Here is a 57,671-nt window from a genome sequence, read left to right on the forward strand (position 1 = left end):
GCGGCCGGTGATCCAGTAATAGCCATCGGCATCGCGGCGGCAGCCGTCGCCGGTGAAGTAGCTGCCCGGATAGGTGCGGAAGTAGGTGTCGATGAAACGCTGATGATCGCCATAGACCGAGCGCATCTGGCCTGGCCACGAATCCAGCAGCACCAGATTGCCTTCGGTGGCGCCTTCCAGAATCTTGCCTTCGGCATCGACCAGCGCCGGCTGCACGCCAAAGAACGGCAGGGTCGCCGAGCCCGGCTTGAGATCGACCGCGCCGGCCAGCGGCGAGATCAGAATGCCGCCGGTTTCGGTCTGCCACCAGGTGTCCACGATCGGGCAACGGCTGTCGCCGACCACTTCGTAGTACCAGCGCCAGGCTTCCGGATTGATCGGCTCGCCGACGCTGCCGAGCAGACGCAGGCTCTTGCGCGAGGTCTTCTTGACCGGCTCCTCGCCATCGCGCATCAGTGCGCGGATCGCGGTGGGCGCGGTGTAGAAGATGCTGACCTTGTGCTTGTCGATCACATCCCAGAAGCGCGAGACGTTCGGGTAATTCGGCACGCCTTCGAACATCACCGCGGTGGCGCCGTTGGCGAGCGGGCCGTAGACGATGTAGCTGTGGCCGGTGACCCAGCCCACATCGGCGGTGCACCAGTAGATGTCGTCTTCGCGCAGGTCGAACACCACTTCATGCGTGTAGCTGGCAAACAGCAGATAGCCGGCGGTGGTGTGCAGCACGCCCTTGGGCTTGCCGGTGGAACCGGAGGTGTAAAGGATGAACAACGGATCTTCCGCGTTCATGCGCTCGGGTTCGCACTCGGCCGGCTGGCCGTCGACCACATCATGGAACCAGCGATCGCGCGGTGCCTGCATCTCGACCGCACCACCGGTGTGACGCACCACCAGCACCGTTTCCACCGTGTTGGTGCCGGGCAGTTTCAGTGCCGCATCGACATTGGCCTTGAGCGGAATCTTCTTGCCGCCGCGCAAGCCTTCATCGGCGGTGATGATCAGCTTGCTCTGGCAATCGATCACGCGGTCGGCGATCGAGTTGGCGGCAAACCCGCCGAACACCACCGAGTGCACCGCACCGATGCGCGCGCAGGCGAGCATGGCCACGGCCGCATCGGGAATCATCGGCATGTAGATGGTGACGCGGTCGCCCTTGTTGACGCCCAGATTGCGCAGCGCATTGCCGAGCTTGCACACGCGCTCGTACAACTGGCGATAGGTGACCGGATAGGATTCGGCGTCCGGGCTGTCGGGTTCGAACAACAGCGCGGTCTTGTCGCCGCGCGTGGCCAGCTGGCGATCCAGACAGTTGACGCTGGCATTGAGCTCGCCATCGCCGAACCAGCGAATATGGAAGTCGTCCAGCGCGTAGCTGACGTCCTTTACCTGGGTGGGTTGCTTGAACCACTCCAGCCGCTGTGCGGCCTTGCCCCAGAACTGCTCGGGGTGTTCGATCGATTCGCGGTACAGCGTTGCGTACTGCTCGCGCGTAATGCGCGCATCAGCGGCGAACGCGGGATCGACGGGATAAACATCAGCCATGGCACCCTCACTTGCGATGAACTTGTCGGAAGAGAGCGCGACAGCCGCCCTCGGTAGACAATCAGTGTGCCGTATCCATTCTGTCCCGGCGTTCAACCGGGCCTTAGACCTTGGTCTTAACCGCCAGAGCGCGTTATCCCAAATCCGTTCCCGGTTCTAGTGCGACGATCGGTCACCTTGTGGAATGCTGCGTTGCAGCTACGACCAAAGGCGAATAGGCTCGCAAGTGCGGACTGCCTCACGCTCCGCACAGCATCGCCATCAAGCGCGAGGCCTTCATTGGGGAGAGGGGTCTATGAAACACCGTACTGCACCATTGGTGCGCCATCCGTTGGCGGCTGCGTTGTTTGTGGCGAGCATTCTGCCGGGCGCTGCGTTTGCGCAAACCGCCAAGGAAAAGGCATTGGAAACGCGCATTGCCGAGCTCGAGCGTCAGGTACAACTGCTGGTCTCTGCACAGCAGCAACAGCAGGGCCAGATTGCCCAGACGCAAACGCAGGTGACCGAGGTGCGCACCTTGCAGGCGCAGACGCCGGCCGCACCTGTAGTGCCTGCCGGCAAGAAGCCGATCCAGCTGAGCAGCATCACGCCGAACGCGTTGCCGGGGACAACGTTTCGTTTTGGCGGTTTCATCAAGGCCGACTTCATGACCACCCGCACCAGCGACGGCGCATTGCCCGAAGGCGCGGTGGGGCGGTACCTGTATATCCCGACGCAGACGCCGGTCGGCGGCCAGGCCTCCAGCACCGACACCGACTTCCATGCCAAGTTCTCGCGCTTCAATCTGGGCGTGGACACCGTCACCGATAACGGCGACAAGCTCACCGGCTTCATCGAACTGGATTTCTTCGGCAACGCGCTGGCCAACCAGGTCAACAACTTGTACGGCGGCACCTTGCGGCATGCCTACATGAGCTGGAACAACTGGCTGGCCGGCCAGACCTGGTCCAACTTCATCGATTCCACGATCCTGCCCGAGGCCGCCGACATCGTCGGGCCGACCGACGGTGCGCTGTTCAGCCGTCAGACCCAGATTCGCTACACCCGCGGTGCCTTCAGTGTGTCGGCAGAAAATCCCGAGACGCTGACCACGCCCTACCAGGGTGGCAACACCATCCTGGCCTCGGACCATGGCGCGATGCCGGACCTGACCGCGCGCTACAACTGGAAGGGCACCTGGGGCACGTTCGGGCTGTCGGCGATCGCGCGCCAGTACCGCACGCGCAGCGCGCTGACCAACGACACCGACTTCGGCGGCGCCATCGCCGGCGGCGGGCGCTGGATCATCAACTCCAACAACGACCTGCGCTATCAGCTCAGCTACGGCGAAGGTCTTGGCCGCTATCTGGGTCTGGGCAACGGCTCGGACGTGGAAATCGACATGGACGGCAACATCCAGACCGTCAGCACCGTGGCTGGTTGGGTGGCGTGGCGCCACGACTACAACGCCAAGCTGCGCAGCACCATCATGTATTCGCGCGTGGATTACGACCACGACATCGCCAATACCGGCGGGCTGGCGAGCAAGTCGCAGCAGAGCATCCGCGCCAACGTCTTCTATTCGCCGCTGCCCAAGGTCGATGTGGGTGCAGAGCTGATGTACGGCCGCCGCGAAGCTGAAAACGGCGATTCCGGCGACATCTCGCGCCTGCAGTTCACTACCAAGTACAGCTTCTAAGATTCACCCCGCCGGTGGCCCGCCACGCATGTGGGCGGGCCGTGCCGCCCGCACTCCAGGAGACAGACCATGACCGTCTCGAATGAAGCACTGATCGCCAAGATCGATGCCAATCCGAAGTACCACGCGCTCAAACGCCAACGCAACACGCTGGGCTGGACGCTGACCGTGCTGATGTTGCTCGCCTATTACGGCTACATCGGCCTGATCGCCTTCGACAAGGAATTCCTCGCCAAACCGATCGGCGCCGGGGTGACCTCGATCGGCATTCCGATCGCGATCGGGGTGATGGTGTTCACCATCATCATCACCGCCATCTACGTGCGTCGTGCCAACAACACCTACGACCAGCTGACCGCGCAGATCCTGGAGGAAGCCCGCAAATGAGCAAGACTTCGCGCCTTCTCCTGATTCTGGCCGGCCTGCTGCCGGCAGGCCTCGCACTGGCCGCCGGCGGCGACATGGGCCAGGTCGACAAGCAACCCACCAACTGGGTGGCGATCGGCATGTTCGGCTTCTTTGTGCTGGGCACCTTGTGGATCACCAAGTGGGCAGCGGCCAAGACCAAATCGGCCTCTGACTTCTACACCGCCGGCGGTGGCATCACCGGCTTCCAGAACGGCCTGGCGATCGCGGGCGACTTCATGTCGGCGGCCTCGTTCCTGGGCATTACCGCAGCGGTGATGGCCAACGGCTACGACGGCCTGATCTATGCGATCGGCTTTCTGGTCGGCTGGCCCATCCTGACCTTCCTGATGGCCGAACGGCTGCGCAACCTCGGCAAGTACACCTTTGCAGACGTGGCCGGCTATCGCTTTGCGCCAACCGCGATCCGCAGCTTTGCCGCATCGGGCACGCTGGTGGTGGTGCTGTTCTACCTGATCGCACAGATGGTCGGCGCCGGTGCCTTGATCAAGTTGCTGTTCGGCCTGGACTATTGGGTGGCGGTGACGCTGGTCGGCGTGCTGATGATGGTCTACGTGCTGTTCGGCGGCATGACCGCCACCACCTGGGTGCAGATCATCAAGGCGGTGTTGCTGCTGACCGGCGTGACCTTCATGGCCGTGGCGATCATGTGGCACTTCAACTTCAGCTTCGAGGCGCTGTTTGCTGAGGGCGTGCGGGTCAAGACCGCGATTGCGGCCAACGGTGGTGCGTCGCCGGAGGACGCAGCCAAAGCGGGCCTGTCGATCATGGGGCCGGGCGGTTTCGTCAAGGACCCGATCTCGGCGATCTCCTTCGGTATGGCGCTGATGTTCGGCACCGCCGGCCTGCCGCACATCCTGATGCGCTTCTTCACCGTTCCCGATGCCAAGCAGGCACGCAAGTCGGTGCTGTGGGCCACCACCTGGATCGGCTACTTCTACATCCTGATCTTCATCATCGGCTTCGGTGCGATCGCACTGGTGCTGACCAACCCGCAGTTTGCCGATGTTGCCACCGGCACCATTCACGGCGGCAAGGGCGCGGCCAACATGGCGGCGGTGCTGGTTGGCAATGCAGTGGGCGGCAATGTGTTCATGGGCTTCATCTCGGCGGTGGCCTTTGCCACCATCCTGGCGGTGGTCGCAGGTTTGACCCTGTCCGGCGCCTCGGCGGTGTCGCACGACCTGTACGCCACGGTGATCAAGAAGGGCAATCCGGCGCCGGGTTCGGAGCTGAAGGTCTCGCGTGTCACCACCCTGGTGCTGGGCGTGATCGCGGTGCTGCTGGGTATCGTGTTCGAGAAGCAGAACGTGGCCTTCATGGTGTCGCTGGCGTTCGCCATCGCCGCCTCGGCCAACTTCCCGGTGCTGATCCTGTCCTTGTTGTGGAAGAACTGCACCACCCGCGGCGCGGTGGTCGGTGGCTTCCTGGGCCTGATTTCCTCGCTGGTGCTGACGGTGCTGTCGCCGTCGGTGTGGGTGGATACGCTGGGCAATGCAGCTGGCTCGGCGCCGTTCCCGTACACCTCGCCAGCGCTGTTCTCGATGACGATTGGCTTTGTCGGCATCTGGCTGTTCTCGATCCTGGATCGCAGCCCGCAGGCGGCCAACGAACGTTCCGCGTTCAAGGCGCAGCAGATCCGTGCCGAAACCGGCCTGGGTGCCACCGGTCCGTCGGGTCACTGACGTATCGGCCCATCGCTGGATGTATCGCAGAACGCCGGCCTTGTGCCGGCGGTCTGCGTTTTGGGTGGCGCGCGCCGCGAGGTCCCACCAACGCTGTTGCCTGGGCATGCGGGTTTACATCAGTCAGTGGATCCGGCAGGTGCCGACCACGTTGGTGGCTTGTCGCCTCACGCATCGTGATGCGCGCCTGCCAGTTCAAGCATCGCTTCGCATCGCCGCGCCTCACTGCGCATGCGCGACAGATCGCCATGCCGCAGAAATAATTAATTCATGGTAAGTGACTAAATTGGCGAACAAGCCGAACGCTGATCACGCACGGCCTGGCCTCACTCCCGGTATCGACCGGCTGGCGAGTGCGCTGCAAGCGAGTTCGCCGATTGCGTCGACCCGTCGGCTCTCGTCCATCCCTTGCCCTTCCTGCACCTACGAACCGGGACACAGAGACCATGCCTACCACCCTCGCTCCACATCCCCTGGCCCGTGCCTGCCGCCTGCTCGGCGCGCTGGCCGTGCTGGCCGCCATGCCGCAACTTGCTGCTGCATCGTGCGGCAATACCGCCAACAAGATGGCGGAGATCCTCAACGACAAGTTCACCGCCGATACCCTGGTGCTGGCCCACCGCGGCCTGTGGGGCAAATACTCGGGCGATCCATCGATTCCGGAAAACTCCAGCCGCGCCGTGCTCAATGCCGACGTGCAGTGCATGGATGGCGTGGAGCTGGACGTCAAGGTGACCCAGGACGGCATGCCGGTGCTGAGCCACGACTTCAATCTTGGGCGCACCACCGACGTGTACACCGTCGTAGGGGGCGGCAAGTACAACCCGAGCACCAACCTGGGCGCCAATCCGCTCGTCAGCAGCCTGTCGTTGGCCAACATCAAGCGACTGCACCTGCTCACGCCGAACCGTGGCACCGTCACCGGGTGGGAGATGTACAGCCTGGACGAGCTGTTTGCGTATTGGAAGCGCAACAACATGCAGCTGCCGCTGATCTTCGACGTCAAGACCGCCGATGGCGTGCGCGCAGTACACACCGCTGCCTTGAAGGCATTTCCCAATCATCCCGAGCAGGTCGTGGCGATGAAGGTCAACGCCACGTTGTTCCCGCACCCGGCCGCGTTTGCCGGTAACGCGAAGTATGTGCATGCCATTCCGGTCTACACCACCAACATGTTGTCGAAGATCGATGTGCCGGCCAGTCGTGTCGAATGGCAACGCTATGCCCACACGCTGGAAATCAACGTCAAGCAGGATGATGGCCTGTTGCAAGGCCAGAAGAACGCAGCGCGTGCCGAGGGCAAGCGTATCGCCATCTTCCAGGCCATTCCCGATGGCCCGGGTGCCGGCGAGTTCATCAGCAACAACGGTTCGTGTTGCTACCGATTGTCGCAACTGTATTCCTCGTATCAGGGGAAATCCGATACCGCAGACCATCGCGGCGATATCGGTTTCCTGATGTCGCAGCGGTTCGGGCTGATTACCACCGACGATCCGAAGTCGACCATGCGCACGCTGAAGATCAACGGGCGGCGCATTTCGCATTACGCACCGTAACGCCTTGACGGCATCCGGTGCGGCCGAGGTTGTCGCACCGGATGACCGGAAATAGTCAATCGCCGCTGTTTCTGAGGGAGATCTCATGTCCAAGTTGTTCAACGTTGCTGTGGGTCCTGCACGCGCGACGCGCTACGTGTTGCTGCTGCTCGGTGCCTGCATGACCACGCAGGCCGCCATTGCATCGCCGACAGACGCAGATGGGAGGGAAGAGGCTGTGCCAACTGAACATGCACGCCGCGAAAATGCGGACAGCGCCGCTGCTTCCATCGAACGCGCGATCCTGGCCGAACGCGCAAGGAGCCAAGGCCTTGCCGATGATCCGCAAACGGCTGCCCTGCTGCGCGAGGCTGCCGACACTGTGCTCGCGCAGGCCGAGCGCGATCACCTGCTGCAGAGCGTGACGGTGTCGCAGGCGGATATCGCAAAGCGCTTTGCCGAGCGGCCGGGCGACTTCGACGAATTCCGACTCAGCCATGTCTTCATCGCTGAACAACCCGAGTCGGCGCCGCGGCGCAGTCATCCGTTGAGCCAGGCGCAGGCCCTGGAGCGTGCGCAGATGCTGCGCCGTCGCATCGAGCGTGGAGGCGATTTCGCCCGACTGGCCGCCGAGGAGTCCGACGATGGCGCCACTGCCGCCGACGGGGGACAGCTGTCGTCGATGTTCGGCCTTTACCTGGACACGCCGTTCGAGGTGCCGGTGCGTGCGCTGGCGGTGGGCGACGTGTCTGGCCCCGTGCGCGGCCCTGGCGGATATCACCTGATCCGTCTGGAGGAAAAGCACACCGCCACGCTCGACACCGTGGGCGGGATGATCGAAGCGCAGCTGCGCGAAGAACTGCGCGATCGCGCCATCGCCCAGCTGGTGCAGGAACGCTCTGCGCAAGCGGCGGGTCTGGCGTCCTCTGACCAGAGCCAGCGCAGCGCCGATGCTGATGCGCAGCGGATCCGGCAGTGAGAGGAAAAGGCGCGTTGTCCCGATGGCTGATCCTCGTGCCGCACGCGCTCGCCTTGTCAGCCTGTGGCACCGGATCGTCGCAGGCCTTCCAGACCGAAGCGAAGACGCAAGCCGGTGGTGCAGAGACGACGCACAGCACTGCCGCTGCCGCGTCGGGCGAGCGTGCCGCGGTGTCTTATGCGCGCGCGCAGACCTATAGCCGCTGCGCCATGCTTGCCGAGGCGGCGCGGTCCGCGACGTCCGTTGGCGATGCGGACCTGGCGGAGCCTGGTGCGCGCGCCGTGGTGTCGCAACGCGCACGCGACCATGCTGCCCAGCTGGCGGCTTGCCGGCACATTGGCGAAGGCGAGTACGCGCAGGTGGACCAACTGCTGCGTCAGGCCGCCGCCGGCGGCAATACCGACGCGCAGCTCGAATTGCTGGGTCGACGCGCACGCCTGTTGTTGGAGCGCCAACCCGCCGTCGCCGCAGACGGCAGGCCGCAACCGCTCTCCCCTTCCGATCGCGCTGACGCCGAGCAAGTGCTGGCCGACCTTGAGGCGATGGCGATGCAGGGCAACCGGGCGGCGATGCCGGTGCTGGATCAGTTCGTGTCCTCGCCGCTGCTGGCGACCGCCGAGCCGCTGTACGGCGACGCCTGGCGACTGGTGTCCCAGCAGCCGTTCGGACATCCGTTGCCGGCTGCAGCGCCGTTGCGCGGTGAGGAGATGTTTGAGGAGATGGATGCCGCCACGGAGCGGCAGGTGGTGATGCTTGCACGGGAGCTGCATGCAAGCTGCTGCGCTCGCTGACGCGTCGGGCAGGCTGCCGTCACCCCAGCGGCAAGGCGACTGACGCACGGCGTGCACGGCAGGCGACGTCGCTGCCGGCGGGCACTAACGGAAGTAGCGCGCCTTCAACGGCAGCGTCGCCGCGCCGATCGCACAGGCGTCGGCCGGTGCTTCGGCCGGCAGCAGCAGCGGCATCGGGCGGCCCTGGCCGCGGCGGGGCTGGTTGTCGATCTGTACCGCGGCGATCAGCCGCTGCGCCAGATCCGCGGGTAGGCGGCCGCCAAACACGATGGCTTCCGGGTCGCACACCGCGGTGATTGCCGAGACGATCAACGACACGCCTGGCGCGCTGCGCGCGATCCAGCGCTCGATCGCCGGCCATGCCGGGTCGTAGGCGGCCAGCAGGCTGCGCACATCGGCAAACACCACGCCGTCTTCGGCCAGCAGTTCGCGCAGCAACTCCAGCGTGGCGCGTTCGAGTTTCTGCGCCGGCAGCATGCCGGCGAATTCACCGGCATTGCCGCGCGCGCCGCGCATGACCTGGCCGTCGATGACCAGGCCGCCGCCGAATCCGTAGCTGAGATAGAGATAGGCGAAGTCGCGATGGCGCTGGCCCACGCCCAGCATCGCCTCGCCAGCGGCGGCCACGCTGCCGTCGTTGTCCATCCATACCGGCTGCGCAAAGGCATCGGCCAGCCACGGACACAGTGCGACTTGGCCCAACGCGCGCAGCGGCTCGGGCGGATTGATGAAGCTGTCCACGCCGGTGAAGAACCCGCTCATCGCCACGCCGATGCCCAGCCGTGGGCCTGCATGGTCCACGCTCGCCAGCACTGCGGCATCGGCGGCCTGCAGCTGGGTCAGCACGCCGTACAAGGTGGTATCGGTCAGCGCGACCTCGGTGATGGCCAGCACCGTCCCGGAAAAATCCATCAGCGCCAGGGTCAGCGCATCGGTGGCGATGGAGATGCCCAGCGTGTGGCCGTGCGCCGGGTTCAGCGACACCGCCACGCCCGGCTTGCCGCGTCCGGCGCGGGCCACGCCGCTGCCCATGTGCACCATGCCGCGCGCCTGCAGGCCTTCGATCAGGCGCACCGCGGTCTGCACGGTCAGCCCGGTGCCACGGCTGAGGTCGGCGCGGGTGAGCACGCCGGCCAGGCGCAGGCGCTCCAGCATGTCGCGCTCGTTGAGGCTCAGGCCCGGGAAGGGCGGCGAGTGCAGCGGCAAGGCAGAAGTGGCAATGGACGACATGGCGAGCGGTGTCACGGGGGGAAAGCTAGCTTAACCGCTGCGGCTGAAATAATTAATTCACAGTAAGTTATTAAATTGGCGAGCTCTGCCATCGTCGGTCATCCCATGTCACGTTTCCGCACCCGTCCGTGTCCCCGTTTTTGCCTGTTGGCGCTTTGTGTGGGCGCCAGCCTGAGTGCTTACGCCGCCGAGACCGTTCCTGCCGCGCCCGCTAGCGACACTGCCAGCGACACCGCCCCGGTGCAGCTGGATGCGGTGCAGGTTTCCGGCCAGCACCTGTCGATCCGCCAGGCGATCGGTGCCAAGCGCGAGGCGGCGGTGGTGTCCGACGGCGTGGCCGCCGACGATATCGGCTCGATCCCGGACTTCGGCCTGGGCGAGGCGCTGCAGCGCGTGCCGGGCGTGTCGATGGTGGTCAACAACGGCCGCGGCGAAGCGCAATTCATGAGCCTGCGCGGCTTCAATCCGGACTACAACAATGTGCTGATCGATGGCGTGGCGCTGCCCTCCACCGAGACCAGCCGGCGCGTGCAATCGCTGGATGTGATTCCCGCCTCGCTGGCGCAGCAGGTGGACATCTACAAGACCTTCAACGCGGACATGGACAGCAATGCCATCGGCGGCATCGCCGCGCTGCGCACGCGCAGTGCCTTCGATCACGACGGCCGCTTCGCCACCGTGCGCGCCAACGTAGCCGATTGGGAAAACCGCCGGCATCTGCAGGGCAGCACGCCGTCCGGCCAGGTGCAGGGCAGCTTCAGCGACACCTTCGGGCCGGACAACCGCTTCGGCGTGGTGCTGTCGGCCGATTACTTTCGCCGCGATTCGTCCTCGTTGAATACCGCCATCGACAGCTACAGCTATTACGCCAACGGTGTGCGGCAGAACCTCACGCCCGGCCTGGACCCGGCCGGGCTGGCGATCGCGCCGGACCGCTTCCGTCCACTCAGTTACGACAACGTGCGCCAGCGCCGCAGCGTGTTCGGCAAGCTCGAATACGACGACGGCGAAGACGTGAAACTGGCCTTCAGCGCCGGCGCGTTCGAGCACCGCAACGACGAGCAACGGCGTTCGCAATGGATCAACCGTGTCGGCAACGCAACCATCAGCGACACCAACACTGGCCGCTACGCGCAAGGCAGCGCGCAGGTGGATGCCAACCGTTTCGATCAGACCCGCACATTGCGTTACGCGCAGCTCGGCGGCAGCTTTCGGCTCAACCCGGAAGGCCATGTGGATGTACTGCTCAACCGCGCCACCGGCAAATACCAGCAGGACACCCGCGAGGATGTGTTCAGTGCGGCCGCATCGTCGCGCCTGGGCTTCGGGTATGCGCTCGGCGACGATACGCGCCCAAGTATCGTCTTGAACGACCCGGGCTATTACGGCAACGCGGCCAACTACACGCAGCAGTATTTTTTGACCCGCGTGGAAAAAAGCAGCACCGACACGACAACGTTCAAAGTGGACTACAGCCAGAACGCCGATGCCGACGCGCGCGGTTGGGGCGTTCGTACCGGCCTGCAGTACCGCGATCTGCAGCAGCGCTACAACCTGGATGAAGTCCGCCGCAACCCATCCGGCCGCGTGACTCTGGCAACGATTGGCACCGACGATGCACGCATCTGCCCGTATGCCGATTTCAGCTGCCTGTTGCTGATCGACCCGGCCAAGGTCGCCGCCTTCGCCGCTGCTTCGCCAGGCGCCTACGTGCTGGCCAACACCAATGCGCGCAACAGCGCGATCAGCGACTTCCGCATCGACGAGCGCAATGGCGCCGCCTATCTCATGGGCACCTGGCATGGCGAGCGCACGCTGGCGACGTTCGGCTTGCGCAACGAATACCTGCAGCGCGAAGTTCTTAGCGCGGTGCCGCAGCCGCTGAGCAGCAGCACAAACTACGTGCAGCAATCGGCCGACAGCGATCGTCGCTTCCTGCTGCCGTCGGCCAACCTCGCCTGGGACATCGCCCCGGCGTTGAAACTGCGCATGGCCGGCAGCCGCACCATTGGCTTGCCCACCTACGCCGACATTGGCCAGAACAGCAGCCCGGTGGTGGATGCCACCGGCTTCACCATCAATCGCAGCATCGCCAATCCGCTGCTGCGTCCACGCCGTGCGGACAATCTGGATGTGTCGCTGGAGTGGTATCCGGACCGCGATTCACAGCTGTCGGTGGCGCTGTTCCACAAGCGCATCGGCGATGAAATCGTGCGCCTGACCAGCACCGACACCCAGCGCGATCCCGGCGGGTTGCTTGGTACTTATCAGGTCACCACCACCCAGGCGATCAATACCGGCGATGCGCAGGTGCAGGGCATCGAATTCACTGCCATCGATACGCGCTTCGACTTCCTGCCCGGTGCGTGGTCGAACCTGGGCGCGATGTTCAACGCAACCCTGCTCGACCCGCGCACCGCCGATGTGCAGATGGCCGACGGCAGCCGCCGCGCGCTGCCCGGCCTGATGGAATCGCCCAAGCGCAGCGCCAACGCCTCGCTGCTATACGACATCGGCCCGTTCAGTGCGCGCGTCAGCGCCAACTACACCGGCCAACAGCTGCTGTCCGCCGCCACCGACAACCGCGTCAACGACCGCTATTACGCTGCGATCACCAGTTACGACGCGCAGCTGGCGTGGAGTTTCAGCAAGCAACTGCGCCTGACCGTGCAGGGCCGCAATCTCAGCAATGCGCGGCTGACGCGGGTGATCGGCGCCGACCAACAACTGATGCGCGAGCAGCTCGACAACGGCCGTGCGTATTACCTGGGAGTGGACTATGCGTTCTGATCGACGCGGAGCAGCGGCGCTGTTGATTGCACTACTGGCAACGCTGGCCGGCAGCGCCAATGCCGACGATGGTGCAATGCCGAAGGCAGACGCGCAGTTTGTGCCGATGGAAACCATCGTCAGCGGCGACTGCTGGGGACAATGGCCGGACGATGTGCTGGCAGCGGTGAGCCGCTGCAAACCGGCCGAGCGCAATCGCATCGCCTTGCAGGTGCCCGACGATGCCGATGGCCCGGCACGTGTCGGCATCGATGGCAGTGCTTGCAGCGGCGCGCGCTGTGCAGGCCTGGTGCAGGTGTTGCAAGTCGCACCCAGCCAGCGCCTGCTGCTGCGCACGCCGCCGGCACGCATCGACGCGGTGCTGGCTGCGTTGGACCAGGCCCACGCCCGCGATCGCATCAGTATCGAACCGCTGGTGCAGCCGGTGCCCGCACCCGGCGTGCCGATCACGCTGGCGCCGGGTGTGCGCTACTGGCGGCAAGCAGTGAGTGAGCCGCAACCGGTGATGCTGCACATCGCCGAGATCGATCTCTCCACCCCCGGCCTGCAACTGGTCGGCACGCGCGGCGAGCGCGGCGGCGGTGGCGAATTTCTCGCCAATCCCACTACCGCGTTCGTACGCGATGGCGAGCTGGCGTTGGCGATCAACGCCGATTACTTCCTGCCGTTCGATGGCGGGCATCTGTTCGACAAGGCATTCGTGCCGGCCACGGGGCAGGGCGTCACTGCCGAAGGTCTGTCGATCAATGAAGGCCATCTCGATTCGGCCGCCACCACCACCGATACACGCGTCAACGCAGCGCTGTGCGTGAGCGCACGCAATGCGGTGCGCATCGTGCGCGGCAATTGCCCCTCCGGCACGCGGATGGGCGTGGGCGCCGGCCCGCTGCTGCTGCTCGACGGCAAGCGCCAGCCACGCGAAGCCAGCCGCGCCGAGTACTACGACGGCCCCGAACCACGCAGCGCACTGGGCCTGGATCGCGCACGCAAGACGCTGTGGATGGTGGTCGCCGACGGCCGCCAGCCCGGCTACAGCGTCGGCATGACCCTGGACGCGCTCACCGCGGTGTTGCAGCAACTTGGCGCCAGCTCCGCCATCAATCTGGACGGCGGCGGCTCCAGCACCCTGGCTGCGCGCGTGGACGGGCGCGTGCGTATGCTCAACCGCCCTATCCACACCGGCATCCCGGGGCGCGAACGCCCGGTTGCCAACCAGCTCGGGGTGCGCATCGCCCCGCAGCCTTAAGCGACAAGCGAGCGGCGCGGTACCATTGGTGGTTTGAACCACGGTCCGCGCCATGAAGATTGCCTCCTGGAACGTCAACTCGCTCAACGTGCGCCTGCCGCATCTGCAACAGTGGTTGGGCACGTTTGCGCCCGACGTGGTCGGCATCCAGGAAACCAAGCTGGAAGACCATAAATTTCCGGATGCGGCGCTGGCGGCGGCCGGTTATCGCAGCGTGTTCTGCGGGCAGAAGACCTACAACGGGGTGGCGATCCTGTCGCGCTCGCCGGCGCTGGATGTGCAGATGGTCATCCCCGGCTTCGACGACGTGCAGCAGCGCGTCATCGCCGCCACCGTCGATGGCGTGCGCATCGTCAATCTGTATGTGGTCAACGGCCAGGACGTGGACACCGACAAGTACGCCTACAAGCTGCGCTGGCTCGCCGCGGTGCATGACTGGCTGGCGCAGGAATTGCAGAAGTACCCGCAGCTGGTGGTGCTGGGGGACTTCAATATCGCCCCGGATGCACGCGACGTGCACGACCCGTCGGTGTGGAACGAGCACCACATCCTCACCTCCACCGCCGAGCGTGCGGCGCTGGAAAAACTGCTCGCGCTGGGCCTGCACGATGCGTTCCGTCTGCATCACGACGATGCCGAGCAATTCAGCTGGTGGGATTACCGCCAGGCCGGCTTCCGTCGCAATCTCGGTTTGCGCATCGATCTGACCCTGGTGTCGGATGCGCTACGCGCACGCGCGGTGGAATCGGGTATCGACCGCGAACCGCGCACCTGGGAGCGCCCCAGCGATCACGCACCGGCGTGGGTGCGGCTGGCAGAGGCCAGCGCATGAGCGAGCGCACGCTGCGGCGCAGCACCCACAAGGTCGGCGAGGTCACGCTCGGGCCGGTGCATCGACTGAGTTGCCATTGCGGCGCGGTGCAGATCGATCTGGATCTACCGCATGGCCTGCTCGATCCACGCCGCTGCGATTGCTCGATGTGCCGCCGCCGCGGCGCCATCGTCGCCTCGGTCACGCTCGATGGTTTGCATGTGCTGCAGGGCGAAGACGTGCTGCGGCTGTATCAGTTCAACACGCACGCGGCTGCGCATTATTTCTGCAGTGTGTGCGGCATCTATACGCACCATCGGCGGCGTTCCAATCCCAACGAATACGGCTACAACGTCGGTTGCCTGGAAGGCGTCAATCCCTATGCGTTGAACATCGCCGTGCCGGTGGAAGATGGGGTTCACCATCCGTCCGATCGCGTGCCGGCAAGCGGTTGATGTCACCGGCGGCTGAAACGACAACGCCCGGGCAAGCCCGGGCGTTGTTTCAATCACACTGCGCTTCAATCAACGCACACGGCCACGCGTAAACAGATTGACGATCGCCAGCAGGATCACCGCACCCAGCAGCGACCAGACGAAGGTCCACAACGTGATGGCTTGATTGATGCCGCCACCGAACAGGAAACCTGCGATCAACGCACCGACGATGCCGACCACAATGTTGAGGATGATGCCCTGCTGTGCGTCGCGACGCATGATGATGCTGGCCAGCCAACCCACGATGCCGCCGACGATCAACCAGATGATGATGCCCATGTTGCCGATCTCCTTGTACGCGTGCACCGGAAGTGGTGCATGGCCGCCATTCAACGCAGCCGGGCGTGAAGTACCTGTCGAGCGCGATACCTCGCGCTGCCGAGTGTTCGGTTTGGTGGACGCAGCGTGACAGCGCACGCGAGCTGGCGGCATGGCCCGGTGCAGCTGTGGCTGCGCCCGCATCGGCACGGCGAACGCGGCGAGCCGCAGGCGCGGCAGTTGCTGGGCCTGGCACTGGGCATCGACCCTGAAAACGTGCCTTTGCAGCGCGATGCACGCGGGCGTCCATCGCTGCAGCCGGCCTTGCCCAACCGGGATACCGGCTGGAGCCATAGCGGCGAGTACCTGCTGGTCGGCCTGGGCGAAGGCGTGCGGCTGGGCGTGGATCTGGAGCGCATTCGCGCACGCCCACGCCTGCTGGACATCGCGCAACGCTTCTTCCATCCCGACGAAATCGCACTGTTGACTGCGCAGGAGCCGGACGCGCAACACGCACTGTTTTTCCGCCTGTGGTGCGCCAAGGAAGCGCTACTCAAGGCCTACGGGCATGGCCTGTCGTTCGGTCTGCATCGGCTTGCGTACGCACTGGCGCCCGACGGTGCATTGCACTTGCAGTGGTGCGACCCCGAACTCGGCCGGGCCGCACACTGGCAACTGCACGAATGGTGGGCCGCCCCGGACTGCCGCGCGGCGCTGGCGTTCTATCCGTTGGCCACCGACTGAAAGCGGCGATTGACCTCGCGGCTGTGTCGCCAGCAGCGGGCATCGGCACAACCTGAGAGATGCTGCAGCGTTTCTGCGACCTTGCATGCCGCACCAGCGCGCCCCGCTGGCAAGCGCGGGCAATGCGTTTGCCTACGTCGCACCATGCCCATGCGGCAAGATCGGTTGGCGAAACTGCGCCACGCCGTCCAGATCGCGCAGCGTCACCGTCATCACGCCGGTGTGTGCGTCGATCTCCACTTCGCCAAAGAATTGAAATCCGGCCAGCGGCGACATGTTCGGTGCAGGTGGTGCTTTTTGAAAGATCACCGTCGGGCCGAAGGTGGCATCCAGCGCATTCGGGCCGAAACTGCCGGCATTGAGCGGGCCGGCGACGAATTCCCAGAACGGCTCGAACTGCTGAAACGCCGCTTTATCGGGATGGTAGTAATGCGCCGCGCAGTAGTGCACATCGGCGGTCAGCCACACCGTGTTGCGGATGCGCGCTGCGCTGATGAAACGCAGCAGCGCGGCGATCTCCTGTTCGCGGCCACGCGGCACGCCCGGGTCGCCATTGGCGATCGCTTCCCAACGTGCACGCCCTGCGGCGTCCTGCCCATCGGGCACCTGCAGGCCGATCGGCATGTCGGCGGCAATCACCTTCCATTGCGCGCGTGAGCCGGCCAGTTCGCGCTGCAGCCACGCCAGTTGTTGCGTGCCGAGAAATGCAGCGTCCGCGCCGGGCTGCGGCTGCAGGTTGTCGCTGTTGGCGCCGCGGTAGCTGCGCATGTCCAGCACGAACACATCCAGCAGCGGGCCATAACCGATCTTGCGATAGATGCGCCCGTCGCCATCGGCACGCACGCCGCGCATCGGTGCGTATTCCAGAAATGCCTGACGCGCACGGCCGGCCAGCACATCGATATCGCGCACCTGATAGCGCTCGTCCATCTGCTTGCCGGGCGACCAGTTGTTGGTGGTTTCGTGATCGTCCCACTGCCAGATTTGCGCGACCTCGGCATTGAAGCGACGGACGTTTTCATCGAGCAGGTTGTAACGGTAATTGCCGCGAAATTCGTCCAGCGTTTCGGCCACCTTGCTCTTGGCCGTGGTGGTGAGATTGCGCCAGCGCTTGCCCTCTTCGACGATCAGTTCGGCCGGGATCGGGCCGTCGGCATAGATGGTGTCGCCGCTATGCAGGAAAAAGTCCGGATTGCGTTCGCGCATCGCGCTGTAGATGCGCATGCCACCGATGTCCGGATTGATGCCGAAACCCTGGCCCACGGTGTCGCCGCTCCACACAAAGCGCACATCTCCCCGCGCGTGCGGCGCACTGCGCAGATGGCCGTGCACCGGCGCGCTCAACACACTGCTGTCGGCGTCTTCGAAGCGCACCCGGTAGAAGATGTCCTGGTCGCGTGGCAATGCGCCCAGGTCCACCCGCGTAGTGAAGTCGTGCGCCGGCAACGCCACCGGCCCATCCACGCGACGCGCCTGCCGCAGGCTTGGGCGCGTATCCCATTCCACCCGCAGCCGCGCCGGCCGATCGCAGCGACTCCACAGCATTGCGCGGCCGTCCAGCACATCGCCGCTCTGCACCCCGTCGGTGATCATCGGCCGCCCGGAGGGCGCGGCCAGACTGCGCGTGGACCAAGCAGCAGTGGCAGGCAACAACAGGCCGGCGCCTAAACCTTGCAACACGCGGCGGCGGGCGGGATCGGAAGCGGTCATGGGATGTCCTTGACGAGTTAGGTCCGGCATCCAGATCTAGCGCATGAGTCTTACCGGCGCGTGTCTGGCGCGACGATAGCTAGGCGAATCTTTCAGGCATAGCAACGCGATTGGAGCATTTCGAATTCACCCCTCAGCGCTGCGTTGCTGGCAATGAAGTGGTGAGCGCTTGAGGTGCCGCTACATGGGCGTCTTTCGCTTTTTCAATGTGCATTGGGTTTTGAATTTTCTTGACGGTGTTCCCGTTGCGGAACAGACTCGTCTGAGGCACCAAGGACAGGTCATCGCGCGAAGCGCCAGCTGGTTCACTGGCTGGGATGGCGGTCATGAGTGGATATTCACTACAGCGCAGAGGTCAGGGATGAGCAGGAAGCCAGGCGTGTCTGATGATAAGTGCGGCCAATTTTGGAGAATTCTTCGGACTTGCGGTGCTGCACGCCTGTTTGCGGGGAATTTCGCAAGAGCCGGGGTGACGATTTTCTCGCTCGCGTGCTGTCCTTCGATACTGCATGCAGAGATTCCAAGTTGGCATGAGGAATATGGCAACCGGCTGAAATATGCGGAACTGGTCGAGCCGCTCAAGGGCGATATCTTTGGCGAATCGGTCAATCTTTATGACGGGTCGGTGTCCTTCTCTGCCACCGAGCTGTCGTTGACGGGAAATAACGGCTTACCGGTGTCCATCGGACGCAGGCTTGACCCGAGCAATCCCAAAAACAATCTTGCGTTTGGCGACTGGGAGCTGGATATCCCTTCGCTTTCAGGCGTTTTTGGAGACGATGCGGCCACGGCAGCTGCCGGCAGTTGGGCGCCTGCGCAGCGCTGTGACAGTGTGAGCGGACCACCGATTGTCACGGTCCGAAATGTTCGCGGAACCCTCGATATTGATTTTGCCGATTTCGAGTATTGGGACGGCAACTGGCTGTCGTTGCCCGGAGGTGGAGGCGGCGAACTGCTTGGTGCATCAGGAGACGCGCGCGAGGTCAGGCCGACGTTTACCGAGGCTGTGCGCTGGAATACCAAGGACGGCTGGTTCTTCTCGTGCCTGGGTGCCTTGAAGAGCGGACAGGCAGGGCAGGGCTTCGTGGGGCATGCGCCCGACGGTAGCAAGTATTACTTCGACTGGATGGTGGTACGCGACCATAACGACCAGGCACATAAGCAAACCCTTGGGGCAGATACGCATGCGGTGCTTCGCCGCAACAAGGTATTTCTGTATCCGAGCCAGGTCGTCGACCGCTTCGGCAACTGGGTTCGCTATGAATGGAGTGGCGCGCAGCTGCAGCGTATCCATGCCAACGATGGACGTAGCATTGTGCTCGGCTACGACAACGCGGGGCGTGTCGCCAGTATGACCAGCGGTACGCGCCAGTGGAGCTACCAGTACGACAGCACTACCTCCCGGCTGATCTCGGTCACTTTGCCGGATGGAACAGCGTGGGGCTATGCGATCGCGCCACCGGCATTGCTATACAAGCAGCAGCAAACTCAGGACGAGCCGGAGTCCAATTATCGGGTACGCATGGATCTGTGCGCCAAAATGGGGATCCTCCTCGACAACGAAGCGATCTATACCGTCAAACACCCTTCTGGAGCAGTCGCAACGTTTAGCCTGCGCCCGATCCGACATGGTCGGATGGGTGTGCGTTTCGATTGTCAGGAAAACGGGGAAAGCGCCACGCTGGAGGATGGATGGAACCAGACGCCGCTGTATCGCGACGCCTACACTCTCAAATCCAAGACCATTAGCGGCCCTGCGCTGCCGACTGCTCAATGGCAGTACGACTATCTCAATTTAGGTGGGCGCTACGATCGTGACGTCACGGTGGATAGCTGGCCGCTGTATCCGGCAGGCAGCGCAGAACACAAATTCACAGTGGAAACCGGACCCGACGGCACGGTCAAGCGTTACGAGTTCGGCAAGGAAGTCCGCTACAACGATGGTCGGTTGCTGGGCGTAGTGACCACGCGCAACGATGTCAATGTCAAGGTGGAGACCACCAGTTACGTTGCAGAGTCGCAGCTTGCAGACGCACCGTTTCCGGCATTGGCTGGTACCAGTTATGTTTATGGCAGTGACGAGATCATGTCGCATGGCAACCGGCCCGTGCAGAGCACCAGCACAACCCAGGATGGTGTGCAGTTTGTCCGTCAGATTACAGCTTTCGATGCTTTTGCCCGCGAGAGATCTGCAGTGGAGTCGAACTCTGCCGGCCAGAGCAGAACTACCTCCAAGGCCTACTACGACGACGCTGGATTGTGGTTGTTGGGACAGGACCAGCAAGAGACCGTCGGCGATATCCAGCGCAGCCGCGCCGAGTTTGATACTGCAAGTGGGTTGCCCGTGCGTTTCTATGCGTTTGGGCGGCTTGCCCAGAGTGTGGGCTACGCCGCTGATGGAACGGTCGCCAGCGTCAGCGATGGGCGTGGCAATACAACCCTGCTTAGTGGTTGGAAGTTCGGTGTACCGCAGCAAATCAAGTTTCCCGGCACTGCTGAAGCGCCCAATGGCGCGACGCGAGCGGTGGTGATCGACGACAACGGATGGATTACCGCACTTACCGATGAGAACGGGTTCACTACCAACTATACCTATGACGGTATGGGGAGATTGGCGTCGATCCAATATCCGCAAGGCGACAGCACGGCATGGAATGCAGTGAGCTTTGCGCTGCAACGCATGGAGGCAGCCAATCTCGGCCTGCCTGCCGGGCATTGGCTGCACAGCCGCACGCAGGGCGGGCACACAACCCAGACCTATCTGGATGCGTTATTTCGCCCCGTAATGGCTGCGGAGGTGGCACAAGGGCAGACCGATAGCGCCGTGGTCACTCGCTATGACGTCACTGGCCAGAAGGCGTTTACCTCGTATCCGTCGCGTGCAGTGAACGACGTCAACCAGGCACTCTCAGGCACTTCCTATACATACGATGCGCTTGGGCGTCCGATCAGCATGACGCAGGCATCGGAACTCTGGCCGCTCGTTACCACGACCGAGTACATCGGCGATCTCAGCGTCCGCGTGACCAATCCGCGAGGTCTTTCCACCACGACCCGGCATCTTGCCTATACCGGGCCGGAGTACGAGATGCCGCTGACGATTTCCCAACCCGAAGACGTGATTACCGAGATCCAGCGCGATGCGCTCGGAACTCCACTCTCGATCAACCGACGTAACGGGGATGGCAGCCAGCAGCTGGCCCGTCGCTATGTCTACGATGGGTATCGCCAGCTGTGCAAGACCATCGAGCCGGAATCCGGCGCCACCGTGCAGGACTACGATGCAGCCGGCAATCTTGCCTGGTCTGCATCGGGCACCGCCCTGACCAGCGCGACCCAGTGCGATACCGAAGCGGCGCAAGCGAGTGGGCGTGTCGTGGTGCGCAACTACGATGCGCGCAATCGCTTGTTTCAACTGCGCTTTCCTGATGGTCGGGGAGATCAGGATTGGTCCTACACCCCAGACGGCCTGCCTGCCTCCATCAGCACGTCCAATACCAGCGACGCGTTGCCGGTGATCAACAGCTACCAGTACAACCGCCGACGCCTGCTGGTTCAGGAGTCTCAGCAGCACGCCGAACTTGGGCTCAGGAGCATGAGCTATGCCTACGATGCGAATGGCGCGCTGTCGGGCCATACCTACCCGAGTGGGCGTGTTGTGGACTATGCGCCGGATGCATTGGGCCGCCCGACCCGTGCCGGCAACTTTGCCAGCGAGGTGACCTACTACGCCAACGGCGGCATGTCGCGGTTCGTCTACGGCAATGGCGTGGTGCATACATTGGGACAGAACGTGCGTGGTCTCCCCGATCGCAGTACCGATCTGGCTGGTGGCACTGCGGTGCTCGACGATGGCTATGACTATGATGCGGTGGGTAATGTGATGGCCATCAGCGATGGCGTAACGGGCGGCAACACCAGCCGCGACATGACCTACGACGGCCTGGATCGGTTGAAAACCGTAACCTCTGCTGCTTTTGGTGACGCCAGCTACAACTACGACGCCTTGGACAACCTGCAGGCGGCCAAAGTGGGAACGCGTGATCGCATGCATGTTTACGATGGCAACAATCGCCTGACCAACGTGGTCGATGCCGTCGGCGGAGCGACGCTGGTCGGATTGAGCTACGACGTGCAGGGCAATTTGAACAATCGCAACGGCGTGACCTACGATTTCGACTACGGTAACCGCCTGCGTCAGGTCGGTGCAGTGGAGGCCTATCAATACGATGCGCAGGGAAGACGTATCCGCGCTCAGGCCTCCGCCAGCGGCGCGATCTACTCGTTCTACGACAATGCCGGTGTCCTGCGGCAGCAGCGCAATGAGCGCACCGGTAAGGACGTGGATTACATCCAGCTCAACGGCAGCCTGGTGGCGCAGGTGTCGGGCAGCGTGACCCCGAATGTTCCGGCATTGAGCGGCCCGGGTTACGTCAATCAGGGCGACTACGCGTTGACCTGGAACGCAGTGGGCGCGGCAACCCGTTACGAACTGGAGGAAGCGGCCAGCGGCGGAAGCTGGACAGGCATCTACAACGCAAGCGCGCTGACGTTCACCGTCACCGGGAAATCGACTGGCAGCTTCCAGTATCGCGTCCGTGCATGCCGCGACAGCTGTGGAGGCTGGAGCAACATCGCCACAGTGGCGATCGAGCTGCCACCGTCGACCGTGCCCGACCTGTCGGTGCCTCAGTTTGGCGACAACGGCAATTACAGCATCGCCTGGTCCGCCGCTTCGGGTGCAACCGGGTATGAGCTGGAAGAGAGCGTTGCCGATGGTGCCTGGAGCCAAAGCTACACCGGTGCAGAGTTGTCCAGGGCTTTTGCAGCACGCGTGGCGGGGATTTACGGCTATCGGGTACGCGCCTGCAATCCCATCGGCTGTACGTCCTATTCCGCCAGCGCCAGTGTCAATGTGGTGTACCCGCCCGACAGTGCGCCCGCAACGAGTGCTCCTGCACGTGCCACCCAGAGCGGTTTTGCCGTCAGCTGGTCGGCTGTAGGCGCGGCCTCTCACTATGTGCTGCAGGAAAGTGCCAATGGTGGAGCGTGGTCCACGCTGCAGGAGGGCCCCCAACAGGCCTTCGAGAGCGGTGCCCGCACTGCCGGCGATTACGGCTACCGGGTGGCAGCCTGCAATCGTGCCGGGTGCGGTAACTGGTCCGGCACTGTCACGGTGCAGGTTGTCGCCCCGCCCACCCTGGAGCCCGCACTGTCGGCCCCCTCGCTGGTGCCGGGTAACGCGTACACGGTGAGTTGGAGCACTCCATCCGGCAGCGAGAGCTTCCAGCTGGAAGAGGACAGCAATGGCGCAGGATGGGTGCAGGTGTATGCGGGCGCTGCCACCAGCTTTGACACCAGCAAAGGCAAGGGCAACTACGGCTACCGCGCCAGGGCCTGCAACATTGCCGGCTGTGGACCGACCTCGGGCATTGTCACGGTGACGGTCTCTCCGCCACCGGCGACGCCGGCCATGCAGACAGCGAACTGGCTGAGTACGCGCACCGCGCCGGTGCAGGTCTGGTGCGAAGCCGGTTGGTCTGCGGTCGCCGATGCAGTGGAGTACCAATTGCAGAGCAGTGGCGGCAATGCGCTTTACACCGGCCCCAACACCTATGTCAGTGCAAACGGCAATGCCTACTGCGCCTACGAGTACACGGTGCGCGCCTGCAATGCCGGTGGTTGTTCGGCATGGTCGAGCCCACCGTTTCCGGTGACCCAGGGCGAGATGGAATGAGGATGCCAGGATGCTGAAGAGAATCACGCGTCGTGCGGCGCTGCTGTTGGCATTGGCCTGGCCGGCTGCAGGTCTTGCCGAAACGGTGGAGTACATCCACACCGATGCCTTGGGCTCACCGGTGGCGATCACCGATGCCGCAGGCAATGTGATCGAGCGGACGGTGTATGAGCCGTATGGCGGCATGGTCAATAAGGCCGCGGTGGATGGGCCGGGATTTACCGGACATGTGGCTGACTCGGCGACCGGGCTGAGTTATATGCAGCAGCGGTATTACGATCCCGAAACTGGAGTCTTCTACGGTGTTGATCCAGTAACTGCGTTAAGCGATCCGCTCGCTCAGTTCAATCGTTATCGATACGCAAACAGCAGCCCGTACAAGTTCTTTGATCCCGATGGGCGGGTGGGTTGTACTGGAACGCGGATTCAGAGTGTTTGCGATCAGGGCGGTATCGCAGGACTACAGACCTCGGCTAGGTCATTTGCATCTGTGCTTGGGCAACGAGCCAAGACGCCATCGAGTCAAGCCAGACTTATCGAAAGCGTTGGCGGTAATGCTGCGACATTGGAGGAGGCACGGGAGACGCACGAGGGTTTCGTTACTGCAGCCATTGGAGTTATCGCTGGTGGTGGCCTTGGGGGCAATACTGCGGCACGGGGAACAACTACACTATACCGAGCGGTGAGCGAGGCTGAAGCTGCTTCGATTGGTGCAACCGGTAGATTTACAGCGGGACCTAACTCTTTAGGAGGTAAGTGGTTCGCAGAGACATTGGAAAACGCAAAGCGATGGGGTGATCTCTTAAATGGCAAGGGAACTAGTAAACTATTGGAAGTGAAGCTTCCCAAATCCGCTGGAGATCAGCTTATGCGTATGGAAAGACTAGATGGTATCGGACCAGCTCGATACGGGGAGCTGAATCAACTTGAGCAAGCAGTCATTAGAGAGCTGCCATGACCCGTATATACCCAGTGCTGGTTCATTGGTCCGATGAAAAGCGTAAAGCGCTACCAACGTCCAGGCAGTACGTCACCGTAGCGCGATTTCCTGGAAATAATTTATCTTGGCTATCTGACGCATGGACTGTTGTGCTGGATATTAATGGAGACGTAGATGCCCAGCCATGTGAAGCTGATGCGCGATTTCTTTCGCCCCATGCGCCTGAAGAGAAATTGCGCCCCGGTGTTCGATTCGAGTTGCTAGAAGGAAATCGGATAACCGCGATTGTTGATGTCCTAGAAGTCACTTAGGGAAGGTCCGATCAAATCAGCCTGATGAGCAAAGCAGCCTGACCTGCCACAATCGACAAATGAACCGAGCAGACGATCTCGATGCAGCTGACCTTTGGCGAGGCGGAGTACAACGGCAAGCGCAAGCGGACACGGCGCGATATGTTTTGTCGGAGATGGATCAGGCGGTGCCGTGGAGGGACCTGCTGGGGTGATCGAGCCGCACTATCCGAAGTGGGGGCAACCGTATTTGCAATGCGTTGTTCAGCGCTTCCCTGGAGGTGTTGTTTTTCCAGGGGCGAGTTCGAAAGGCATGGATCAATCCTGGCCCATAATCTTGTCGATGCAGATATTTATAGTTGATCACGCCTCCACTGCCCCCGCTTTGCCGTCTTCGACCACGAAGCGCTTCAACGTCGAGACCGTGGCCTGGCGGTCGCGGCGGTCGGAGATGCCTTGCAGGCGCGTTTCCATCCGCCCCGGCGTCAGCGTCACCGAGACATAGCCGCGGGTTTCGCCTTCGGCGTAGTGCACATGCGGATTGAGCGCCATGGTGGCTTGCAGCTCGGTGTTGCTCTGGCCGTCGGAGGTGATCGAGGTGCCGACGAATTCGGTGGCCAGCGTGGGCGAATCCGGGTCGGCCGGATCGGCCTTCAAGTCGGTGACCCAGTACGAGTGGATGTCGCCGCCCCAGAACACCGGGTTGCGTAGCCGGGTCTTGGCGATTGCGTCGAGCATGCGGGTGCGCGTGGCCGGGTAGCCGTCCCAGCCGTCGGTCCACTGCCCGAATACGCCGTCTCGACCGTGTTGGTTCATCGGTGCCACCAGCAGATCCTGCGCGATCACGTTCCAGCGCGCGGGCGATTGTGCGAAGGCGCCATGCAGCCAGCGCTCCTGTTCCCAGCCGAGCATGGTGCGGCGTGGGTCGGTGCGTTCGCGGCAACTGTCGTCCACCACATGGCCGCCGCGCCAGCCGTTGGCCTGCGGGCAGGGTTGTTCGCTGCGGTACTGGCGGCCATCGAGCACGTAGAAGCGTGCCAGCTGGCCGTAGTCCAGCGATCGGTAGATGCGCATGTCGGCGCCATGTGGGCGATTGCGCGCGCGCAGCGGGAAGTGCTCGTAAAAGGCGCGATACGCGGCCGCGCGCCGGGCCAGGAAGGTGTCGACCGGAATCGACGGATCCTGCGACCAGCGATTGGCGTAATCGTTCTGCACCTCGTGGTCGTCCCAGGTCGCCACGCAGGCGCTGCCGGCGTGCAGGGCCTGCAGGTCGGGATCGGTGCGGTACAGCGCATAGCGGTTGCGGTAGCCGGCCAGATCCAGGCATTCGCCGCTGCCGTGCGGGCGCACGATCTTGTTCGCTGCCTCGCCGTGGTTGCTGTATTCGTAGATGTAATCGCCGAGGAAGAACACCAGGTCCGGCTGCTCGGCAGCCAGATGGCGGTAGGCGCTGAAATAGCCCAGCTCCCAGTGCGAGCAGGACACAAAGCCCAGCCGCGCCGCATCCGGCAACTGATGCGGCGCCGGCAAGGTGCGTGCGCTGCCGATAGGGCTGCGCGCGCCCAGCGCCTGGAAGCAGTACCAGTACGGGCGATCGGCGGCCAGGCCGGCGACCTCCACATGCACCGCATGGCCCCAGGCCGGGCTGGCGACGGTCTCGCCCTGGCGCACGATGCTGCGCATACCCGGATCGCTGGCCACCTGCCAGCGCACACGCACCGGTGCGGTCAGCCCGCCGCGTCCATCCGGGTCCAGCGGGCGCGGTGCCAGCCGGGTCCAGATGACAAAGCCGTCGGCCAGCGGGTCGCCGGCGGCCACGCCCAGGGTGAACGGTTCCGGGCTGCCGCTTGCGCGCGCGAACGGGCTGAGCAGTCCGGCAGTCGCCAGCCCGGCGCCGCCGATGAGAATGCGCCGGCGGCTGTGATCCACCGGGGGTGTCGTGTTGTCGGAACCGGACAGGGGCGATACGGAAGACGGGTCGATCAAGGACATGGGCACAAAGGCGATCTAGCGGACGCGACCATAGTGCGACGGGCGGATGTCCGTTCAATGGCAGCGGCAGCTGTGTCGCTGGCGACGCAGATAGCGCGATCTTCGAAAGACGCTGCGGCGGTGAGGCGGCAGGTGTCGCACCGGTCGGTGATGCTTGCCAGCCAGCCAGCCAGCCAGCCAGCCAGCCAGCCAACCCAGCAATCCAGCAATCCAGCAATCCAACGATCCAACGATCCAACGATCAGGCAACGTCACTAAAGGTGGGTGTGGTCGGTCTGGAACGCCGCATGTGCTGTCCACCGCACCCACGCACCTGCACGCCACCCAGCTGCGATAATCGCGCCATGAACGATGCCGCACTTCCCCCCGATGTAGCCGCCGCGCTGGCCAACGGCCTGCAGGCCCAATCCCTGGATGCGGCGTTTGCCGCGCCGCTGTTGCGTTACCTGACGCTGCTGGTGCGTTGGAACAAGACCTACAACCTCACCGCCGTGCGCGACCCGCGCGCGATGGTCACCCGCCATCTGCTCGATTCGCTGGCCATGCAGCCGTACATCGCCAGCGGCACCCTGGCCGATCTGGGCACCGGCCCCGGCCTGCCCGGCATCCCGCTGGCGATCACCCGCCCGCAGCTGCAGGTGACGCTGGTGGAAAGCAACGGCAAAAAAGCGCGCTTCATGCGCGAGGCCTTGCGTCACCTGGCGCTGGGCAATGCGCGCGTGGCCGAGTCGCGCGCCGAGGCGCTGGACGAGCCGGCCGCCTACGACCACCTCACCGCACGGGCGCTGGACACGTTGGCGGGTATCATCGACGTCGGAGGTCACCTGCTGCGCCCTGGCGGCAGCCTGCTGGCGATGAAGGGCATCTACCCGCATGAGGAGATCGCCGCACTTCCCGCCGGCTGGAGCGTAGCTGACGTGCATCCGCTGCAGGTGCCCGGCCTGGATGGCGAGCGGCATCTGGTCGTGGTGCGCAAGACGGGCTGAAGCGGCGGCCTGCCTGCCCCGGCCGCGTGCATCGGGAGAGCTAAAAAGCCACGGCGCCTGGTCGCTTCTCCCGCCTGCAGGGAAAGGGACCCGACGTGGCGGGGCGCGCGACCGGCCATAGCCCTCACCTAATCCCCAATCCCCACGCTGGGACTTCCGGCCCATGGCAACGAGCGCCTGCGCTGCCATCATTGCGCGTTCGATCCAGACGCAGGCCGCCCGCACGTGACATCTCCTCTCGCCGCCGCACTCTCGCTCGCCCTGCTGGGCGCAAGCTTCGCCGCCACCTCGGCGCAGGCCGCCGCACCGGCACCGGTGGCACCGCCTGCCACGCTGACTGCCGAGCGCCCCGCCGATGCGCGCTTCCGCGCCATCTACGAAAAAGAGTGGGCATGGCGCCAGGCCGAGACCGGCCAGGCCGACGAAGACAGCGACACCACCGGCGACAATACGCATTTGCCCGATGTCGGCCCGGCGGCGCAGCAGGCGCGCCTGGCGGTGTGGGACGGCGTGCTCAAGCAGCTCGACGGCGTCGACCCGAAACAACTCTCGCCCGCCAACCAGGTCAACTACGCCATCTACCCTCCGCAGGTGGAAAACCTCGCCGCCGAGGTGCGCCTGCGCCTGTACGAGATGCCGTTCAATTCGGACAGCTCGTTCTGGTCCAACCTGGGCTTCATGGCGCAGCGGCCGATGAAAACTGCGGCCGAGTACCGCGCCTATATCGCGCGCCTCAACGATGTGCCGCGCTACTTCGACCAGCAGACCGCCAACATGCGCGCCGGCCTGGCACGCGGTTTCAGCGTGCCGCGCGCGGTGCTGGATGGCCGCGATGTCTCCATCGCCACCGTCGCCGAGGTCAAGGACCCCACCGAGTCGACGTTCTACGCACCGTTCAAGCAGCTGCCGGCGCAGATCCCGGCCGCCGAACAGGCGCAACTGCGCGAACAGGCCAAGGCCGCGCTGAGCACGGCGGTGCTGCCGGCCTACGCCAAGCTGCTGAGCTTCTTCCGCAACGACTACATGCCCAAGGCGCGCACCACGCTGGCGGCCGAAGCGTTGCCCGACGGCAAGGCGTTCTATCGCCAGCAGATCCGCGAATACACCACGCTGGAGCTGACCCCGGAGCAGATCCACCAGATTGGCCTGGACGAGGTGGCGCGCATCCAGGCGCAGATGGACGCGATCATCAGGCAGGTCGGTTTCAAGGGCAGCTTTGCGCAGTTCCTGGCCTTCCTGCGCACCGACCCGCAGTTCTACGCCAAGACCCCGCAGGAGTTGCTCGATCGCGCCGCGTGGATCTCCAAGCGCGTGGACGGGCAGGTCGGCAAGTTTATCGGCACGCTGCCGCGCGGGCGCTTCACCATCAAGCCGGTGCCGGACGATATCGCGCCGTTCTGGACTGCCGGGCGCGGTGGCGCCACTACGTACTGGGTCAACACCTACAACCTGCCATCGCGGCCGCTGTACAACCTGCCGGCGCTGACCCTGCACGAGTCCTCGCCCGGTCATTCGCTGCAGGGCTCGCTGGCACTGGAGCAGGGCGACCAGCCGGCGTTCCGCCGCGAAAACTACATCTCCGCCTATGGCGAAGGCTGGGCGCTGTACACCGAAAAGCTCGGCCAGGAGATGGGCATCTACGAGACCCCGTACGAAGAATTCGGCCGGCTCACCTACGAAATGTGGCGCGCCTGCCGGCTGGTGATCGACACCGGCGTGCACCACGACGGCTGGAGCCGCGTGCAGGCGCTGGCCTATCTGCGCGACCGCACCGCGCTGAGCGAGCACGAGGTCACCACCGAGGTGGACCGCTACATCTCCTGGCCGGGCCAGGCGCTGAGCTACAAGCTGGGCGAGATCACCATCGTCAAGCTGCGTGGCGAGGCCGAACAGGCGCTGGGCGATCGCTTCGACATCAAGGCCTTCCACGACGCGGTGCTGAAGCAGGGCTCGGTGACCTTGCCGGTGTTGGAGCAGCAGGTGCGGGCGTTTATCGCCGACAGCAAGGCGCGCCCGGCTGACGCCAAGCGGGCCCGAAACGCGGCGCTGTGATGCCCTGGGGGAGTGGCTGACAGGACCACTGTAGAGCGGCTGGTCTGTGGTTTGGCTGCAGGGCCCTTGCCCGCCCACCATCGCGGGACACGCTGCAAGTACGTCCATGTAAGCTCTTACGCGGCATCCATGCCGCGTAAGGTCCCGCGAGCGGTGAGGGCACCGCGCACTTGAGTTCTTTGCGTTTACTGCAGGGCCCTTGCCCGCCCACCATCGCGGGACACGCCGCAAGTACGTCCATGTAGGCTCTTACGCGGCATCCATGCCGCGTAAGGTCCCGCGACGGTGGGCGAGCAAGGACCAGTCGCGATGGTCGGTGTTCATGGCTTTCAACAAAGCCACCGACTAACTCTCTGGTGCGGTGTTCTCGCCGATTGCGGGACCGTGTGGCGGCATGGATGCCGCCACCGAGCCTCCAGGGATGGATTCACGGCGTGTCCCGCAAGCGGCGAGGGCACCGCGCCCTCGACTCACTAAGCTTTTGACCTGAGCTTCCGACTAAACCGTGCATGCGATTGTGTAACTACCCCGGCCCCGATACGCTGCGCCCATGTTGCTTCGCCGCGCCCGCCTGTTGCACCCGTTGCTGCGCCTGATGGCGTTGGCGGTGTTGGTCATGGGCGTGTTGGTCGCACCGGTGGCCTGCGCGCTGGGCGATGTGCATGCGCTGGCGCACGACCAGATGCATCTGGAAGACACCGCGCCGCACGGCCATGACGGTGCCGACGAAGGCGATGCCGGCGAGCGCGATGGTGCCGGCCTGATGCACGCCTTGATGCACAGCGGCTACTGCCACGGCCAGAATCCGGCGGTGTTGCCGGCGCTGGCCTGGCTGCCGCTGTCCACGCATACGCAGGCCCAGCCTGTGGCCGTCTTCGCGCACTACCGCTCGCAACTGAGCGAGACCGGATTGCGTCCTCCGATCGCGGCTTGATGCATCGCCGGCAGCTGCCGGCCTGTCCATCGATCCCGATTCCGGAGACACCCTCATGTGGTTGCGACTGACGGCACTTGCCGTCTTCGCGGTCGTGCCGTGCGCCATGGCGCAGGACGTACCGCCCAAACTCGTGCTGACCCTGGACGACGCCATTGCGCGCGTCGCCCGGCAGCACCCCGATCTGCGCCTGGCCGATGGTCAGCGCGCGGTCCTCACCGCCGAAGCCGAGCGCGACGCATTGCGCCCGCCGTTGCGTATCGGCGCCGAACTGGAAAACGTGTTCGGCACCGGCCCGACCCGCGCGCTGGACCAGGCCGAACTCACCGTCACCCTGGCCGGCGTGCTGGAACGCGGCGGCAAGCTCGACGCGCGCCGCACGCTGGCCCAGGCACGCATCGACGCGCTGGCGCCGCAGCGGGCGCTGGCACGACTGGACGTGCTGGCCGAAGTGGCCCGGCGTTATCTGGCCATCGGCATGGCCGCGCAGCGGCATGCGGTTGCGCTGGAAACGCTTGCCCAGCGCCAGCGCACCGTCAGTGCCGCGCGACAACGGCTGCAGGCCGGCGCCTCACCTGAATCGGTCGTGCTGACCGCGCAGGCCTTGCAGGCGCGCGCGGAACTGGAGCGCGACCGCGCACAGCAGGAGCTGCTGGCCGCACGCCGCCAGCTGGCAGTGTTGTGGGGGCAGCGCACGCCGGACTTTGGCGATGTCACCGGCGACCCGCTGCAGTTGCCGGCCATTCCCGAGTTCGAGGTGTTGGCGCAGCTGCTCGATGCCACGCCCGAACTGGCGCGCTTGAACGGCGAGCAGCGCGTGCGCGAGGCGCGGGTGCGGCTGGCACGCAGCCAGGCGCGCCCGGACCTGGACTGGCAGGTGGGCGTGCGCCGGCTCGAGGGCAACGATGCCACCGCGCTGCTCGGCAGCGTCTCGCTGGCCCTGGGCAGCGCCGCGCGCGCGCAACCGGAGATCCGCGCCGCCGAGGCGGAGCTGTCGCTTCTGGACATCGAGCGGCATTCGCAGGCCTTGGTGCTGTACACCACGCTGGCCGATGCGCATGGCCGCTACCGCGCCGCACAGCTGGAAGTGACGCGGATGCGCAGCAATGTGCTGCCCGCGCTTGCGCGTGCCGATGCCGCTGCCGAGCGTGCGTATCGCGCCGGTGCCACCAGTTATCTGGACTGGGCGCAACTGCAGGCGCAGCGCAGCGATGCACGCCAGCAGCAACTGGCCGCGGCACTGGAAGCGCAGACCGCGTTGATCGAGATTCAGCGCCTGACCGGGCAGCCGTTTGTGCTCGACAGTGCTACGCAGGTGGGGCCATGAGCGCTACGTCCGCTGCGTATTTTCGCCCTGAATGCACGCGTCCGCCTGGATCTGCTGCGCCGGTATCGGTATCGGCATTCGCAGCCGCGTTCGCAACCGCATCGGCATCCAGTAGTCGCCAAGCGATGCTCGCGCCTACCGCGCCTACCGCGGATCCAGCACAGACCTTCTTCGTTCGTTCGCACGACGCACTGCGCCGGCGCCAACCAGGACCAATTCCGATGAAACGTTTTTTGATTGCGCTGCTTGTGCTGGCGCTGCTGCTGAGCGGCTGCGGCGGCAACAGCGGCAACAGCGAAGAAGCCCATGACCACGCAACGCCCGGTGCCGAGGGTGAAGCCGATGCCCATGGCGAAGAAGCCGAAAAAGGCGCACACGGCGGGCGCCTGCTCGAACAGGACGGCGACAGCGTGGAGCTGGCCATTGCAGAAGACGGCACGCCACCCACGTACCAAGCCTGGCTCTATCGCGACGGCAAACCGTTGCCGCCCAGCGCCGGCAATGTGGAGGTGCGCTTGACCCGGCTCGGCGGCGTCAACGAAGTGCATCGATTGCGCGCGCGCGACGATGGCAGCCTGTTGGCCGACAGCACGGTCGGCGAGCCGCATTCGTTCGATGTGGAGGTGCGCGCCACCGTGCAGGGCAAGTCGCATCGCTGGGCGTATCCCAGCTACGAAGGCCGCACCACCATCGCGGCGAAGATCGCGCAGGACGCCGGCATTCGTGTTGCGCCCGTTGGCCCCGGCAGCATTGCCGACCAGCACGAAGTGCAAGGCCTGCTGACGCCGGCAGAAGGTGCGCAGGCGCAGGCCACCGCGCGCTTTCCCGGTCCGGTGCGCAGCTTGCGCGTCAATGTCGGCGACCAGGTGCGCGCCGGTCAGGTGCTGGCCACGGTGGAGAGCAATCTGAGTCTGACTACCTACTCGGTCAGCGCACCGATCAGCGGCACCGTGTTGGCCCGCAACGCCAGCCTGGGCAGCAATGCGGGCGAAGGCCAGGTGTTGTTCGAGATCGCCGACCTGTCGAGCTTGTGGGTGGATCTGCACATCTTCGGTGCCGATGCGGGGCACATCACCGCCGGCGCACCGGTGACGGTGACGCGCATCAGCGATGGCGTGGTGGCGCAGACCACGTTGGAGCGCGTGTTGCCGGGTACGGCCACGGCGAGTCAGAGCACGGTGGCGCGCGCGGTGTTGCGCAACAACGATGGTCTGTGGCGGCCGGGCTCAGCGGTGAAGGCGCGGGTGACGGTGGCGCAGCAGCCAGCGGCGATGGTGGTGCCGGTGGGGGCATTGCAGCAGTTCCGCGACTGGGAGGTGGTGTTCGTGCGGGTGGGCGATGTCTACGAGGTGCGGCCGGTGAAACTGGGCGCGCGCGATGCACAGCAGGTGGAGGTGGTGTCGGGTTTGGCGGCGGGTGACGCGGTGGTGGTGGAGCAGAGTTATCTGGTCAAAGCGGATATCGAGAAGTCGGGGGCGTCGCATGATCATTGATCGCTGCGTTTCCGGTTTGCTTTTTCCTCGACCGCACGCACGTGCGTGCGAACAGCGCTTCCATGCTTCAGTGACACGTTTTTTCAGTCATCGACGCGGTCGCAGCGCAGGCACGCACGCACTGATCGGTGTGGCTGCGCACGCAGTTGCGCAGAGTGTGCGCGGAGGTGCGCATCATGCTCACTAACATCATTCGGTTCGCGATCGCGCAGCGGTGGTTAATGCTGGCGTTGACGGGGGTATTGATTGCGATCGGGGCATGGAGTTTTTCGCGCTTACCGATCGATGCGACGCCGGATATCACCAATGTGCAGGTGCAGGTCAATACGGCCGCGCCAGGGTATTCGCCGTTGGAATCGGAGCAGCGGGTGACGTTTCCGCTGGAGACGGTGTTGGCGGGCTTGCCGGGGCTGGAGTCCACGCGCTCGTTGTCGCGCTATGGCTTGTCGCAGGTGACGGCGGTCTTCACCGATGGCACCGATCTGTATTTTGCGCGGCAGCAGGTGTCCGAGCGGTTGCAGCAGGTCAAGTCGCAATTGCCGGCCGATCTGGAGCCGCAGCTGGGGCCGATCGCGACCGGCCTGGGCGAGATTTTCATGTACACGGTGGAAGCCAAGCCGAATGCGCGCAAGCCCGATGGCAGCGCGTGGACGGCCACCGATCTGCGCACCCTGCAGGACTGGGTGGTGCGCCCGCAGTTGCGCAATGTGCCCGGCGTTACCGAGGTCAATACCATCGGCGGCTATGCGCGGCAGATCCATATCACGCCCGATCCGGCGCGGCTGGTGGCGTTGGGGTTTACGCTGGACGATGTGGCCCGCGCAGTGGAAGCCAATAACCGCAATATCGGCGCCGGGTATATCGAACGCAACGGCCAGCAGTTTCTGGTGCGGGTGCCGGGGCAGGTGGACGATATCGCGCAGATCGGCGCCATCGTGCTGGATCGGCGCGAGGGTGTGCCGATCCGGGTGCGCGATGTGGCGCAGGTCGGCGAGGGCCGCGAGTTGCGCACCGGTGCCGCCACCCAAGACGGCACCGAAGTGGTGCTCGGCACGGTGTTCATGCTGGTCGGTGCCAATAGCCGCACCGTGGCGCAAGCGGCCGCGCAGCGCCTGGAACTGGCCAACGCCAGCTTGCCGGCCGGCGTGCAGGCAGTACCGGTCTACGATCGCACCGCGCTGGTGGACCGCACCATCGTCACCGTCGCCAAGAACCTGATCGAAGGCGCCTTGCTGGTGATCGTGGTGCTGTTCCTGCTGCTGGGCAATGTGCGTGCGGCCTTGATCACCGCGGCGGTGATTCCGTTGGCGATGTTGTTCACCCTCACCGGCATGGTGCGCGGTGGCGTGTCCGGCAATCTGATGAGCCTGGGCGCGCTGGATTTCGGCTTGATCGTCGATGGCGCGGTGATCATCGTGGAGAACTGCTTGCGCCGCTTCGGCGAAGCGCAGTTGCGTCTGGGACGTGTGCTCGAGCGCGATGAGCGATTCGAACTCACTGCCGAAGCCACTGCCGAAGTGATCCGTCCCAGCCTGTTCGGCCTGGGCATCATCACCGCGGTGTATCTGCCGGTGTTCGCGCTCACCGGCATCGAGGGCAAGATGTTCCATCCGATGGCGATCACCGTGGTGCTGGCGCTGACCGGTGCGATGCTGCTGTCGCTGACCTTCGTGCCGGCGGCGATCGCCTTGTTGCTCGGTGGCAAGGTGGCCGAGCACGAAAACCGTGCGATGCGTTGGGCGCGTCGCGTGTACGCGCCCCTGCTCGATCGCGCACTGCGGCACGGTCGTTTGGTCGGCATTGGCGCAGTGGTAGCGGTGGTGGTGTGCGCGGTGTTGGCTACGCGCCTGGGCAGCGAGTTCATTCCGAACCTGGACGAAGGCGATATCGCGCTGCATGCCTTGCGCATTCCCGGCACCAGCCTGGAACAGGCCATCACCATGCAATCCACGCTGGAAAAACGCATCAAGCAGTTTCCGGAAGTGGCGCATGTGTTCGGCAAGCTCGGCACCGCCGAAGTGGCGACCGACCCGATGCCGCCATCGGTGGCCGATACCTTCCTGATCATGCATCCGCGCGAGCGATGGCCGGATCCGCGCAAGCCCAAGGCGCAACTGGTGGCCGAGATCGAGGAGGCGGTGAAGCAATTGCCCGGCAACAACTACGAGTTCACCCAGCCGATCCAGATGCGCATGAACGAGCTGATTTCCGGCGTGCGTGCGGATGTGGCGATCAAGGTGTACGGCGACGACCTGGACACGTTGGTCAAGCTGGGGCAGCGCGTCCAGGAGGTCGCCAGCACGGTGCCGGGCGCGGCCGACGTGAGCCTGGAGCAGGCCACCGGCTTGCCGATGCTGGCGGTGGTGCCCGATCGCGCCGCGCTGGCCGGTTATGGCCTCAATCCCGGAGTGGTGCAGGACACGGTGTCGGCCGCAGTGGGTGGGCAGGCGGCCGGGCAGTTGTTCGAAGGCGACCGCCGTTTCGACATCGTGGTGCGGCTGCCGGAAGGCCTGCGTCAGGATCCCACCGCATTGGCCGATCTGCCGATCCCGCTGCGTGGCGATGGCGAGCGCGCCGATGCGGACGAGTCCAGTCGCGCGGCCGGCTGGCGTAGCGGCGAACCGACCACCGTGCCGCTGCGTGAGGTCGCGAAGATCGAGACCGTGCTGGGGCCCAATCAGATCAATCGCGAAGACGGCAAGCGCCGCATCGTGATCACCGCCAATGTGCGCGATCGCGACCTGGGCGGATTCGTCGCCGAGGTGCAGCAGCGCGTGCAGGCCGAGGTGGTGCTGCCCACCGGTTACTGGATCGGCTACGGCGGCACCTTCGAGCAACTGATCTCCGCCGGCCAGCGCCTGGCCTGGGTGGTGCCGGGCACCTTGTTGCTGATCTTCGCGCTGCTGTACTGGTCGTTCGGCTCGCTGCGCGATGCGCTGGTGGTGTTCAGCGGCGTGCCGCTGGCATTGACCGGCGGCGTGGTGGCGTTGGCACTGCGCGATCTGGCGTTGTCGATCTCCGCCGGCGTCGGCTTCATCGCGTTGTCGGGCGTGGCGGTGCTCAACGGCCTGGTGATGATCGCCTTCGTGCGCAGCTTGCGTGCCGAGGGCATGTCGCTGGAGCAGGCGTTGCGCGAAGGTGCGCTGAGCCGTCTGCGCCCGGTGTTGATGACCGCGCTGGTGGCCGCACTCGGCTTTGTGCCGATGGCCTTCAACGTCGGCGCCGGTGCCGAGGTGCAGCGCCCGCTGGCCACGGTGGTGATCGGCGGCATCGTCTCGTCCACGCTGCTGACCTTGCTGGTGTTGCCGGTGCTGTATCGCTGGCTGCATCGCGAGCGGGCGGGGCGATCCGGATCGGTTTTCGCGGCAACGCCGCAGGCAGGCACGCTATGAGCGAGTCCTGTTGCGGGTGCGGCAAGACCCTGGATGTGGCCGCAATGCAGGGTCGTCAGCGGCGCGTGCTGTGGTGGGTGTTGGCGATCAATGCCGGCAGCTTTGCGCTGATGCTGGCCGGCGCGCTGCATAGTGGCGCCGCTTCGCTGCTGTCCGGCAGCCTGGATAACCTGGGCGATGCGCTGACCTATGCATTGAGCCTGGCGGTGGTGGGCGCCAGCCTGGCGGCCAAGGCGCGGGTCGCCTTGCTCAAGGCCGGATTGATTCTGCTGGTGGCGCTGTCGGTGGCCGCCGAGATCGGCTGGAAGCTGGCCCACCCGCAGCTGCCGCTGTTTCAGAGCATGGGGCTGGTGGCCGCGCTGAACTTTGCCGCCAATCTGGTGTGTTTGCGCCTGCTGTGGCCGTACCGTAACGGCGACATCAACCTGGCCTCGGCCTGGGCCTGCTCGCGCAATGATGTCTACGAAGGCCTTGCGGTGCTGGCTGCCAGTGCGGCGGTGTGGGCGTTCGGCAGCGGCTGGCCCGACCTGGTGATCGCGGTGGCGTTGCTGCTGCTGTTCCTGCGCTCGGCCTGGCAGGTGGCGCGCGGCGCATGGGCGGAACTGCATCGGGTCGCTGCGCTGACGTAGGCCGGGGAAGGCCGATCGACCACCGCCGTCGGGCCAGGTGCCGATAGCGGTGGGGTTAGCGGGCGAGCGCTGTAAGTGCTTGCGGCACAAAGGAAAGCCGTGCATAATGCGCGGCTCGCTGTGCCCGGATCGCTCCGGATGGCGGCACCCAGCGCGATGGGGTTGCCGGCTCGTTCCCAGCGTAAGTTCTTGATTCCCAACGTTGCGTGGCAGCCTAGCGCTGTCGGGGCCGCCGCTCCCCAGGCTATGGGTGGCAATTCATTTATCGAGGTGCGTAATGTCCCGCGTATGCCAAGTGTCCGGCAAGCGTGTGCAGACGGGTAACAACGTCTCCCACGCAAACAACAGAACCCGTCGTCGCTTCCTGCCCAACTTGCACGAGCGCCGCTTCTGGGTCGCCAGCGAGAACCGCTGGGTGAAGCTTCGTGTCTCCGCGCATGCATTGCGCACCATCGACAAGAACGGGATTGATGCCGTTCTGAAAGAGCTGCGTGCGCGCGGCGAAAAGGTCTGAGGAGTAAGCAGTCATGGCAAAAGGCAAGCGTGACAAGATTCGTATGATTTCCTCGGCCGCTACCGGCCACTTCTACACCACGGATAAGAACAAGAAAAACACTCCGGGGAAGATGGAAATGATGAAATACGACCCGGTCGTGCGTAAGCACGTGATGTACAAGGAAGGCAAGATCAAGTAATCCACCGATTACGCGATCTGCATCCAAGCAAACACCCGCCGAAAGGCGGGTGTTTGCGTTTGTGGGGTTTGGGCGTTTAGGGGTTTCTCGACCGTCGTTTTAATCGGCACTCCTCCGGGGCCAACACAACCCGGCGGACTGCATCCCTCTCCCTGCGGGAGAGGAGTAGGGGTGAGGGTACGGGGCGAAGCCACTTTGAGTACCAGAGGCTTCGCCCGTACCCTCATCCGCCCCTGCGGGGCACCTTCTCCCGGAGGGAGAAGGGGATTACATCCCGCGTGCGCGCAGTTGCGCATCCAGACGCGGATACACCCGCCTGGCATTGCCTTCGAACACCTTGCGCTTGTCGGCATCGGAGATCGCCAATGCATCGATGTAGCGCTTGGTGTCGTCGAAATACTGGCCGGTCTGCGGGTCGATGCCGCGCACCGCGCCGACCATCTCCGAGCCGAACAGGATGTTGTCGATGTCGATCACCTCGAACAACAGGTCGATGCCAGGTTGGTGATACACGCAGGTATCGAAGAACACATTGCGCATTACGTGCGTGGACAGCGGCGGCTTGCCGAGCATGTCGGCCAGGCCACGGAAGCGGCCCCAGTGATACGGCACCGCGCCACCACCGTGCGGGATGATGAAGCGCAAGTCGGGAAAGTCGCTGAAAAGATCGCCTTCGAGAAACTGCATGAACGCGGTGGTGTCGGCATTGAGATAATGCGCGCCAGTGGCGTGGAAGTTGGCGTTGCAACTGCCGGACACATGCACCATGGCCGGCACGTCGAGCTCGACCATTTTTTCGAAGAACGGATACCAGGCGCGGTCGGTTAACGGCACGCCGGTCCAGTGACCGCCTGAGGGATCTGGATTGAGATTGCAGCCGACAAACCCGAGTTCGGTAACGCAACGTTCCAGCTCGGCGATCGACTGCGCGATGGAGACGCCCGGCGATTGCGGCAACTGGCACACGCCGATAAAGGTATGCGGATACAGCTGCACCACGCGCGCGATCAGGTCGTTGCAATGCCGCGTCCAGATCTGGCTCACCGCCTCGTCGCCAATGTGGTGCGCCATGGTGCTGGCGCGTGGCGAAAAAATCGTCATGTCCGCGCCGCGCTCGCGCAGCAGCCGCAGTTGATGCTGCTCGATGCTTTCGCGCAATGCGTCGTCGGAGATCTGCGGATAGATCGGTGCCGGCAACTGCGGGTCGTCGTAGTGTGCGATCTGCGCCTTGCGGAAGGCGTCATGTGCAGCGGGCGCGGTGGTGTAGTGGCCGTGGCAGTCGATGATCATGAGAATGCTCGTTGAGGTGCGCAGAACGCGCTACGCATCCGACCGATAGATGTGCAGTGCGCATGTGGACGGATGTCTGGATTCGGATGCATGGGTCTGGGAGCGATGCAGTTCCGCGTATGCACTGCCATCGGTCTGCAGTTGTCGGCGAAGCAATGCATCGCACCCGAGCGAACCGGAATGCCGCGCTGATATCGGGCGGGTAGCCCGAAAAGCGAATCGCGTTGCTCGAGTGCACAGAGAACGCGCCACGCGCGATCGTTAATAGCCGGCACGCGGACTGCAGCACGCAGCACACCACGCATCAACGCCCCGGGCTCAAGCCAGCGTAATGCCGGCTGCCACATCGCAGGCGGGCAGCCGCGCTCAAGCAAACAACTCACCATCGAACAGTTTGCGTGCGGTGCGCAGCACGGCGGCACGTACCACCTCACCGTGCGCGTCGAGCGTGATGACACAGCTGCTCGCGCCGCTCGCATGTTCCACATCCAGCTGCTGTGTACTGCCGCCAGGCAACTGCGACAGCGCATGCGCGGGCGCGCCGGGCAGCAGGCAGGCAGTGGCGACGGTGACCGCGCCCAGCACGCCGATCGAGGCATGGCAGCGGTGCGGGATGAATGAGCGCACGCTGATCGCGCCGCCGTTGCGCGGTGCGGCGACCAGCATCATTTTCGGCACGGTGGCATCGGTGACATCGCCCAACCGCATCAACGGGCCGGCCTGCAGGCGAATCGATTCCAGGCGGGCTTTCAGTGTCTGGTCTGCATCGAGCGTGGCGCGGTCTTCGTAGCCGCTGATGCCAAGATCGCTGGCGCGCAGCACCACGCAGGGCATGCCGTTGTCGATCAGGGTGACCTCTACGTCGTCGAGCGTCTGCACCGCATGGCCGGTCGGCAGCAACGCGCCACACGAAGAGCCGGCGATCTCGGCAAACGCCAGTGCAATCGGCGCAGCGGTGCCGGGCACGCCGTCGATGCGGGCATCGCCGGCGTAACGCACCTTGCCGCCGGGCGTCTGCACGGTGGCGGTGGCTAGCGTGTTGGTATTGCGCATGAAGATGCGTACGTCGGTTTCGCCATCGTGCGCGGGCAATAAGCCGCGTTCCAAGGCGAAGGGGGCGACGCCAGCGAGCATGTTGCCGCAGTTCTGCGCGTCGCTAACCTGCGCCTGTTCCACCGACACTTGCAGGAACAGATAGTCCACGTCGGCATCGGCACGCGTGGAGCGCGACACCACCGCGACCTTGGAGGTGAGTGGGTCGGCGCCGCCCATGCCGTCGATCTGGCGCAGATCCGGCGAACCGTAGGCGCGCAGCAGAAACGCATCGCGTGTGGCGCGATCGCCGGGCAAATCGTCGGCCAGAAAAAAACCGCCCTTGGAGGTGCCGCCGCGCATCCACATCGCGCGTACGTGCTCAGACATAGCGCAGGCCTTTGGCCGCCAGGCGTTCGCGCATGGCGTAGATATCCAGGCCCAGTTCGCCGCTGGCAAGACGGTCGCGTTTGATCAGCTCGCGCGCTTCGCGTGCCTGCGCTTCGGCCAGCACCTGCGCAGCAGTGGCGCGCGGCACCGCGCACACGCCATCGTCGTCGGCCACCACCACATCGCCCGGCTGCACCAGCGCACCGGCGCAGACCAGCGGCACGTTGACCGAGCCCAGTGTCTCCTTGATGGTGCCCTGCGCGCAGATGGCACGGCTCCATGCGGGGAACTGCATGGCAGTGAGATCGCGCACGTCGCGCACGCCGGCATCGATGATCAGCCCGCGGCAGCCGCGCGCCTGCGCCGAGGTGGCCAGCAGGTCGCCGAAATAGCCGTCGCAGCAGTCGCTGGTCGGCGCCACCACCAGCACGTCGCCGGGCTGCAGTTGCTCGATGGCTACATGCATCATCCAGTTGTCGCCTGGCGGAATCGACACCGTGACCGCGGTGCCGGCGATGCGGCAGCCGGTGTAGATCGGGCGCAGGCGGTAATGCAGCAGGCCACTGCGCCCCTGCGCCTCGTGCACCGTGGCCACGCCGGCTTGCGCGAGCCCATCCACGATGGCCAGCGGGGTGCGCTCGATCCGGGTGACGACCTGGCTCATCCATCCATCCTCGTTAGGGGTGTGCCGAGTCTGTGCGCCGATCGCCTGATGGCTCAAGATTCATTTGAGGTATGCATATTGGTTTTGCTTATAGTTAGAGCATGCCGCCAAATCTGGAACCGAACCTTCGCCATCTGTACGCCCTGGTCGTGGTGCACCGGCTGGGCAGCGTCAGCGCGGCCGCGCCGCAGGTGAATCTGTCGCAGCCCGCGTTGACGCAGGCGGTGGCGCGGCTGGAACAGCAGCTCGGGGTGCGCCTGTTCGATCGGCATCCGGGCGGCATGGTCGCCACCGAGGCCACGCAGCTGCTGGTGCCGCGCATCGAACGTGCGTTGGAGCAGCTGGGCCGTGGCATCCGGGTGGCGCGTCGTGCGCTGCGGCTGCCGGCACGCCCGGGCCTGGAGCGGCGGGTCTCGTTGGGGCAGTTGCAGGCGTTGATCGCAGTGGATGTGGCGGGCAGTTATTCGCTTGCGGCGGCGCGCGCCGGGGTCTCGCAGCCGGCGATCTACCGCGCGGTGCAGGCGCTGGCCGAGGTGATCGAGGTGCCGCTGACGGTGCGTCGCGGCAAGACCATGCAGCCCACCCCGGTGGCGGTGCGGCTGTTGCGGCAGGTGCGGCTGGCGCTGGCCGAGCTGCGCGCCGGGCTGGACGAGGTGGCTGCGCTGCGCTCGCAGCACGCCGGCCGGCTCACGCTGGGGGTGATGCCGTTGGCGCGGGCGATCCTGCTGCCGCAGGTGCTGGCGCGCTTTGTGCGCGCGCATCCCGGTGCCAGCGTCAACGTGGTCGAAGGGCCGTATGCCGAATTGCTGGCGCATCTGCGCGATGGCGAGCTGGATCTGCTGATCGGTGCGCTGCGCGAGCCCTTGCCGGTGCGCGATGTGCTGCAAGAGCCGTTGTTCGACGACGAGCCGGTGATCGTGGCGCGCAGCGGGCATCCGCTGGCCGGGCAGGCCTATGCGTTCGCACAATTGCTAGAGTACCCCTGGGTGATCGCCACCACCGGCACGCCGGTGCGTGCGCGCTGGGAGCAGATGTTTCGCGATCAGGGCATCGAACCGCCTGCGCTGCGCATCGAATGCGGCGCGGAGCTGACCATCCGTGGGCTGCTGCTGGAAGACGATTGGCTCACGCTGATGTCGCGCGACCAGTTTCTGTTCGAGCGCCGCGCCGGGTTGCTGTGCGAGATCGGCGCCACCGGGCCGCAGCTGCGCCGCCAGATCGGCATGACGCTGCGCAGCGACTGGCATCCCACCCGCGCGCAGTCGGCGTTCGTGCAGACGCTGCGGCAGGTCTGCGCCGAGCGCGTGCAGCCGGCCGATGCGCACGGCGGGCCGTTTCGCTATTGCGCGCCGATCAGCGGCATCGCGCCGTTGCGTTCACACGCGGCGCAGTCAGAATCGGAGTCTTCTTGAGAACGGATCGCTGATGCTGCCCGATTGGTTGCAAGGGACCTGGCTACTGGCGCTGGACTGGGCGATCCGCCTGGCTGCACTGCTGTGGATTCCGGCCCGCACCACGCCCGGCGCGGCGCGCAGCTGGCTGTTGCTGATCGGCTTCGTGCCAGTGGTCGGCCTGCCGCTGTATCTGCTGTTCGGCCACCCGTGGTTGTCGCGCTTGCGGGTGGAGCGCCAGGCCACCGCCTCGCAGGTGATCCGCGAACAGCAACTGCCCTTGCATGCCTTGCGCTGGATGCCGCAGGCGGATTCCAGCAGCGCCGAGGTGGTGCCGCTGATCGAACGCCAGGGCGATTTCATGCCCACGCTGGGCAATGCGGTGGAGTTGCTGGACGACTACGCGCAGTCGTTGCAGGCCTTGACCGACGCGATCGATACGGCGGAAAAACGCGTGCATCTGCTGTATTACCTGATGTTCGACGATGCGGTGGGCGATGCGGTGGTGGCCGCACTGGAGCGCGCCAGTGCGCGCGGCGTGCGTTGCCGCGTGCTGCTGGATGCGGTGGGCGCCAAGCGTGGCTTGCGCCACTACCGCAAGCGGCTGCAGGCCGGCGGTGTGGAGGTGCTGGCGGTGTTGCCCGGTGGGCTGCGCTGGCGTCGCAGCGGGCGCATGGATCTGCGCAATCACCGCAAGATTGCGGTGATCGACAACCAGGTGGGCTTTGTCGGCTCGCAGAATCTGGCCGAGGCCGGCTTTATCGAAGGCGTGCCCAATCGCGAACTGGTGGCGCGCGTGCGCGGGCCGGTGGTCAATCATCTCGAAGCGGTGTTCGCCAGCGACTGGTTCACCGAAACCGGGCAGCGCCTGGACGTGTGGCCGGACGCGCCGGTGTGCGAGGCCAACATCGCCACGCAACTGCTGCCGAGCGGGCCGGCGTACCCGTTCGAGAATGCGCGCGATGCGATCAATGCGGTGATCCACCTGGCGCGCCGCAAGGTGGTGCTGGTGACGCCGTACTTCGTCCCCGACGAAGCCTTGCTCAGTGCGTTGCGCATTGCCGGGGTCTCGGGTGTGGATGTGCAGCTGATCCTGTCGGAGAGCAACAACCAGGTCCTGGCGGCGTGGGCGCAGGAGGCGTATTTCGAAGAGCTGCTGCGCTGCGGGGTGAAGATCGCGCTGTACCGCCCGCACTTTCTGCATGCCAAGCACCTGAGCGTGGACGAGGACATCGCCCTGGTGGGGTCGATCAACCTGGACATCCGCTCGTTCGCGCTCAACGCCGAGATCGGCATGCTGTGCTACGACCATGGCGTGGTGCAGCGGCTGCGTGCGATCGAGCAGGATTACCTGGCCAACGCACGCCAGCTGCAGCTGGAGCAGTGGCGTAGTCGCCCGGCCTGGCGCCGCAGCCGCGAGGGAATTGCGCGGTTGGCGGATGCACTGATGTAGGGCTTGCGTGTGCGTGTCGTATGACGGCGCATTGCCAGCTGGAACGCGCGTCGATGCCTGCGGGTGCGGGCGCATCGCTGGGCGCAAGCACAGGTTGGCAAGGTCTTGCTGCGTTTGAGAGTGCCCGCCTTTCGGCGTAGGCCTCAGGCAAGCCGGCGCTTTCCAACGTGACGACGAGCACCTCGCTCGTCGTCACCCAGGTCGGATTGGACGGACGGTGCTCGTCGTCTTCCCGGATGTCGGACAACGCGCATCGCACGACGGCCTCTGCGCAGCGGTACGTGATCCCGGCCATGACAGCGGCCATGGCGGCTGTCATCGGTGCGACGTGACGCATCGCCTACAATTGCCGGATGAATGAACTGCGTGATCCCGGCGATGCAGTGATCGCCATCGTCGGCGGCGGCGCATCCGGTGTGCTGGTAGCGCTGCAATTGCTGCGTCAGGCGACCGCGCCGGTGCGGATTGTGTTGATCGAGCCGCACGCCCCGCTGGGCGAAGGCGTGGCGTATTCCACCACGCGTGCCGAACACCTGCTCAATGTGCCGGCAGCGCGGATGAGTGCGCTGGTGGAGGCGCCGCAGGATTTTGTCGATTACCTGCGCGCGCAGGCCTGCTGCCCGGAGCTGGAAGACGCGCAGCTGCCGCAGCAGTTCGTCGGGCGCAGGCATTACGCGCCTTATCTGCGCGATCGCTTGCAGGCCGCACGTGCGCAGAGCCCGGCGACGCTGACCGTGCAGGCCGCACGCGTGCAGACCTTGCAGCCCAATGCTTCCGGTGCGCTGCTACAGCTGGACGACGGGCAAACGCTGCAGGCCACCAGCGTGGTGCTGGCGGTGGGCAATGCGCTACGGCCGTTGCCGCTGCGTGGCGCCACCGGCTTGTCGAGTGCGCAGCGGGTGGAAGCCTGGGATACCGAAGCGGTCGCGGCGTTGCCACAGGACGCGGCGGTGTGCATCGTCGGCTCGGGGCTGAGCATGGTCGACACGGTGGTGACGCTGGCCGCGCAGGCGCATCGCGGGGCGGTGCATGCGGTGTCGCGGCATGGGTTGTTGCCGTTGCCGCAGACGCATTGCGTCGCGGCGGATTTCGATCCGCAGCCGTTGTTGGCGTTGTCGCTGCGTGCGCGCATGCACGCGCTGCGTCGGCATGCGCGCAAGGCGATGGCGCAGGGGTTGCCCTGGCAGAGCGTGATGGAGCGTATCCGCCCGTTGAGTCAGGCCTTGTGGCACACGCTGTCGGTTGCAGATCAACGCCGCTTCCTGCGCCATGTGGTGCGCTACTGGGATGTGCATCGTCATCGCATCGCCGCACCGGTGCATGCGCAGTTGCAGGCGATGCGTGCGCGCGGACAACTGCAGCTGCATCGCGCGCGGCTGGATGTCGCATTCCAGGTTGGCGCCTGCGTGCGGGTGAGTGCCGGCGCCAGTGCCGGGCATGCCTTGCAGCTGGATGTGCAGACGCTGGTCAACGCCACCGGTGTGGAAATGCGCGTGCAGGCGATGCGCAACCCGCTGCTGCAACAGCTGCTGGGGCAGGGCATTGCGGTGGCCGGGCCGCATGGCATCGGGGTGGATACCGATGCCGATGGCAGTCTGATCGATGCCGATGGACGCACCAATCCGCAGCTGCGGGTGATCGGCAGTCTGAGGATCGGCGCGTTGTGGGAAAGCCTGGCGGTACCGGAGTTGCGTGAGCAGGCAATGGCGATTGCGCGGGATGTGCTGGTATTGCTTGGGCGGTGAGGGGCTTTGTTCCCTTCTCCCACCGGGAGAAGGTGGCGCGTAGCGCCGGATGAGGGTCCGAGCGAAGCCTCGCATTCCAAACCGCTTCATCGCAATCTCAGCCGCAGCGACGCCACAACCGGTAAAATGGTCCGGTGGATGTCTCTCATTTGCTCGATCATTTAAACCCCGCCCAGCGCGAGGCCGTTTCCGCGCCGCCGGGGCATTACCTCGTGCTGGCCGGTGCCGGCTCCGGCAAGACGCGCGTGCTGATCCATCGCATCGCCTGGCTCAACGAAGTCCAGGGCGTGCCCAACCACGGCATCTTCGCGGTGACCTTCACCAATAAGGCCGCCGGCGAAATGCGCCACCGTACCGACCTGCAGCTGCGTAACGGCAGCCGCGGGATGTGGATCGGCACCTTCCATGGGCTGGCGCATCGGCTGTTGCGGCTGCATTGGCAGGACGCGCGGCTGCCGGAAGGCTTCCAGGTCATGGACAGCGACGACCAGTTGCGGCTGGTCAAGCGTGTGGTGCAGTCGTTGGAGCTGGACGAGGGCAAGTACCCGCCCAAGCAGATGAGTTGGTGGATCAACGAACAGAAGGACGAAGGCCGCCGTCCGCAGCACATCCAGCCCGAGCCCAACGACGACTGGACCGAGGTGCGCCGGCAGGTGTATGCGGCCTACCAGGAACGCTGCGACCGCTCCGGGCTGTTGGATTTCGCCGAGTTGCTGCTGCGCGCGCATGAACTGCTGCGCGACACCCCGGCGTTGCTGGCGCATTACCGCGCGCGCTTCCGCGAGATTCTGGTCGACGAGTTCCAGGACACCAACGCCATCCAGTACGCCTTTGTGCGCGTGCTGGCCGGTGAGACCGGCCACGTGTTCGTGGTCGGCGACGACGACCAGGCCATCTACGGCTGGCGCGGTGCCAAGGTCGAGAACGTGCAGCGCTTTTTGAAGGACTTCCCTGGCGCGCAGACGGTGCGGCTGGAGCAGAACTACCGCTCCAGCGCGAATATTCTGGGCGCGGCCAATGCGGTGATCGCGCACAACCCGGACCGCATCGGCAAGCAGCTGTGGACCGATTCCGGCGATGGCGACCCGATCGATCTGTATGCGGCCTATAACGAAGTCGATGAGGCGCGCTATGTGGTCGAGCGCGCGCGGCAGTGGGTGCGCGACGGCGGCAGTTACGGCGAAGTGGCGGTGCTCTATCGCAGCAACGCGCAATCGCGCGCGCTGGAAGAGGCGCTGATTTCCGAGCAGCTGCCGTACCGCGTGTATGGCGGGATGCGCTTCTTCGAACGCGCCGAAATCAAGGATGCGTTGGCCTACCTGCGGCTGCTCAGCAACCGCAGCGACGATGCCGCCTTCGAGCGCGCGGTCAACACGCCCACGCGCGGCATCGGCGATCGCACGTTGGACGAAGTGCGCCGGCTGGCACGCGCCAATGCGCTGTCGCTGTGGGAAGCGGCGATGCTGTGCACGCAGGAAAACACCCTGGCCGCCCGCGCCCGCAATGCGCTGGCCACGTTCCTGAGCCTGGTCGGCCAACTGCATGCCGAAACCGGCGACATGGAACTGGCCGAGCGCATCGACCACGTGCTGATGCGCTCGGGCCTGCGCGAGCACTGGGCCAAGGAAAGCCGCAGCGGGCTGGATTCGGAATCGCGTACCGAGAACCTGGACGAACTGGTGTCGGTGGCCTCGCGCTTCACCCGCCCGGACGACGAAGACAGCCAGGGCATGACCGAGCTGGTCGCCTTCCTTGCTTACGCCTCACTGGAAGCCGGCGAAGGCCAGGCGCAGGCCGGCGAAGAAGGCGTGCAGTTGATGACGCTGCACTCGGCCAAGGGCCTGGAATTTCCGATCGTGTTTCTGGTCGGTCTGGAAGATGGCTTGTTTCCGAGTGCGCGCTCGCTGGAAGAAAGCGGGCGGCTGGAAGAAGAGCGTCGCCTGGCGTACGTAGGCATCACCCGCGCGCGCCAGAAGCTGGTGCTGTGTTACGCCGAATCGCGGCGCATCCACGGCCAGGACAATTACAACGTGCCCTCGCGCTTCCTGCGCGAGATCCCGCGCGACCTGCTGCACGAAGTGCGCCCGAAAGTGCAGGTCTCGCGCACCGCCTCGCTGGGCGCGGCACGCGGCGGCCCGGTGCACGGCGTGGTCGAAGCCGCACCGATCAAGCTCGGCGCCAATGTCGAACATCCCAAGTTCGGCGGAGGTGTGGTCGTGGATTACGAGGGCGCCGGTGCACACGCGCGCGTGCAGGTGCAGTTCGACGAAGTCGGCGCCAAGTGGCTGGTGATGGCGTATGCGAATCTGACGGTGATGTAGGCGTTTCTTCTACTACGGGGAGACGCACTGTGGTGGCCGCTGTTGATTGGACAACGAGGTTTTCCCTTCTCCCATCGGGAGAAGGTGGCGCGCAGCGCCGGATGAGGGTACGTCGTGGCTGGCAGTGGCGATGCGCGAATTTCCACAGGACGGAGCGAAGCGATGATGGTGGAAGCGACGATAAAAGCTTTTGTGGAAGCCTCGATGTCTGCAGAGGAATTTGAACGGAAGATTCAGTCAGATGCATCCTTCGAACGTCTTCTAAAGAATGAAGTTCAACTTCCTGCCTACATCCAGGAAGCTGATCTCTACACGCATCTGATCAGTCAGGACTACAGCCGGATCGGCTCTGTCTACAATGTTCAAAAACTACTTTGCAGCTTCTTGAAGAAACACGAGGTTGCGCATGTCTGTAGTGAAAAATATGGCGAATTACTCGAGTTGACACTGAAAGCTCAGCCCAAATGGCTTGATCTTCCATCCTGGTACTTTTCCCTTGCTATCGAAGGTCAGGGCGATAGCAAGGGAAAGGAACTGGTGAGGATTTTAAAAGACAAGATCGCGCAGGATTTTCGTTTCTTGAAATCGGCGCCGAAGTGGCTGCAAGGCCCTGATTGGCCTATCGTTGAAGGACGGCCGTTGGTGTTTGTAGGGCAGATCGACATTGGCAGCCTCCGTCACGACACTGCGCAGCTGTACATTTTCTATGATGATCACACTGGAGCATTCGTAAATTTCAGCCAGTCCTGCTAGAGGCTGCCGAGCTGGGCAATACTAGCGGCCAGCGAAAGTTTTCATGTCATGCGTACACGTGCAACGCATCCGACAGCAGACGAGCGCGTTGCATCTACGTATTGCGGTCGTAAATTGGACATGTAACCGTCACTACGAGCGTGCCGTTGTGCGCTGCCCGATGCATTCACAGCATCATCCGTGACACCCTGCGATCGAATCGAACGCAGAGCAACACATGGCAGGATGCGCAGAAATGAGTCGGGCGAGCTCTACAACCCTGCTTGAGCACCAGTGCAACCGCCGCAGCTGGATTGATCCACATCAATGTCTGCGTCGCTGGACCCTGTCAGGCTGCCATCACCGGCGATGCTGCCAGTCACTTCGGAGATCACCATGTACAAACGTATCCTGATCGCCATCGATGCATCCGAGCTGTCGCATCGTGGTTTGTTCCAGGGCCTCGAACTGGCCAAGGCGACTGGCGGCAAGGTCGATATCGTCACCGTGTCAGAGCCATGGGCGATGGGCATGTACGACGCGATGGGCTGGAGCGTGGGCTACGAGGCAAGCCCGGAATATCGCACCGAGCGCGAGGCCGCTGCCGAGAAGATTCTGCGCCCGGCACTGGAACTGGCGGCTGCGGCCAATATCAAGGCCACCTCGCATCACGTGCTGGATCGGTTCGCCGCCGAAGGCATCGTGCAGACCGCCAAGGACTGCAACAGCGATCTGATCATCATGACCTCGCACGGACGCCGCGGCGTGCGCCGCATGCTGCTCGGCAGCCAGACGGTGGAAGTGCTTACCAACAGTTCGATTCCGGTGTTGGTGATTCGCTGACTGGCGGATGTTTTGCTGCACAAGAACACGCGCAGTGCATCTCAGGTGTCAGCCCGCATGTTCCGTTGTAGGAGCGCGCCTGAGCGCGAGAGGCGTTACCGGTAACGCCCCATCGCGCGCAAGCACGCTCCTACGCGGATTACGGATCAGTTTTCCATTGTTTCAGGCTGACCCGCAAAGCGGCTCGCCGGCTGTGCAAGACGCCGTAGCGCTTCGGTATGCATCAGCGGGGCGGGCTGGACCGGCAGCGTGCCAGGGCGCACCGGCGCGTGATCGCGTTGCGCATCCTGGCTCAGCTCGCGCATGAAGCGCCATAGCGGCATGTAGTGGCCGCGGCGCGGCGAATGCGTTGCCGGCGCAGACCGACAGTGGCGGCGCCATTGCATCGGCTGCATGCCGAAACGCTGCTGAAAACAGCGTTGAAACTGCCGTTCCGAGGCGAAGCCCATCTCATACAGCAACCAGGTCAGGCTGCACTCCGGGTAGGCCTGCAAATAGCGGTGCGCGGTGCACAGGCGCTGCTCGCGGATGTAGCGGGCCACGCCGCCACGCGACTGGAACAGCCGGTACAACGAGGCGCGCGATAGCGCGAACGCCTGTTGCAAGGACTCGGTACCGAGCTCGGCCTCGCCGATATGCTGCTCGATGTAGGCCAGCAGATCGATCATCAGCGGCGCGTGCGCCACCACCGATGCCGATGCCTGCGGGACGATGGCGCCGTAATAGCCGGTGTTGCTCATGCGGGTGCTGCCTGCGGCCCACTCCCCGGGGCCTGTTATCTGATCAACCGAGAAAAGCGGCGCCAACCCATCACGGTCTTTTATGAACTCCGTGCTGCGTCACGCATCGATGCGATCGACGGCGATCCAGACCAACCGGCTGGCCCATTCCTCAATGCACCGCGACGCCGCATGGACCCTGCCTGCGCTTTGGGCAGCGACCAATGCAAAACCACTAGCAACGGCATCGCATCGAGATCAGGCTTGGGAACAGTGCTGGCTAGCGCTGCACTGCATGAGGTCGCGCCGATTCGCTGATTCGAAAAGACTGGGTTCTGCAGCGCGATGCTGGCCGCCAAGTGAATACCGAGCTCAGCACGACCGAAGGCACGCAGAAAGGCGATGGCAGATCACATGATCAATGCGGTGAGACGATTTGTCGGGTGATCGACGAAGGTGCTTCTAGGGTGACGCAACGGGAAACAGAAGCGTCGTCGCCACACTCTCACGCACACGTGGAATCGTCCTGACAGCTGTCGGTATCCCGCGCTAGCGGGACAGTCAGATCGCTTGCTCTTGACGCCTTCGTACACACGTTTCAAGACAGTGCGCGCTCTCCAGGAGACTTCAATGTCGTTCAATATCATCAGCTGCGATGGCGGCGGAATTCGAGGACTGATCACCGCGATCCTCATCCAGGACCTGGACCAGCACAGCAACATCCTCAGCCATGCAAATTGCTTTGCCGGCACTTCCACCGGTGGCCTGCTTGCTCTGGCATTGGTGCAAAACGTCTCGATCAACACGATTATCGAGATGTACATGACCAAAGGCGCAAGCATTTTCGAACCCAACGGGTGGCTTCTCGATCAACAGGCCGAGTCGCAACAGCAAGGGGTGGACGCGACGCTGGGCAGCGGGCCGGGTTTCTTCAGCAGCCAGTACAAGAACGATGGATTGATCCAGATCGCAAGCGGATTGTTAGGTGCAACGCTGCTTGCAGACGCGAAGCGGCTCGTCGTCGTCAACGCCGCGCGCCTGTGGGACGCGACCAGTGGGAACTGGATGCCTGCCACGTTCTCCAACGGCGTCAACAATGCGTACAGGCAGATCAGCATGGTCGATGCCGCATTGGCCACGTCTGCCGCGCCAACCTACTTTCCGCCTTATCGGGTTTCCGGAGCATACGGCGACTATGGGTTCTTCGCCGACGGCGGCGTGTTCGCCAACAATCCGGCCATGACCGCCGTGGCCGAGGCCATTGCCAGTGGCCTGGTGAACAGCGTCGGCAATATCCAGCTGCTCTCGCTTGGAACCGGCAGCAGCCCGCAAGGAATTCCATCCACCGCGATCGGCAACCCGCTCGACTGGGGCGCAAAATCCTGGCTGTATCCCTGGGCAAGCGGCTCGGTGCCGGCCATGCCGCTACTGAATCTGACCATGGATGCAACGGCCGAACTTGCAAGCATTCAGGCCGAGCAGGTGCTGGCCGGCAACTTCAAGCGCGCCAATGTCGAACTGAAACGTCCTTACGCACTGGATGACTGGAAGCATGTCGCTGATCTGGCCAGCGAAACCCAGGCTTACCTGCAGACAGATGCGTGGAAACAGACGCGTGATTGGGTCGCCAGCCGCTGGACATAGGGCAAATATCGGATTTTCGCGTAGGTGCAGCGTGGAGCTGCCGGAGCGCTGCTGCGTGGACAGCCCGCACGCTAGGTTCCAATCGTTTCGTCCGCATCCACCTCGCAGCTCGCTCTGCGTTGTTTGCCAGTCCTGGCGTTGACCCGGAATCAGGACACGCCGGCAGCAACATCGTCATCACTTTCAGGTTGTAGCAGTGTTCCAGCCGGAACGCAGTGTCTTGGTTTGCCATCAGGAGATAACGAATGAGCAACGCATCGCCACATCCGCACGATGAATCCGGTATCGAATGGACCGACGCCGTCAGCGACAAAGGAATTCCCTACCAAATCGGGTTTCACGGCAGCAGCCAGGAGACGGAGCAAGCCGATGCTGCAGGCGAAGAAGCGAAGAGAGATTTCGGCATTGCTGTCGCTTGGCCGCTGACCGGAAACAATTGGACCGATACCACCGCAGAGGTCAAATCGATTGCTGCGATTTCTCGCTATAATCTCGGAGCCTACGGCGGGACCTGGGCATATATTCTGTATTTCAGCAACACCGAGCACTACGACTACTATTTCTACGACAAGACAGGCGACAGCTATCAGGTCAACACGTATCGCAATGGCGACCATTACGTGAGGTACAACTCGAGTGATCCGGCGATTGCCTTTATCAAAGGCAGCTGATTGCAGGATGTCGGGCAAAGACCGGCCGCAACGAATCGATTGCGGCCGGTCTTTCAACGCGTCTCGATCCCGACGGGGGGCCCAAGACGTTGTGTCGGATAGTGCGTCTATCTAATTCCTGATCATGACTCGAGCTTGGAAGACGTTGGCAAGCGGCTTGAGTTCAGGCGCCGAATCAATTGGTGTGCATACTTTGGTGACACTCATGACCGAGACTTCCTGCAAATCAGCCAATGTTATTTGACACTATAGGGAGCAGTAAATTGCGACAGCGTGCTTCGGGCATCATGCCCGTGCTCTGTTACCAGCCATCGGCGCCATGGTAGAAATTTTATGCTGCTTTCCAAGCTTGCTTCACTCGGGCGCAAAAACCATCACTCCATCCCCAGCCATCACTCTCAGCGTCACCACACGACGATCGCTGCCTCGATCAAACTGAAACTGCAACGTCCCCGCAGGAATCGATGCATCGGCAACAAAGCGATTGCTGTTGAGCGGCTTCAGCGAGCGATGCCTACTTTTACCTTCCAGCACCAGTCCCTCGCAGTTTTGCGAGATCACAACCTCCTCGCCGAGAAAGCTCATATCCAGCACGCCAGTAAGTAGTGGTTCCTGATTGGGCCGCCGCACATAGCGGCCGGTGTAGTCCTTCAGGAGGGCTGTGAAATCGACCGTGCTGACTTGCACCGACCAATCGCCTGGCCAATGCTGCGCATCGGAAACAGCGTTGCGAATCTCGTTATGGAGCAGGTCGCCGTTTTCACCGTTGGTGAGCACAATCAGGCCGTCGCCGCTCTCGAGATTTCCTTCGAGATAGGCCTTGTAGCTGTCGTTGGATCCGGCGTGATGAAAGATGCGCGATTGCCCTTGCCCGGCGAGGCGTGGCCCGAGCCCATGGATGCCGGGGGCCACCTCGGTCATCATGTCGATGGCCAGTGCTTGCGGCAGAAATCCGCCACTGCTGCGGTAGGAGCTACCCAACGCGATGACCAGGCGGCTCAACTCCTTGGCCGAGGTCCAGAAGCCGGACGCCGCCAGTTCCGGGAAACTTTGCCATCCACGCGGCAGTGCAACAGGAGCGCCCGAGTCGTCGTGTGCGTGCGCCACATCGCGCGTGTCTGCGGCAAGGTGTGCATCGAACCGGCTCCTGCGCATGCCCAATGGGCCAAGAAGATGCTCGGTGGCAATCGCATTCAACGGTTTGCCCACAGCGTCTTCGATCACCGCCTGCGCGATCATGTAACCGCCACCGGAGTAACGCGCGCGGGTGCCGGCAATATCGATCCGCTGCAAAGGCTTGTTGACTGCGGGCGATGTGCCGGTGAGCGTCTGTACCAGCGTGGGCAATGCAGCGCCTGGGTCGAAGTCCTTGAAGCCGTGCACGTTGAAACCTGCGGTATGCGACAGCAGCATGCGCAGGGAAATCTTGCCGGTATCGCCGTCCGGCCCTTGCGGTATCTGCCAACGGCGTAGCCAGGTGCCGACGTCTTTATCCAGATCCACAATGCCAAGCGCGGCAAGTCTCACGCACAGCGCGGCCGTGACTACCTTGCTGACCGAGCCGACCGAGAACAAGGTGTCTTCGCCGATCGGTGAGCGACGTCCCGCCGTTGTCGATCCGAAGCCTTTGATGCTGTGGATCCGCCCCCCGCGCAGGATCGCAACTGCCACGCCTGGTACTCGGTGATGTTGCATGCGTGCTTGCAAGGCCCACTGCTCCTGACCGGTGTGCACGGTTGGGCGCAGCAATGTTTCGAACGATGCAGGCGGGCTTGATGTTTTTGCGTGAGCAGCGATCGGCAGTGACCACAGTGGCAACGTCAGCCCGCCAATCAACAGCTCACGACGATGGATGACAGGCATGACGATCCTTGTACTTTAGGGCGAGGCAGTGGGAGAAGTGAGCCAGCGTTTGCAGGAGGCCCAGCTAACGCTTTGCTCTTGTGATGATGCAATGCAATTGAAATTTTTTTCTGGGCGATAGCCGTGGGCGAGGTTCGCTTGTTACTTCGCTCACCAAGCTATTCGACATCAGCACGGTAAGCGCAATCGGTGCAAGCCTGAGATCAGGTCAAAAGTTTCCATGGATGCGGCCATGCGTGCTTGCTGGCAAGTGATCTAATCATCTCCCAAGACTGCATCGATACGATCTGACTCGCCTGATTCTAACGCTGCTGCGGCTGTGTCAGCGACGCTGCATCAGCGAAAGTACGTTGCGCGTCAATTGCTCTTATCGAAGCTTGGGGAAATCCAATGAAATGCATCTCTGCAGTATGTTGTGTCGTTTTCGGCCTTGTCGTGCAGAGTGCGCCTGCATTCGCCGCCGAACCGATCACCGGAAAATGGTTTACCGATAACCAGCAGGCACTGGTCGACATCCAGCCCTGTGGCGCGTCGCTGTGCGGCACCATCGTCAAGGTGCTGCGGACCAAACCCGGTAGCCGGAAGACCGATGCGTTCAATCCGGATCCGGCCAAGCGCCACAACCCCATGGAAGGCACGGTGATCCTCAGCGAGCTGGTGGATGCAGGAGATCTGTGGAAAGGCAAGATCTACAACCCCGAATCCGGCAAGACCTACAACGCCAAGATCAAGCGTGGCGCCGATGGCTCCTTGAAGGTGGAGGGCTGCGTGGCCTTCCTATGTCAGGGGCCGACCTGGCAGCCCGCACCTTGATGGCTGCCTGACCTGGGTGGTCCGAGCCGCGTTTGCCAGGCCCGGCGCAAGCGAGCTAAACCGTTTTGTTTTGAAATGCCTACCCGTCCGCCAATGCGGGATACTGCGCTCCCACGCAGGCGAGATGGGCCCGATGTCCGAGCTGCCGATCACCGAGTTGTTGCAGGCCTGGCAGCGGGAGGAGCCCGGCGCGGGCGATGCATTGGCGCGGCAGGTGTACATGGTGCTGCGCGAGACGGCGTTGCGGCTACTGCGGCGCAATGCGCGCGGCGGGCTGCAGGCCACCGAGCTGGTGCATGAGGCATGGATGCGGCTGGAGCAGGGGCAGCAGGGGTTTCGCTCGCGTGCGCACTTCTATTCGGTTGCCGCACTGCAGATGCGCCATCTGTTGGTGGATCTGGCGCGGCAGCAGGCCAGCGCCAAGCGGGGTGGGCAGGCGGTGACGTTGACCATCAGTCTGTCCGATGGCGCGCCGCGACCGGAGGCCTTGCTGATGGTGGCCGATGCCTTCGACAAGCTGGCGCGCGTGGACGAGCGCAAGGCCAAGGCGTTCGCGCTGACCGAGCTGGTGGGTTTCAGTGTGGCCGAGGCGGCGGAGCAACTGGAGGTGTCGGTGCCCACGCTGGAGCGCGATCTGCGCTTTGCGCGGGTGTGGCTGGCGGCGCAGCTGTGAGTGTCGTGGCCACTTCCTGGCAACGCCTGGAGTCGCTGTTTCATCAGTCCTGCTTACTGCCGGTGGAGGCGCGCGAGGCATTCGCGCGTGCGCAGGCCGGTGACGATGTGGTGCTGCGCGATGCGTTGCTGGCGATGCTGGCGGTGGAATCGCAGGCCACGCTGCGTGTGCGTGCGCCGTTGAAACAGGCGGTGGCCGCCTTGCGCGCGCCATTGCCGGAGCTGCCGGCCGGTACGCGCTTTGGTGCATGGGCGATCGACCGCCTGATCGGCGCCGGCGGCATGGGCCAGGTGTATCTGGGCCATCGCGCCGACGGCGCTTACGAGCGCGAGGTGGCGATCAAGCTGGTGGCCGCCGACGCGCTGGATGTGCAGGGCCGCGCGTTGTTCGAGTTCGAATGCCGCTTGCTGGCGCAAATGGTGCACCCGGCGATCGCGCAGATTCACGATGTAGGCACCGATGCGCACGGCCGCCCGTATCTGGTGATGGAATACCTGCGCGGCGAGCCGATCACCTGGTGGTGCGATGCGCATCTGCTCTCGCTGCATGCGCGCGTGCTGCTGATGCTGCGGGTGAGCGAGGCGGTGCAGCACGCACATCAGAAAGGCGTGATCCATCGCGACCTCAAACCCAGCAATGTGCTGGTCAGCGACATCGATGGGCGGCCGATGCCGGGCGTGATCGACTTCGGCATCGCCATCGATGCGGCCAACCCCGGCATGACCTCCGCGCATGGCCGCGGTACCCCCGGCTACATGAGCCCGGAACAGGCGCGCGGCGTACAGGACGTGGATGCGCGCAGCGACATCTATGCGCTGGGCGCAATGTTCTATGAGTTGAGCTGCGGGCTGGCACCGGTGGCCGGGCGCGATGGGCTGCCGCAGCCCCCCTCGCAGCGCGTGGCGGCAGTGCCGGCCGATGCGCGTGCGCGGATCTGCGCCGCACGCGCAACCACCCACGCCCGACTGCAGCGGCAATTGCGCGATGGCCTGGATGCGATCGTGTTGCGCGCGTTGGCGCCCGAGCCCGTTGCACGTT

At 64.2% G+C, this 57,671-nt stretch carries 45 protein-coding genes and 1 pseudogene (1 of these 46 running past the window's edge); 35 read left to right on the forward strand and 11 right to left on the reverse strand.

Features of this window, described 5'->3' with window-relative positions; all coding sequences use genetic code 11:
- On the reverse strand, positions 1-1,542 hold a 1,542-nt coding region (gene acs / locus AC1KVG_RS08580), incomplete at its 3' end, for an acetate--CoA ligase (RefSeq protein ID WP_481094118.1).
- 295 nt (positions 1,543-1,837) lie between these two features.
- On the opposite strand from acs, the gene AC1KVG_RS08585 reads away from it, so the two are divergent.
- The 6 genes from AC1KVG_RS08585 to AC1KVG_RS08610 all read left to right on the forward strand — a co-directional run bounded on the left by AC1KVG_RS08585 (position 1,838) and on the right by AC1KVG_RS08610 (position 8,636).
- Entirely contained in the window at positions 1,838-3,220 is a 1,383-nt protein-coding gene (locus AC1KVG_RS08585) for a DcaP family trimeric outer membrane transporter (RefSeq protein WP_481094119.1), read from the forward strand.
- A 69-nt stretch (positions 3,221-3,289) separates the two neighbouring features.
- On the forward strand, positions 3,290-3,607 hold the full coding sequence (locus tag AC1KVG_RS08590) for a DUF485 domain-containing protein (RefSeq protein ID WP_006451668.1): 318 nt from the start codon (positions 3,290-3,292) through the stop codon (positions 3,605-3,607).
- Positions 3,604-5,331: a cation acetate symporter gene (locus AC1KVG_RS08595; protein ID WP_023905655.1), complete on the forward strand. Its 1,728-nt coding sequence runs from the start codon at positions 3,604-3,606 to the stop codon at positions 5,329-5,331. The genes AC1KVG_RS08590 and AC1KVG_RS08595 overlap by 4 nt, the downstream gene beginning before the upstream one ends.
- Before the next feature lie 446 nt (positions 5,332-5,777).
- Entirely contained in the window at positions 5,778-6,887 is a 1,110-nt protein-coding gene (locus tag AC1KVG_RS08600; RefSeq protein ID WP_481094120.1) for a glycerophosphodiester phosphodiesterase family protein, read from the forward strand.
- Positions 6,888-6,972: 85 nt separating this feature from the next.
- Positions 6,973-7,845 carry a peptidylprolyl isomerase gene (locus AC1KVG_RS08605; RefSeq protein WP_481094121.1) on the forward strand — a complete coding sequence of 291 codons (873 nt, stop codon included), beginning with the start codon at positions 6,973-6,975 and terminating at the stop codon, positions 7,843-7,845.
- 14 nt (positions 7,846-7,859) lie between these two features.
- Entirely contained in the window at positions 7,860-8,636 is a 777-nt protein-coding gene (locus AC1KVG_RS08610; protein ID WP_481094122.1) for a hypothetical protein, read from the forward strand.
- 84 nt (positions 8,637-8,720) lie between these two features.
- Here the strand turns inward: AC1KVG_RS08610 and AC1KVG_RS08615 are convergent, their stop codons facing one another.
- A complete protein-coding gene (locus AC1KVG_RS08615; RefSeq protein ID WP_481094257.1) occupies positions 8,721-9,866 on the reverse strand; it encodes an ROK family protein in 1,146 nt (381 codons plus the stop codon).
- A gap of 105 nt (positions 9,867-9,971) precedes the next feature.
- Here AC1KVG_RS08615 and AC1KVG_RS08620 point away from each other — a divergent pair, with 105 nt between their 5' ends.
- From AC1KVG_RS08620 to AC1KVG_RS08635, 4 genes are read left to right on the forward strand one after another with little or no spacing between them, the layout of a single operon-like run.
- Entirely contained in the window at positions 9,972-12,656 is a 2,685-nt protein-coding gene (locus AC1KVG_RS08620) for a TonB-dependent receptor (protein WP_481094123.1), read from the forward strand.
- Entirely contained in the window at positions 12,646-13,902 is a 1,257-nt protein-coding gene (locus AC1KVG_RS08625; RefSeq protein WP_481094124.1) for a phosphodiester glycosidase family protein, read from the forward strand. Before AC1KVG_RS08620 ends, AC1KVG_RS08625 begins: the two co-directional genes overlap by 11 nt.
- A gap of 52 nt (positions 13,903-13,954) precedes the next feature.
- Complete coding sequence (xth, locus tag AC1KVG_RS08630) at positions 13,955-14,734, forward strand: exodeoxyribonuclease III (protein ID WP_481094125.1); 780 nt, start codon at positions 13,955-13,957, stop codon at positions 14,732-14,734.
- The gene (locus AC1KVG_RS08635; protein WP_481094126.1) at positions 14,731-15,168 is read left to right on the forward strand and encodes a GFA family protein; all 438 of its coding nucleotides are present in this window, start codon (positions 14,731-14,733) and stop codon (positions 15,166-15,168) included. Before xth ends, AC1KVG_RS08635 begins: the two co-directional genes overlap by 4 nt.
- A 69-nt stretch (positions 15,169-15,237) precedes the next feature.
- Here AC1KVG_RS08635 and AC1KVG_RS08640 read toward each other — a convergent pair whose 3' ends face one another.
- Positions 15,238-15,489 (reverse strand): GlsB/YeaQ/YmgE family stress response membrane protein, encoded by a 252-nt coding sequence (locus tag AC1KVG_RS08640; protein ID WP_043889923.1) that lies wholly within the window; start codon positions 15,487-15,489, stop codon positions 15,238-15,240.
- Positions 15,490-15,615: 126 nt separating this feature from the next.
- Between AC1KVG_RS08640 and AC1KVG_RS08645 the strand changes: the two genes are divergently transcribed.
- Positions 15,616-16,212: a 4'-phosphopantetheinyl transferase family protein gene (locus AC1KVG_RS08645; RefSeq protein WP_481094127.1), complete on the forward strand. Its 597-nt coding sequence runs from the start codon at positions 15,616-15,618 to the stop codon at positions 16,210-16,212.
- Between the two features lie 132 nt (positions 16,213-16,344).
- On the opposite strand, the gene AC1KVG_RS08650 is transcribed toward AC1KVG_RS08645, so the two are convergent.
- Positions 16,345-17,922 carry an alkaline phosphatase D family protein gene (locus AC1KVG_RS08650; protein ID WP_481094128.1) on the reverse strand — a complete coding sequence of 526 codons (1,578 nt, stop codon included), beginning with the start codon at positions 17,920-17,922 and terminating at the stop codon, positions 16,345-16,347.
- 133 nt (positions 17,923-18,055) lie between these two features.
- Entirely contained in the window at positions 18,056-18,250 is a 195-nt protein-coding gene (locus AC1KVG_RS08655) for a hypothetical protein (protein ID WP_139145260.1), read from the reverse strand.
- A gap of 51 nt (positions 18,251-18,301) precedes the next feature.
- On the opposite strand from AC1KVG_RS08655, the gene AC1KVG_RS08660 reads away from it, so the two are divergent.
- The 4 genes and pseudogenes from AC1KVG_RS08660 to AC1KVG_RS08675 all read left to right on the forward strand — a co-directional run.
- Complete coding sequence (locus AC1KVG_RS08660) at positions 18,302-23,659, forward strand: wall-associated protein (protein ID WP_481094129.1); 5,358 nt, start codon at positions 18,302-18,304, stop codon at positions 23,657-23,659.
- 10 nt (positions 23,660-23,669) lie between these two features.
- Complete coding sequence (locus AC1KVG_RS08665) at positions 23,670-24,617, forward strand: RHS repeat-associated core domain-containing protein (protein ID WP_481094130.1); 948 nt, start codon at positions 23,670-23,672, stop codon at positions 24,615-24,617.
- Complete coding sequence (locus AC1KVG_RS08670) at positions 24,614-24,910, forward strand: hypothetical protein (protein ID WP_481094131.1); 297 nt, start codon at positions 24,614-24,616, stop codon at positions 24,908-24,910. The genes AC1KVG_RS08665 and AC1KVG_RS08670 overlap by 4 nt, the downstream gene beginning before the upstream one ends.
- Positions 24,911-24,991: 81 nt before the next feature.
- A pseudogene (locus tag AC1KVG_RS08675) lies at positions 24,992-25,136 on the forward strand (IS5/IS1182 family transposase); the annotation flags it as partial.
- A 116-nt stretch (positions 25,137-25,252) separates the two neighbouring features.
- Here the strand turns inward: AC1KVG_RS08675 and AC1KVG_RS08680 are convergent.
- Entirely contained in the window at positions 25,253-26,881 is a 1,629-nt protein-coding gene (locus tag AC1KVG_RS08680; protein ID WP_481094132.1) for an alkaline phosphatase D family protein, read from the reverse strand.
- 344 nt (positions 26,882-27,225) lie between these two features.
- Here AC1KVG_RS08680 and rsmG point away from each other — a divergent pair, with 344 nt between their 5' ends.
- The 9 genes from rsmG (at position 27,226) to rpmG (ending at position 38,389) form a co-directional block, all read left to right on the forward strand.
- Positions 27,226-27,867 (forward strand): 16S rRNA (guanine(527)-N(7))-methyltransferase RsmG, encoded by a 642-nt coding sequence (gene rsmG / locus AC1KVG_RS08685; RefSeq protein WP_481094133.1) that lies wholly within the window; start codon positions 27,226-27,228, stop codon positions 27,865-27,867.
- A 225-nt stretch (positions 27,868-28,092) separates the two neighbouring features.
- A complete protein-coding gene (locus AC1KVG_RS08690) occupies positions 28,093-29,919 on the forward strand; it encodes a DUF885 domain-containing protein (RefSeq protein ID WP_481094134.1) in 1,827 nt (608 codons plus the stop codon).
- A 550-nt stretch (positions 29,920-30,469) separates the two neighbouring features.
- Positions 30,470-30,853, forward strand: a complete 384-nt coding sequence (locus tag AC1KVG_RS08695; RefSeq protein WP_023905633.1) for a hypothetical protein — start codon at positions 30,470-30,472, stop codon at positions 30,851-30,853.
- A 55-nt stretch (positions 30,854-30,908) separates the two neighbouring features.
- Positions 30,909-32,180, forward strand: a complete 1,272-nt coding sequence (locus AC1KVG_RS08700; protein WP_481094135.1) for a TolC family protein — start codon at positions 30,909-30,911, stop codon at positions 32,178-32,180.
- A gap of 221 nt (positions 32,181-32,401) precedes the next feature.
- On the forward strand, positions 32,402-33,673 hold the full coding sequence (locus tag AC1KVG_RS08705; RefSeq protein ID WP_481094136.1) for a permuted SH3 domain-containing protein: 1,272 nt from the start codon (positions 32,402-32,404) through the stop codon (positions 33,671-33,673).
- Positions 33,674-33,849: 176 nt separating this feature from the next.
- Complete coding sequence (locus AC1KVG_RS08710; protein ID WP_481094137.1) at positions 33,850-37,065, forward strand: efflux RND transporter permease subunit; 3,216 nt, start codon at positions 33,850-33,852, stop codon at positions 37,063-37,065.
- A complete protein-coding gene (locus tag AC1KVG_RS08715) occupies positions 37,062-37,694 on the forward strand; it encodes a cation efflux transmembrane domain-containing protein (protein ID WP_481094138.1) in 633 nt (210 codons plus the stop codon). Before AC1KVG_RS08710 ends, AC1KVG_RS08715 begins: the two co-directional genes overlap by 4 nt.
- Positions 37,695-37,971: 277 nt before the next feature.
- Positions 37,972-38,208 (forward strand): 50S ribosomal protein L28, encoded by a 237-nt coding sequence (gene rpmB / locus AC1KVG_RS08720; RefSeq protein ID WP_002809459.1) that lies wholly within the window; start codon positions 37,972-37,974, stop codon positions 38,206-38,208.
- A gap of 13 nt (positions 38,209-38,221) precedes the next feature.
- Entirely contained in the window at positions 38,222-38,389 is a 168-nt protein-coding gene (rpmG, locus tag AC1KVG_RS08725) for a 50S ribosomal protein L33 (protein ID WP_002809462.1), read from the forward strand.
- Positions 38,390-38,656: 267 nt separating this feature from the next.
- On the opposite strand, the gene AC1KVG_RS08730 is transcribed toward rpmG, so the two are convergent.
- From AC1KVG_RS08730 to AC1KVG_RS08740, 3 genes are all read right to left on the reverse strand, one after another.
- Positions 38,657-39,679, reverse strand: a complete 1,023-nt coding sequence (locus AC1KVG_RS08730) for an amidohydrolase family protein (RefSeq protein ID WP_481094139.1) — start codon at positions 39,677-39,679, stop codon at positions 38,657-38,659.
- Between the two features lie 366 nt (positions 39,680-40,045).
- On the reverse strand, positions 40,046-41,101 hold the full coding sequence (locus AC1KVG_RS08735) for a 4-oxalomesaconate tautomerase (RefSeq protein ID WP_481094140.1): 1,056 nt from the start codon (positions 41,099-41,101) through the stop codon (positions 40,046-40,048).
- Positions 41,094-41,765, reverse strand: a complete 672-nt coding sequence (locus tag AC1KVG_RS08740; RefSeq protein ID WP_481094141.1) for a 4-carboxy-4-hydroxy-2-oxoadipate aldolase/oxaloacetate decarboxylase — start codon at positions 41,763-41,765, stop codon at positions 41,094-41,096. The genes AC1KVG_RS08735 and AC1KVG_RS08740 overlap by 8 nt, the downstream gene beginning before the upstream one ends.
- 101 nt (positions 41,766-41,866) lie before the next feature.
- Here AC1KVG_RS08740 and AC1KVG_RS08745 point away from each other — a divergent pair, with 101 nt between their 5' ends.
- From AC1KVG_RS08745 to AC1KVG_RS08770, 6 genes are all read left to right on the forward strand, one after another.
- Positions 41,867-43,177 (forward strand): LysR family transcriptional regulator, encoded by a 1,311-nt coding sequence (locus AC1KVG_RS08745; protein ID WP_481094142.1) that lies wholly within the window; start codon positions 41,867-41,869, stop codon positions 43,175-43,177.
- Between the two features lie 13 nt (positions 43,178-43,190).
- A complete protein-coding gene (gene cls, locus AC1KVG_RS08750) occupies positions 43,191-44,609 on the forward strand; it encodes a cardiolipin synthase (protein ID WP_115039225.1) in 1,419 nt (472 codons plus the stop codon).
- 353 nt (positions 44,610-44,962) lie between these two features.
- Positions 44,963-46,354, forward strand: a complete 1,392-nt coding sequence (locus tag AC1KVG_RS08755; protein ID WP_481094143.1) for an FAD/NAD(P)-binding protein — start codon at positions 44,963-44,965, stop codon at positions 46,352-46,354.
- A 134-nt stretch (positions 46,355-46,488) separates the two neighbouring features.
- Positions 46,489-48,675, forward strand: coding sequence for a DNA helicase II (uvrD, locus tag AC1KVG_RS08760; protein ID WP_481094144.1), 2,187 nt, complete (start codon positions 46,489-46,491; stop codon positions 48,673-48,675).
- Positions 48,676-48,789: 114 nt separating this feature from the next.
- Positions 48,790-49,428 (forward strand): hypothetical protein, encoded by a 639-nt coding sequence (locus tag AC1KVG_RS08765; protein WP_481094145.1) that lies wholly within the window; start codon positions 48,790-48,792, stop codon positions 49,426-49,428.
- A gap of 375 nt (positions 49,429-49,803) precedes the next feature.
- On the forward strand, positions 49,804-50,250 hold the full coding sequence (locus AC1KVG_RS08770) for a universal stress protein (protein ID WP_006452697.1): 447 nt from the start codon (positions 49,804-49,806) through the stop codon (positions 50,248-50,250).
- A 146-nt stretch (positions 50,251-50,396) separates the two neighbouring features.
- Here the strand turns inward: AC1KVG_RS08770 and tagK are convergent, their stop codons facing one another.
- The gene (gene tagK, locus AC1KVG_RS08775) at positions 50,397-51,056 is read right to left on the reverse strand and encodes a transcriptional regulator TagK (protein WP_481094146.1); all 660 of its coding nucleotides are present in this window, start codon (positions 51,054-51,056) and stop codon (positions 50,397-50,399) included.
- Positions 51,057-51,545: 489 nt separating this feature from the next.
- Between tagK and AC1KVG_RS08780 the strand changes: the two genes are divergently transcribed.
- A complete protein-coding gene (locus tag AC1KVG_RS08780) occupies positions 51,546-52,613 on the forward strand; it encodes a patatin-like phospholipase family protein (RefSeq protein ID WP_481094147.1) in 1,068 nt (355 codons plus the stop codon).
- Positions 52,614-52,858: 245 nt separating this feature from the next.
- Positions 52,859-53,284 carry a hypothetical protein gene (locus tag AC1KVG_RS08785; RefSeq protein WP_481094148.1) on the forward strand — a complete coding sequence of 142 codons (426 nt, stop codon included), beginning with the start codon at positions 52,859-52,861 and terminating at the stop codon, positions 53,282-53,284.
- A 354-nt stretch (positions 53,285-53,638) separates the two neighbouring features.
- Here the strand turns inward: AC1KVG_RS08785 and AC1KVG_RS08790 are convergent, their stop codons facing one another.
- The gene (locus tag AC1KVG_RS08790; protein WP_481094149.1) at positions 53,639-55,120 is read right to left on the reverse strand and encodes a serine hydrolase domain-containing protein; all 1,482 of its coding nucleotides are present in this window, start codon (positions 55,118-55,120) and stop codon (positions 53,639-53,641) included.
- Positions 55,121-55,582: 462 nt separating this feature from the next.
- Here AC1KVG_RS08790 and AC1KVG_RS08795 point away from each other — a divergent pair, with 462 nt between their 5' ends.
- The 3 genes from AC1KVG_RS08795 to AC1KVG_RS08805 all read left to right on the forward strand — a co-directional run.
- Positions 55,583-55,960 (forward strand): DUF2147 domain-containing protein, encoded by a 378-nt coding sequence (locus AC1KVG_RS08795; protein ID WP_481094150.1) that lies wholly within the window; start codon positions 55,583-55,585, stop codon positions 55,958-55,960.
- A 133-nt stretch (positions 55,961-56,093) separates the two neighbouring features.
- The gene (gene ecfK / locus AC1KVG_RS08800; protein ID WP_104552342.1) at positions 56,094-56,633 is read left to right on the forward strand and encodes an ECF-type sigma factor EcfK; all 540 of its coding nucleotides are present in this window, start codon (positions 56,094-56,096) and stop codon (positions 56,631-56,633) included.
- Positions 56,612-57,671, forward strand: the beginning of a protein-coding gene (locus AC1KVG_RS08805; protein WP_481094151.1) for a serine/threonine-protein kinase. The gene runs 1,469 nt beyond the window's last position; 1,060 of the gene's 2,529 nt are visible here — the first part of the coding sequence; the start codon lies at positions 56,612-56,614; its stop codon lies off the right edge, out of view. Before ecfK ends, AC1KVG_RS08805 begins: the two co-directional genes overlap by 22 nt.

The organism is Xanthomonas sp. NCPPB 3959 (assembly GCF_056675575.1).

What these genes read in the sequence shown, in the direction of transcription:
- AC1KVG_RS08595 (WP_023905655.1), top strand. Translation starts at nt 3,604, where the DNA reads ATGAGCAAGACTTCGCGCCTTCTCCTGATTCTGGCCGGCCTGCTGCCG.
- AC1KVG_RS08695 (WP_023905633.1), top strand. Translation starts at nt 30,470, where the DNA reads ATGTTGCTTCGCCGCGCCCGCCTGTTGCACCCGTTGCTGCGCCTGATG.
- AC1KVG_RS08770 (WP_006452697.1), top strand. Translation starts at nt 49,804, where the DNA reads ATGTACAAACGTATCCTGATCGCCATCGATGCATCCGAGCTGTCGCAT.
- AC1KVG_RS08590 (WP_006451668.1), top strand. Translation starts at nt 3,290, where the DNA reads ATGACCGTCTCGAATGAAGCACTGATCGCCAAGATCGATGCCAATCCG.
- xth (WP_481094125.1), top strand. Translation starts at nt 13,955, where the DNA reads ATGAAGATTGCCTCCTGGAACGTCAACTCGCTCAACGTGCGCCTGCCG.
- AC1KVG_RS08625 (WP_481094124.1), top strand. Translation starts at nt 12,646, where the DNA reads ATGCGTTCTGATCGACGCGGAGCAGCGGCGCTGTTGATTGCACTACTG.
- AC1KVG_RS08605 (WP_481094121.1), top strand. Translation starts at nt 6,973, where the DNA reads ATGTCCAAGTTGTTCAACGTTGCTGTGGGTCCTGCACGCGCGACGCGC.
- AC1KVG_RS08670 (WP_481094131.1), top strand. Translation starts at nt 24,614, where the DNA reads ATGACCCGTATATACCCAGTGCTGGTTCATTGGTCCGATGAAAAGCGT.
- cls (WP_115039225.1), top strand. Translation starts at nt 43,191, where the DNA reads ATGCTGCCCGATTGGTTGCAAGGGACCTGGCTACTGGCGCTGGACTGG.
- AC1KVG_RS08665 (WP_481094130.1), top strand. Translation starts at nt 23,670, where the DNA reads ATGCTGAAGAGAATCACGCGTCGTGCGGCGCTGCTGTTGGCATTGGCC.
- AC1KVG_RS08745 (WP_481094142.1), top strand. Translation starts at nt 41,867, where the DNA reads ATGCCGCCAAATCTGGAACCGAACCTTCGCCATCTGTACGCCCTGGTC.
- rpmG (WP_002809462.1), top strand. Translation starts at nt 38,222, where the DNA reads ATGGCAAAAGGCAAGCGTGACAAGATTCGTATGATTTCCTCGGCCGCT.
- rsmG (WP_481094133.1), top strand. Translation starts at nt 27,226, where the DNA reads ATGAACGATGCCGCACTTCCCCCCGATGTAGCCGCCGCGCTGGCCAAC.
- AC1KVG_RS08620 (WP_481094123.1), top strand. Translation starts at nt 9,972, where the DNA reads ATGTCACGTTTCCGCACCCGTCCGTGTCCCCGTTTTTGCCTGTTGGCG.
- AC1KVG_RS08650 (WP_481094128.1), bottom strand. Translation starts at nt 17,922, where the DNA reads ATGACCGCTTCCGATCCCGCCCGCCGCCGCGTGTTGCAAGGTTTAGGC.
- AC1KVG_RS08700 (WP_481094135.1), top strand. Translation starts at nt 30,909, where the DNA reads ATGTGGTTGCGACTGACGGCACTTGCCGTCTTCGCGGTCGTGCCGTGC.
- AC1KVG_RS08715 (WP_481094138.1), top strand. Translation starts at nt 37,062, where the DNA reads ATGAGCGAGTCCTGTTGCGGGTGCGGCAAGACCCTGGATGTGGCCGCA.
- AC1KVG_RS08755 (WP_481094143.1), top strand. Translation starts at nt 44,963, where the DNA reads ATGAATGAACTGCGTGATCCCGGCGATGCAGTGATCGCCATCGTCGGC.
- AC1KVG_RS08730 (WP_481094139.1), bottom strand. Translation starts at nt 39,679, where the DNA reads ATGATCATCGACTGCCACGGCCACTACACCACCGCGCCCGCTGCACAT.
- AC1KVG_RS08785 (WP_481094148.1), top strand. Translation starts at nt 52,859, where the DNA reads ATGAGCAACGCATCGCCACATCCGCACGATGAATCCGGTATCGAATGG.
- AC1KVG_RS08585 (WP_481094119.1), top strand. Translation starts at nt 1,838, where the DNA reads ATGAAACACCGTACTGCACCATTGGTGCGCCATCCGTTGGCGGCTGCG.
- AC1KVG_RS08710 (WP_481094137.1), top strand. Translation starts at nt 33,850, where the DNA reads ATGCTCACTAACATCATTCGGTTCGCGATCGCGCAGCGGTGGTTAATG.
- AC1KVG_RS08740 (WP_481094141.1), bottom strand. Translation starts at nt 41,765, where the DNA reads ATGAGCCAGGTCGTCACCCGGATCGAGCGCACCCCGCTGGCCATCGTG.
- AC1KVG_RS08655 (WP_139145260.1), bottom strand. Translation starts at nt 18,250, where the DNA reads ATGACCGCCATCCCAGCCAGTGAACCAGCTGGCGCTTCGCGCGATGAC.
- ecfK (WP_104552342.1), top strand. Translation starts at nt 56,094, where the DNA reads ATGTCCGAGCTGCCGATCACCGAGTTGTTGCAGGCCTGGCAGCGGGAG.
- AC1KVG_RS08705 (WP_481094136.1), top strand. Translation starts at nt 32,402, where the DNA reads ATGAAACGTTTTTTGATTGCGCTGCTTGTGCTGGCGCTGCTGCTGAGC.
- AC1KVG_RS08635 (WP_481094126.1), top strand. Translation starts at nt 14,731, where the DNA reads ATGAGCGAGCGCACGCTGCGGCGCAGCACCCACAAGGTCGGCGAGGTC.
- AC1KVG_RS08600 (WP_481094120.1), top strand. Translation starts at nt 5,778, where the DNA reads ATGCCTACCACCCTCGCTCCACATCCCCTGGCCCGTGCCTGCCGCCTG.
- AC1KVG_RS08735 (WP_481094140.1), bottom strand. Translation starts at nt 41,101, where the DNA reads ATGTCTGAGCACGTACGCGCGATGTGGATGCGCGGCGGCACCTCCAAG.
- AC1KVG_RS08615 (WP_481094257.1), bottom strand. Translation starts at nt 9,866, where the DNA reads ATGTCGTCCATTGCCACTTCTGCCTTGCCGCTGCACTCGCCGCCCTTC.
- AC1KVG_RS08680 (WP_481094132.1), bottom strand. Translation starts at nt 26,881, where the DNA reads ATGTCCTTGATCGACCCGTCTTCCGTATCGCCCCTGTCCGGTTCCGAC.
- rpmB (WP_002809459.1), top strand. Translation starts at nt 37,972, where the DNA reads ATGTCCCGCGTATGCCAAGTGTCCGGCAAGCGTGTGCAGACGGGTAAC.
- AC1KVG_RS08640 (WP_043889923.1), bottom strand. Translation starts at nt 15,489, where the DNA reads ATGGGCATCATCATCTGGTTGATCGTCGGCGGCATCGTGGGTTGGCTG.